54 protein-coding genes and 1 other annotated feature (1 of these 55 cut by a window edge) are annotated in these 57,671 nt (G+C 51.2%); of the genes, 52 read left to right on the top strand and 2 right to left on the bottom strand.

Going from position 1 to position 57,671, the window contains the following annotated elements; translation table 11 throughout:
* The first annotated feature begins 282 nt into the window (after nucleotides 1-282).
* From ACEPSU_RS07615 to ACEPSU_RS07520, 20 genes are all read left to right on the top strand, one after another.
* Nucleotides 283-1,161 (top strand): exonuclease SbcC, encoded by an 879-nt coding sequence (locus ACEPSU_RS07615; RefSeq protein WP_395361498.1) that lies wholly within the window; start codon nucleotides 283-285, stop codon nucleotides 1,159-1,161.
* Complete coding sequence (locus ACEPSU_RS07610) at nucleotides 1,154-2,095, top strand: hypothetical protein (RefSeq protein ID WP_020089027.1); 942 nt, start codon at nucleotides 1,154-1,156, stop codon at nucleotides 2,093-2,095. The genes ACEPSU_RS07615 and ACEPSU_RS07610 overlap by 8 nt, the downstream gene beginning before the upstream one ends.
* A 12-nt stretch (nucleotides 2,096-2,107) precedes the next feature.
* Nucleotides 2,108-2,650, top strand: coding sequence for a dUTPase (locus tag ACEPSU_RS07605; protein ID WP_020089026.1), 543 nt, complete (start codon nucleotides 2,108-2,110; stop codon nucleotides 2,648-2,650).
* 457 nt (nucleotides 2,651-3,107) lie between these two features.
* Nucleotides 3,108-3,641, top strand: a complete 534-nt coding sequence (locus ACEPSU_RS07600; RefSeq protein WP_395320947.1) for a TetR-like C-terminal domain-containing protein — start codon at nucleotides 3,108-3,110, stop codon at nucleotides 3,639-3,641.
* 132 nt (nucleotides 3,642-3,773) lie between these two features.
* Nucleotides 3,774-3,853, top strand: a sequence feature (ribosomal protein L21 leader region).
* A gap of 20 nt (nucleotides 3,854-3,873) precedes the next feature.
* Complete coding sequence (rplU, locus tag ACEPSU_RS07595; RefSeq protein ID WP_020089024.1) at nucleotides 3,874-4,182, top strand: 50S ribosomal protein L21; 309 nt, start codon at nucleotides 3,874-3,876, stop codon at nucleotides 4,180-4,182.
* A gap of 28 nt (nucleotides 4,183-4,210) precedes the next feature.
* Complete coding sequence (locus tag ACEPSU_RS07590) at nucleotides 4,211-4,549, top strand: ribosomal-processing cysteine protease Prp (protein WP_020089023.1); 339 nt, start codon at nucleotides 4,211-4,213, stop codon at nucleotides 4,547-4,549.
* Between the two features lie 24 nt (nucleotides 4,550-4,573).
* Entirely contained in the window at nucleotides 4,574-4,867 is a 294-nt protein-coding gene (gene rpmA / locus ACEPSU_RS07585) for a 50S ribosomal protein L27 (RefSeq protein WP_027825933.1), read from the top strand.
* Nucleotides 4,868-5,131: 264 nt separating this feature from the next.
* Nucleotides 5,132-5,266 carry a hypothetical protein gene (locus ACEPSU_RS07580; RefSeq protein WP_395361496.1) on the top strand — a complete coding sequence of 45 codons (135 nt, stop codon included), beginning with the start codon at nucleotides 5,132-5,134 and terminating at the stop codon, nucleotides 5,264-5,266.
* Nucleotides 5,267-5,282: 16 nt separating this feature from the next.
* Complete coding sequence (locus ACEPSU_RS07575) at nucleotides 5,283-6,347, top strand: M24 family metallopeptidase (RefSeq protein ID WP_395320945.1); 1,065 nt, start codon at nucleotides 5,283-5,285, stop codon at nucleotides 6,345-6,347.
* 77 nt (nucleotides 6,348-6,424) lie between these two features.
* Nucleotides 6,425-6,985, top strand: a complete 561-nt coding sequence (gene efp / locus ACEPSU_RS07570) for an elongation factor P (protein ID WP_125701674.1) — start codon at nucleotides 6,425-6,427, stop codon at nucleotides 6,983-6,985.
* Between the two features lie 37 nt (nucleotides 6,986-7,022).
* Complete coding sequence (locus tag ACEPSU_RS07565; RefSeq protein ID WP_020089019.1) at nucleotides 7,023-7,463, top strand: Asp23/Gls24 family envelope stress response protein; 441 nt, start codon at nucleotides 7,023-7,025, stop codon at nucleotides 7,461-7,463.
* Nucleotides 7,463-7,894 (top strand): transcription antitermination factor NusB, encoded by a 432-nt coding sequence (gene nusB / locus ACEPSU_RS07560; protein ID WP_395320942.1) that lies wholly within the window; start codon nucleotides 7,463-7,465, stop codon nucleotides 7,892-7,894. The genes ACEPSU_RS07565 and nusB overlap by 1 nt, the downstream gene beginning before the upstream one ends.
* A gap of 685 nt (nucleotides 7,895-8,579) precedes the next feature.
* Nucleotides 8,580-9,446, top strand: a complete 867-nt coding sequence (gene folD / locus ACEPSU_RS07555) for a bifunctional methylenetetrahydrofolate dehydrogenase/methenyltetrahydrofolate cyclohydrolase FolD (RefSeq protein WP_395320940.1) — start codon at nucleotides 8,580-8,582, stop codon at nucleotides 9,444-9,446.
* Nucleotides 9,433-10,776: an exodeoxyribonuclease VII large subunit gene (gene xseA, locus ACEPSU_RS07550; protein WP_395320938.1), complete on the top strand. Its 1,344-nt coding sequence runs from the start codon at nucleotides 9,433-9,435 to the stop codon at nucleotides 10,774-10,776. Before folD ends, xseA begins: the two co-directional genes overlap by 14 nt.
* Nucleotide 10,777: 1 nt before the next feature.
* Nucleotides 10,778-11,026, top strand: a complete 249-nt coding sequence (locus ACEPSU_RS07545; RefSeq protein WP_020089015.1) for an exodeoxyribonuclease VII small subunit — start codon at nucleotides 10,778-10,780, stop codon at nucleotides 11,024-11,026.
* Nucleotides 11,016-11,921 carry a polyprenyl synthetase family protein gene (locus tag ACEPSU_RS07540; protein ID WP_395320936.1) on the top strand — a complete coding sequence of 302 codons (906 nt, stop codon included), beginning with the start codon at nucleotides 11,016-11,018 and terminating at the stop codon, nucleotides 11,919-11,921. Before ACEPSU_RS07545 ends, ACEPSU_RS07540 begins: the two co-directional genes overlap by 11 nt.
* Nucleotides 11,918-12,733: a TlyA family RNA methyltransferase gene (locus ACEPSU_RS07535; protein WP_395320934.1), complete on the top strand. Its 816-nt coding sequence runs from the start codon at nucleotides 11,918-11,920 to the stop codon at nucleotides 12,731-12,733. Before ACEPSU_RS07540 ends, ACEPSU_RS07535 begins: the two co-directional genes overlap by 4 nt.
* Before the next feature lie 96 nt (nucleotides 12,734-12,829).
* Nucleotides 12,830-13,285 (top strand): arginine repressor, encoded by a 456-nt coding sequence (locus ACEPSU_RS07530; protein ID WP_020089012.1) that lies wholly within the window; start codon nucleotides 12,830-12,832, stop codon nucleotides 13,283-13,285.
* Nucleotides 13,286-13,519: 234 nt separating this feature from the next.
* A complete protein-coding gene (gene recN, locus ACEPSU_RS07525; protein WP_395320932.1) occupies nucleotides 13,520-15,235 on the top strand; it encodes a DNA repair protein RecN in 1,716 nt (571 codons plus the stop codon).
* A gap of 155 nt (nucleotides 15,236-15,390) precedes the next feature.
* Complete coding sequence (locus tag ACEPSU_RS07520) at nucleotides 15,391-17,646, top strand: collagen binding domain-containing protein (protein ID WP_395323326.1); 2,256 nt, start codon at nucleotides 15,391-15,393, stop codon at nucleotides 17,644-17,646.
* Between the two features lie 153 nt (nucleotides 17,647-17,799).
* Here the strand turns inward: ACEPSU_RS07520 and ACEPSU_RS07515 are convergent, their stop codons facing one another.
* The gene (locus ACEPSU_RS07515) at nucleotides 17,800-18,129 is read right to left on the bottom strand and encodes a hypothetical protein (RefSeq protein WP_395320930.1); all 330 of its coding nucleotides are present in this window, start codon (nucleotides 18,127-18,129) and stop codon (nucleotides 17,800-17,802) included.
* Between the two features lie 415 nt (nucleotides 18,130-18,544).
* Here ACEPSU_RS07515 and gmk point away from each other — a divergent pair, with 415 nt between their 5' ends.
* The 11 genes from gmk to ACEPSU_RS07460 all read left to right on the top strand — a co-directional run bounded on the left by gmk (nucleotide 18,545) and on the right by ACEPSU_RS07460 (nucleotide 31,522).
* On the top strand, nucleotides 18,545-19,159 hold the full coding sequence (gmk, locus tag ACEPSU_RS07510; RefSeq protein ID WP_020089008.1) for a guanylate kinase: 615 nt from the start codon (nucleotides 18,545-18,547) through the stop codon (nucleotides 19,157-19,159).
* A gap of 3 nt (nucleotides 19,160-19,162) precedes the next feature.
* Nucleotides 19,163-19,378 carry a DNA-directed RNA polymerase subunit omega gene (gene rpoZ / locus ACEPSU_RS07505; RefSeq protein WP_020089007.1) on the top strand — a complete coding sequence of 72 codons (216 nt, stop codon included), beginning with the start codon at nucleotides 19,163-19,165 and terminating at the stop codon, nucleotides 19,376-19,378.
* An 85-nt stretch (nucleotides 19,379-19,463) separates the two neighbouring features.
* Entirely contained in the window at nucleotides 19,464-20,675 is a 1,212-nt protein-coding gene (gene coaBC, locus ACEPSU_RS07500; RefSeq protein WP_395320925.1) for a bifunctional phosphopantothenoylcysteine decarboxylase/phosphopantothenate--cysteine ligase CoaBC, read from the top strand.
* A 10-nt stretch (nucleotides 20,676-20,685) separates the two neighbouring features.
* Nucleotides 20,686-23,103 (top strand): primosomal protein N', encoded by a 2,418-nt coding sequence (priA, locus tag ACEPSU_RS07495; RefSeq protein ID WP_395320924.1) that lies wholly within the window; start codon nucleotides 20,686-20,688, stop codon nucleotides 23,101-23,103.
* A 604-nt stretch (nucleotides 23,104-23,707) separates the two neighbouring features.
* Nucleotides 23,708-24,652, top strand: coding sequence for a methionyl-tRNA formyltransferase (fmt, locus tag ACEPSU_RS07490; RefSeq protein ID WP_395320923.1), 945 nt, complete (start codon nucleotides 23,708-23,710; stop codon nucleotides 24,650-24,652).
* Nucleotides 24,652-25,995, top strand: a complete 1,344-nt coding sequence (gene rsmB, locus ACEPSU_RS07485; protein ID WP_395320921.1) for a 16S rRNA (cytosine(967)-C(5))-methyltransferase RsmB — start codon at nucleotides 24,652-24,654, stop codon at nucleotides 25,993-25,995. The genes fmt and rsmB overlap by 1 nt, the downstream gene beginning before the upstream one ends.
* Nucleotides 25,996-26,007: 12 nt before the next feature.
* On the top strand, nucleotides 26,008-26,751 hold the full coding sequence (locus ACEPSU_RS07480; protein WP_020089002.1) for a Stp1/IreP family PP2C-type Ser/Thr phosphatase: 744 nt from the start codon (nucleotides 26,008-26,010) through the stop codon (nucleotides 26,749-26,751).
* On the top strand, nucleotides 26,751-28,793 hold the full coding sequence (gene pknB / locus ACEPSU_RS07475; RefSeq protein ID WP_395320920.1) for a Stk1 family PASTA domain-containing Ser/Thr kinase: 2,043 nt from the start codon (nucleotides 26,751-26,753) through the stop codon (nucleotides 28,791-28,793). The genes ACEPSU_RS07480 and pknB overlap by 1 nt, the downstream gene beginning before the upstream one ends.
* A gap of 489 nt (nucleotides 28,794-29,282) precedes the next feature.
* Entirely contained in the window at nucleotides 29,283-30,179 is an 897-nt protein-coding gene (gene rsgA, locus ACEPSU_RS07470) for a ribosome small subunit-dependent GTPase A (RefSeq protein ID WP_020089000.1), read from the top strand.
* Nucleotides 30,180-30,191: 12 nt separating this feature from the next.
* The gene (gene rpe / locus ACEPSU_RS07465) at nucleotides 30,192-30,845 is read left to right on the top strand and encodes a ribulose-phosphate 3-epimerase (RefSeq protein ID WP_020088999.1); all 654 of its coding nucleotides are present in this window, start codon (nucleotides 30,192-30,194) and stop codon (nucleotides 30,843-30,845) included.
* Nucleotides 30,845-31,522, top strand: coding sequence for a thiamine diphosphokinase (locus ACEPSU_RS07460; RefSeq protein ID WP_020088998.1), 678 nt, complete (start codon nucleotides 30,845-30,847; stop codon nucleotides 31,520-31,522). Before rpe ends, ACEPSU_RS07460 begins: the two co-directional genes overlap by 1 nt.
* Nucleotides 31,523-32,244: 722 nt before the next feature.
* Here the strand turns inward: ACEPSU_RS07460 and rpmB are convergent.
* On the bottom strand, nucleotides 32,245-32,430 hold the full coding sequence (rpmB, locus tag ACEPSU_RS07455) for a 50S ribosomal protein L28 (RefSeq protein ID WP_020088997.1): 186 nt from the start codon (nucleotides 32,428-32,430) through the stop codon (nucleotides 32,245-32,247).
* Nucleotides 32,431-32,669: 239 nt separating this feature from the next.
* Between rpmB and ACEPSU_RS07450 the strand changes: the two genes are divergently transcribed.
* The 21 genes from ACEPSU_RS07450 to ACEPSU_RS07350 all read left to right on the top strand — a co-directional run.
* Nucleotides 32,670-33,032, top strand: a complete 363-nt coding sequence (locus ACEPSU_RS07450) for an Asp23/Gls24 family envelope stress response protein (protein ID WP_395320919.1) — start codon at nucleotides 32,670-32,672, stop codon at nucleotides 33,030-33,032.
* A gap of 32 nt (nucleotides 33,033-33,064) precedes the next feature.
* A complete protein-coding gene (locus tag ACEPSU_RS07445) occupies nucleotides 33,065-34,756 on the top strand; it encodes a DAK2 domain-containing protein (RefSeq protein ID WP_020088995.1) in 1,692 nt (563 codons plus the stop codon).
* An 879-nt stretch (nucleotides 34,757-35,635) separates the two neighbouring features.
* Nucleotides 35,636-37,762 (top strand): ATP-dependent DNA helicase RecG, encoded by a 2,127-nt coding sequence (gene recG, locus ACEPSU_RS07440; protein WP_395323159.1) that lies wholly within the window; start codon nucleotides 35,636-35,638, stop codon nucleotides 37,760-37,762.
* 13 nt (nucleotides 37,763-37,775) lie between these two features.
* Entirely contained in the window at nucleotides 37,776-38,810 is a 1,035-nt protein-coding gene (plsX, locus tag ACEPSU_RS07435) for a phosphate acyltransferase PlsX (RefSeq protein WP_395320918.1), read from the top strand.
* Nucleotides 38,811-38,937: 127 nt separating this feature from the next.
* On the top strand, nucleotides 38,938-39,189 hold the full coding sequence (acpP, locus tag ACEPSU_RS07430; protein ID WP_020088992.1) for an acyl carrier protein: 252 nt from the start codon (nucleotides 38,938-38,940) through the stop codon (nucleotides 39,187-39,189).
* 360 nt (nucleotides 39,190-39,549) lie between these two features.
* Nucleotides 39,550-40,245 carry a ribonuclease III gene (gene rnc / locus ACEPSU_RS07425; RefSeq protein ID WP_020088991.1) on the top strand — a complete coding sequence of 232 codons (696 nt, stop codon included), beginning with the start codon at nucleotides 39,550-39,552 and terminating at the stop codon, nucleotides 40,243-40,245.
* A gap of 12 nt (nucleotides 40,246-40,257) precedes the next feature.
* On the top strand, nucleotides 40,258-43,812 hold the full coding sequence (smc, locus tag ACEPSU_RS07420) for a chromosome segregation protein SMC (RefSeq protein WP_395323322.1): 3,555 nt from the start codon (nucleotides 40,258-40,260) through the stop codon (nucleotides 43,810-43,812).
* The gene (ftsY, locus tag ACEPSU_RS07415; protein WP_395320915.1) at nucleotides 43,812-45,326 is read left to right on the top strand and encodes a signal recognition particle-docking protein FtsY; all 1,515 of its coding nucleotides are present in this window, start codon (nucleotides 43,812-43,814) and stop codon (nucleotides 45,324-45,326) included. The genes smc and ftsY overlap by 1 nt, the downstream gene beginning before the upstream one ends.
* A gap of 315 nt (nucleotides 45,327-45,641) precedes the next feature.
* Nucleotides 45,642-45,983: a putative DNA-binding protein gene (locus ACEPSU_RS07410; RefSeq protein WP_020088988.1), complete on the top strand. Its 342-nt coding sequence runs from the start codon at nucleotides 45,642-45,644 to the stop codon at nucleotides 45,981-45,983.
* 19 nt (nucleotides 45,984-46,002) lie between these two features.
* Complete coding sequence (gene ffh / locus ACEPSU_RS07405) at nucleotides 46,003-47,466, top strand: signal recognition particle protein (protein WP_020088987.1); 1,464 nt, start codon at nucleotides 46,003-46,005, stop codon at nucleotides 47,464-47,466.
* A gap of 86 nt (nucleotides 47,467-47,552) precedes the next feature.
* Nucleotides 47,553-48,074: a hypothetical protein gene (locus tag ACEPSU_RS07400; RefSeq protein ID WP_395320911.1), complete on the top strand. Its 522-nt coding sequence runs from the start codon at nucleotides 47,553-47,555 to the stop codon at nucleotides 48,072-48,074.
* Nucleotides 48,075-48,349: 275 nt separating this feature from the next.
* Nucleotides 48,350-50,998: a cation-translocating P-type ATPase gene (locus ACEPSU_RS07395; RefSeq protein WP_395345622.1), complete on the top strand. Its 2,649-nt coding sequence runs from the start codon at nucleotides 48,350-48,352 to the stop codon at nucleotides 50,996-50,998.
* Nucleotides 50,999-51,045: 47 nt separating this feature from the next.
* Entirely contained in the window at nucleotides 51,046-52,230 is a 1,185-nt protein-coding gene (locus tag ACEPSU_RS07390) for an ATP-binding protein (protein ID WP_395320909.1), read from the top strand.
* Nucleotides 52,231-52,233: 3 nt separating this feature from the next.
* Nucleotides 52,234-53,586: a DUF2201 family putative metallopeptidase gene (locus tag ACEPSU_RS07385; RefSeq protein WP_395320908.1), complete on the top strand. Its 1,353-nt coding sequence runs from the start codon at nucleotides 52,234-52,236 to the stop codon at nucleotides 53,584-53,586.
* Nucleotides 53,583-53,879 carry a hypothetical protein gene (locus ACEPSU_RS07380; RefSeq protein WP_395320907.1) on the top strand — a complete coding sequence of 99 codons (297 nt, stop codon included), beginning with the start codon at nucleotides 53,583-53,585 and terminating at the stop codon, nucleotides 53,877-53,879. Before ACEPSU_RS07385 ends, ACEPSU_RS07380 begins: the two co-directional genes overlap by 4 nt.
* A gap of 87 nt (nucleotides 53,880-53,966) precedes the next feature.
* Nucleotides 53,967-54,242 (top strand): 30S ribosomal protein S16, encoded by a 276-nt coding sequence (gene rpsP, locus ACEPSU_RS07375; protein ID WP_020088982.1) that lies wholly within the window; start codon nucleotides 53,967-53,969, stop codon nucleotides 54,240-54,242.
* A gap of 9 nt (nucleotides 54,243-54,251) precedes the next feature.
* Nucleotides 54,252-54,512, top strand: coding sequence for a KH domain-containing protein (locus ACEPSU_RS07370; RefSeq protein ID WP_020088981.1), 261 nt, complete (start codon nucleotides 54,252-54,254; stop codon nucleotides 54,510-54,512).
* A gap of 671 nt (nucleotides 54,513-55,183) precedes the next feature.
* On the top strand, nucleotides 55,184-55,702 hold the full coding sequence (rimM, locus tag ACEPSU_RS07365; protein WP_020088980.1) for a ribosome maturation factor RimM: 519 nt from the start codon (nucleotides 55,184-55,186) through the stop codon (nucleotides 55,700-55,702).
* Entirely contained in the window at nucleotides 55,702-56,481 is a 780-nt protein-coding gene (gene trmD / locus ACEPSU_RS07360) for a tRNA (guanosine(37)-N1)-methyltransferase TrmD (protein WP_020088979.1), read from the top strand. Before rimM ends, trmD begins: the two co-directional genes overlap by 1 nt.
* Nucleotides 56,482-56,592: 111 nt before the next feature.
* Complete coding sequence (rplS, locus tag ACEPSU_RS07355) at nucleotides 56,593-56,949, top strand: 50S ribosomal protein L19 (protein ID WP_020088978.1); 357 nt, start codon at nucleotides 56,593-56,595, stop codon at nucleotides 56,947-56,949.
* Nucleotides 56,950-57,333: 384 nt separating this feature from the next.
* Nucleotides 57,334-57,671: the 5' portion of an ATP-binding cassette domain-containing protein gene (locus ACEPSU_RS07350; RefSeq protein ID WP_395320905.1), read on the top strand. The gene runs 523 nt beyond the window's last position; the window shows 338 of its 861 coding nt (coding positions 1-338); its start codon is at nucleotides 57,334-57,336; its stop codon lies beyond the right edge, outside the window.

Genomic DNA, 57,671 nt, shown 5'->3' with positions numbered 1-57,671 from the left:
TGGAAACTCGCCTGGACTTGGCGAGGTTTCAATCCGAGCCGGAAGTCAGTACTTTGGCTGCAGGCGGTCCCCACAGCAGGCAGAACCCCTGACAGCCGCAGGCGACCAGTCTCGACAATCCCATCAGCAATGTGGCAAACAAGCTCAAAAATTTTAAAAATTTCATTGTTTTCCGGCGAAATTGGGCGAAACTGCTTTATTCTGCGGCGTTTTTTGGTAACATGAACGTATAACCAAATGTTTTCAGCACAGGCTGGGGAACATGAGAATGAGGGATAATCCATGGAAAATCAAGAACAGCAAGCCAATGCAGCCGATGCCCTGACGCAGGTAATCGCAGGTAAACTCGATTACTTAAGTACGATGCAGGCAGCGGTTCAGCATGGCGATGACCGAAAAATCTACGAACTTCTTGATCAAGTTCGCTACTACCAAGAAGTAAAGAAGACCCGTGCTAACCGGTCCGTGAACCATTTAGCCGAATTGGTCGACAACATTCATCCCCAAATTAGCCATTATTTGAGTGACAATTTAATCGATTATTTAGGCCACATTTACCCGTTCTTCTACTACGAGGAATTTACGACGGGGATGTTCCACATTTACTTTGGTAACTGGTGGGACCGGCGATTATTTGGTGACCTAGACGTCATCAATGTTCGTTTTGAGTTTGACAAGACCGAATACCAAAAGCTCCGCGATTCCTTCGGGCTGGAGGGCCAAGGCCAACGTTTGAACACGTCAAAGATTGAAGCCGTTTCCGCTGAAAGCGAAAATCTACAGGAATTAGTCGATGCTCAGACAACGCGGGACAACGAGAAGACTAAGCTCCGTGACCAGTTGAAGGAAAACAGTGGCAAGAGCAGCATGCCATGGGAGTCTGGCAAGGTTAAGGGCGAACGCCAAGAAATTATCGATCAATTGACGAAGTTGGCGGACGAGGACGAAAAGGCCCTGAACGCCCACAAGCAGATTAAGGAAAACGATGATAAGATTCTGGTCTTGTCCAAGGAAGATACGATTCTGAATTACGAAAAGCAAAGCATTCGCGATGCCTTCGATGATTTTGAACATTTCGAGGCTCACAATGCCAGCTTGTATGCCGATTACTTGAATAGCCTATTGGGTAAGAGCGAGGGTGAGGTGACAGTCGATGATTAACGAAAACGATCCATCCACGTTAACCACGAGCGGCCGCCTACTGAACTATAACGAAGCCATCAAGGACGGCCTGCAAACCGGGTTGACCTTTACGAAACTCATGGACCAGTTGATTCGGACGACCGATGCTGATGAACTGGTTAGTGCGGCCACGCAACTCGCCGACTTTCAATTGGACTCCGACTATGTTACATTTCCACACCAATATAGTAATGCCGATTACTACCTGCTATTCATGTCACGGATGTTGGAATTGCACGATCAGGGTAGCCAAGTGATCTTGCAGTCACGTGATCACCGTGAAGAGTTGACGCAACAGTTGACGACGTTAGGCGATCGGGGAACCTTTAGTTTCCGCGTAGAATCCTCCGAAAATGGTGGGGTCTTCTACCGTGAACGGGCAACCGGTCAATCCTTGTTCTACCTGAACTTGGAACGCAAGATGTTCCGCTTCAACAGTCATGCGTTGACCCAACTCTTCATCATTGACTTGCACGAGACGGTTCCGGCCGAAACGGTTAAGACCTCCGTTCAGGTATTATTGGACTTTGCGCGTTACTTGAAGGAAGACTACGGTTATTCCGTGGACTTTAACATCTTGGACGCTGCTAACCGCCAGAACTATTCAGTTCGGGCCGCAGATTTGCCAGCAGGTATCGTCGACCGCTTGTTTGTGACGGCCGCTAAGAACGACTACATGCTGACGAACGGTGTGAATGGTAACGGGGCCGAAATCGCGTTGGATAACAACGTGGTCGTGGATATCTTCAATAATCAATTGGAAGGTCAGCCTGAATGGGTCTTGACCGTCCATGATGATGATCAGAAGATTTCCTGGTTCGATGTTCTACTGAAATACCCGTTCATGCGGGATTGGTACTTAGAAAATCTGACGGATCTGGAAATTAAGTCAGACCCACTCGTCTTTGAATAGGGGGTTCACGCGGTGTTAGAACTAGCAAAACTGGTACAGCAGTCCATCTCCTTAGATGAACAGATTACCCGGGATAGAGACATTGAACTTCCCCGGAAGGTTCAAATCGAGAACGCCTACGTCGCACTGGATGTCGAATTGGCTGAAACGGCCAACACGTCCGAGTGGTTCAAAGTGTGGAAGACGCACCGTGGTAAGGCTGACGAAGGCCAAACGCCACGCCAGACCTTACTGACGGAGTATACCGATGCCATGGACTTCTTCTTCCTGGTCGCGGCCAAGAAAACCTGGACGCATCTGATTATGATCACCGAAGAGGACCTGAAGGGGCTGGAGAAGAGTCGGCCAGCTAAGGACCTTGATCAACAATACTTAATTCTAAAGCGCATGTTATTTAACAGCCACTTTGACCACCGACAGGAAGATTTCCGCCACGCTTGGCGGCTATTCCTAAAGTGGGGTTTTGTGGATTTCGGATTTAGCCAAGATGAGATTCAAACGGCTTATGAAGAAAAACGCAAAGTTAACCTGGATCGTCAGGCAAATGATTATTAAAATAGCAACAGTTCAAAAGGATCGCCCAATCGCCGGTCCTTTTTGCGTCTTCAGGAGAAGTTAAGCTTTTCACAGACTGGTTGATAGTATACGAGGGTGCCCTCGGTAGGGATGTGGACTGTTATGGGCACCGTGTGTCAAATATAGTAACAGTCGCGATAATTAGGAGAAGACTGCTGGCATTTTTGAGTGGGGACTGTTAAAATGCAAGAGCTATGTGTTAAGAACTATTGATTAACATCACTATTACCTAATAGTTCTATATGTAATCGTAACTGTCCTAAAACTTTTAAATTATTGAAGACTGACAGTTACGGCTGAATATTTATAAATTTCATGAACCAAAAGGGAGGGGACTCTTATCAGTCACGTCGATCCACGGGTCGTTCGGACCAATGAACGGCTACGTCAAGCCCTAAGTGTTTTACTTGAAGATCATCAGTTAAAGGAAGTCTCCGTGCAAACACTGACGAAGACCGCTCAGATTACCCGCGGTACCTTTTATCTCCACTACAAAGACAAGGCCGACTTCCTCCTGCAAACGGAGCGACAGGTCGTGGACGAGTGGTTCTTTCACGCTGAAACGATTACGGCGGTTACTGACACCAATACGGCCGCAGGCGTTTTACAGGTGACCGGATTTGATCTGAACGCTGCACTGGAGTATGCGGACAAGCACCATCAGATTTTGGCCACGTTGTTTGATACCCAATTTCCGCATTTTCGGGAATACTTACTGGCTACGCTGATTCAGAAGCTGTACCAGTTTGGCTTGAATTTTGAGGGGAAACAACAAAACTTTCACATGACGGAAAACGAAATTCCGGCCAGCTATCTGGCGTCTGCTTTCGTGGGGATGATCATGCAGTGGCTGGCCGATGACCGGCGCTTCAGTTATAGCCATCTGGGCCGTAGCTTTGCGGCACTGTTGCCCAGCCCTGAAGCGACGCGACTACGTGAGTGGTTCATCACGTGTAACCTGGAGAAGTAAGCGTCAGGTGTTTCAGGCCTATAGCGATAACGTTCTAATTTAAAACAGGTCGCTGTTTTCACCCGAATTGAAAATAAAGCTTGACGTGAGAAATCCTATCAAGTATAATTTTCATGTTGTATTTGTGGACTTCCACAGCTGCAACCGCTCGGGACAAGTCATTAAGTTTTCCGCTTGCGGAGCACTTGTTTTCGGCGAGTCTAAGTCTAAAACTATAAGGAGGTGCACACACATGTACGCAATTATCGTAACTGGCGGCAAGCAGTACAAGGTCGAAGCAGGCCAAGCTGTTTACGTCGAAAAGTTGAACGTTGAAGCTGGTGAAAAGGTTACTTTTGACCAAGTTGTCTTTGTTGGTGGCGAAACGCCTAAGATTGGGACGCCAACTGTTGCAGGTGCAACTGTTACTGGAACTGTTGAAAAGCAGGGTCTGGAAAAGAAAGTTGTTACTTACAAGTACAAGGCCAAGAAGGGCCAACATACGAAGAAGGGTCACCGTCAACCATATACCAAGGTTGTCGTTGATGCTATCAACGCTTAAGCCTAAAGATTAAAGAGAGGCGATCTCGATGATTCACGCGACGTTCCATCACGGAGCTAACCGAATCGATTCATTCCAAATCACTGGCCATGCTGACTCAGGTGAGTATGGTCAAGACATTGTTTGTGCCGCAGTATCGGTGCTTGCGATCACGACCGTCAACAGCTTGCAACGAATCGCTAAGATTCCGGTGCAAGTCGACAACCGCGATCAGGAAGGTGGCTTTCTGGAAGTCCACCTCCCACCAAAGCTGGAAGCAACGGCTGAACTTAAGGGACAAACGCTCCTCCAGAGTTTTGCGGATGGGTTAAGAGATGTCGCCACAAATTACGCGGATTTTGTTAAATTCGCAGAAACCAAAGATTAATTTGCGGAGGTGAAACTTATGCTGATGAACATGAACTTACAATTCTTCTCTCACCATAAAGGTGGTGGGTCTACTGCTAACGGTCGTGACTCTGCTGGTCGTCGTCTTGGGACGAAGGCTGCTGATGGCTCAACTGTTACCGGTGGTTCTATCCTCTACCGTCAACGTGGTACGCACATCTACCCTGGTGTGAACGTAGGCCGCGGTGGGGATGATACTTTGTTTGCTAAGGTTGCTGGCGTTGTTAAATTCGAACGTCTTGGCCGTGACAAGCGTCAAGTATCCGTATACCCAGTTACTGAAGAAGTAGCTAAATAACACGAGGTTTTCCTCGTACGACTGAAGAGCTTGAGGCGAGACCAATTCGCTTTAAGCTCTTCTTTCTCTCTCTAAAATGAAAGGCGTTCCGTCAGGCTCGTGTGAGCTGGTGGTGATGAACGTTTCTCGAACTGGCTGTCAGTGGCCGCTCATCGCAACTGAAGAAACTGGTCGACTTTGGGCCAGCTACATATCTTTTTTGGTTACGATGGGCGGCGCACGGGCCGGTGATTTCTCTAGCAGGGGTTGCCGTTTTCCTATAAAATGGTACGCTTACCAGGGAAGTCGTCAGGCAAGACGACGGCTTTTATCGCTGATAGTTGGGACAATGGGGTCTTGTGGGCGTTGCCCAGCTACACGGTGAAAGTCTTACCAGAATCAAATTCATCTCTAAAATAGCAAAGGGGTTGAGTTGATGTCGACTAGAATCGAACGGTTACAAGCACAGTTTGACCGGCTCAGTATCGATAGTTTCTTGGTGTCCAGTGCAAGCAACCAGCAGTATCTAGCTGGTGCGAGCGTTGAGGGTGGCGATGGCTATCTTTTGGTAACGGCTAAGGATGCCGTATTCATTACCGATGCTCGGTATCTGACGGAATTGAAGGCAACCATTCCAGACATGCCACTAGCAATCACGCGGGACTATCTGCAGGCCGCTAACGACCATTTACAGGCCGTAGGGGCCACCGTACTCGGAATTGAGGATAGTTTATCCTTGAACGAGTATCAGTGGTTAGACGAGCATTTGTGGACGGACATCGTGCCGTTGGCTGGCGTCGTGGACAATTTACGGCAGATCAAGGAACCGGCTGAGATTGCGGCGATTCGCAAGGCCACTGCCTTGACCAGTCAAGGGGTGACTGCGTTGTTTGATCAGCTCCACGTGGGTATGAGCGAACGACAAGCCGCGCAATGGCTGGAACGGTGGATGGGTGACCACGGATCGACCGGTACGAGCTTCGATACCATCGTGGCGAGTGGCAAACGGGCGGCCTGGCCGCACGGGTCTGCCAGCGACAAACTGTTGGCGGATCATGACATGGTCACTATCGACTGTGGCTTCTACGTGGACGGGTATACGTCTGATGTCACCCGGACGGTGGCGTTGGGTGACCCCGGTGAGCTGCTCAAGTCAGCTTATCAGGCCGTTCAAACGACCCAGGAGAAGATCATGGCAGCTGTCAAACCCGGCGTGACCGGTGGTGAGCTTGATAAAATCGGGCGCGACTACCTGACCACACAGGGTTACGGCGAGGCCTTCATTCACGGAACCGGCCATGGTATTGGTCTGGATATTCATGAGGGGCCGAACATTGGTCGCGGCTGGCCCGACGTGATGGCGGCTAATGAAGTCATTACGGTCGAACCCGGTGTGTACTTTGCGGATCAGGGTGGTCTACGGATTGAAGACGATTTATTGGTGACGCCAGAGGGTCACGAGACGCTGACGACGGCACCACGGAATTTAATTATTCTGTAAGTCACACGCTCATCTTGCTTTTTATGGGTAAAAATTGATATTATAAAGAGGACATATTTTAGGAGGCTGACAACATTATGGCAATTTCTACTGCTGATTTTAAAAATGGTTTAACTATCGAAGTCGATCACGCAATCTGGCGGATCGTTGAATTCCAACACGTAAAGCCAGGTAAGGGTGGCGCTTTTGTTCGTTCAAAGCTAAAGAACTTACGGACGGGTGCTGTGCAAGAAAAGACTTTCCGTGCCGGTGCTAAGATGGAACGCGCTGACATCCAAACGCGTTCAATGCAATATCTTTACGAAGACGCTGACAACCGGGTCTTCATGGATACGGACAACTTCGAACAAATCGAAGTGCCTGACGACCAAATCAAGGCACAATTGCCTTACTTGCAAGAAAACATGAACGTTGACTTGGTACAATTTGGTAACGAAGTTCTCGGTATCGAAGTACCAAACACCGTTGTTTTGGAAGTTACGGCTACTGAACCTGGTATTAAGGGGAACACCGCTTCTGGTGGTTCCAAGCCTGCTACCATGAACACTGGCTTAGTCGTTCAAGTGCCATTCTTCGTTAACGAAGGCGACAAGCTCTCCATCAACACGACGGATGGTACCTACATTTCTCGTGCCTAAGTTTTCATACGTTTAAACAGTAAGGGAGGGTCAACGAATGGCAGAAGATACTAATATCATTTTAGAATCAAAGGAACCCGCACTGGGTAAGATCGAAGTGGCGCCACAAGTCCTCGAAATCATCGTCGGCATTGCGGCTAGCCAAACTGAAGGCGTTGCGCGGATGCGTGGTTCACTGGCAAACAGCGTCACGGAGCTTTTGGGTCGCAAAGAACAACACGGTAAGGGCGTTAAGCTCGTGTTTGATGGCGACGAACTAGCAGTTGATGTGTACGTTTACTTGAATTACGGGGTAGCGGTTCCCAAGGTTGCCTTGGCCATTCAAGATAGCGTGAAGCAACAATTGTTGTTCATGACGGACCTCGATTTACGTGAAGTAAACGTTCACGTGGAAGGCGTCATTCCCGAAAAGACGGCGCAACAGGTCGATCCAGATAACCTGTTCAACCAGAGCGATGAAGGAGACAGTGACCAATAGTGACACTTACACGACATCAAATTCGGGAACGCGCATTTCAAATGCTCTTTGCATTGAACGCCAATCCCGAAGCTGATCAAGACGCGTTGTACCAACGTGTTCTGACCGATGACCCGAACCAAACCGTTCCCGTGCCCGCCTACCTGACCACTTTGGTACAAGGCGTTTTGGCGAACCAACCCGCGTTGGATGCCCAAATCGACCAGTACTTGAGCACCGGTTGGCAATTAAAGCGGATCGCAAAGACCGACTTGGTCATTATGCGTATCGCTTTCTTTGAAATTGCGCACGTGGAAGAAGTGCCGAACCGAGTTGCCGTTAACGAAGCCTTGGAATTAGCCAAGAACTTCAGTGATGACCGCTCTCGTCGCTTCATCAACGGGGTGCTTGCCCATACTTTGGACGGCGATTCCGCTGATTCACAAGCTTAAACTAAGAGACCGACTGCCCTTTTGGGTGGCCGGCTTTTTGTTTGCAGACTTGCGGGGTATGACTGTAGAGAAAAGTGGAGGTGGCCGCCTGCAGCTGCCAGGGGTTCCGCCTGCTGTGGGGACCGGTGCGAGCCTGTGGAGCGGTCTCGCACCTCGACTTTAAGCCATGCCAGGTTCGGGCATGGCTTAAAGCTCGTCCCGCGCTGTAACCCCGGGAAGAACCGAGCGCCCGGCGTAACACCGCCGTCACGGCCGGCTCCACCCCTGGCCTCCTACGGCTATGATTTGTCGCTGCTGTCAGTGGTGGCGGGTCTGCAAGCCAAAAGCGGCGTTGCCAGTAGGGCAGTCGGTATCTTAGTTATTGCTGTGGTTGTGATATGAATTTTGACGACATGGTTAGTTGATGGCAACGAATATGGCTGATGTCATTGAAAAGAAGGTAGCGAATAGCAAGTGGGTAATCTGGTGGCATGAGTAATAAGAATTATAAAGCTTTAGGAGAAGCACAGCAGCTTTGGACAGTAGCCCTAATTTCCCGATGATTGAGGTTGTTTGGCCGGGTCAAAGTGCCCGTCAAACGTCCCAAATATATAGATTTTTTTGTGGGAACGGATACCACCCCCGTTTTCAGATAAGGTATGCTAAAATGGAAAGTAACTTTGAATTTTAGGGGAGGACAAGTCGCATGGCAATCATTATCGACGGGAAACAGATCGCAAAGGACCTCAATGCGCAGACCCAGCAACGGGTCGCCGCACTGAAAGAACAGGGGGCCGTTCCCGGTCTCGCCGTTATTATCGTGGGCGATGACCCGGCCAGCGCCATTTACGTGCGGAACAAGCATCGTAAGGCCGTCAAACTGGGTATTAAGTCCGTGGTACGGGAACTTCCCGCAACCATCAGTCAGGCCGAACTCCTCGCTATTGTGAACGAATATAACCACGATGACAGTATCCACGGCATCTTGGTCCAGTCGCCACTTCCGGTGGGGTTGGACGAGCAGGCAGTCGTGGCTGCCATCGATCCTAAGAAGGATGTGGATGGCTTTCACCCGTTGAATGTGGGGCGGCTTTTTGCCAACTTGCCGGGGCATTATCCGGTCTCGTGTACGCCGCGCGGCATCATGACGATGTTGGCTAGCCTGAATGAACACCTCCGCGGGAAGCAGGCCGTGGTCGTTGGTCGCAGTATGATCGTGGGGCGACCGATGGCGGCAATGTTACTGAATGCCGACATGACGGTAACCGTGGCGCATGTGCATACAAAACATTTGGAAGAGATTACCCGGACTGCCGACGTTCTAGTCGTGGCGACCGGTGTGACCCACTTGATTAAAGGCAATGATATTAAGCGCGGGGCCATCGTCATTGATGTGGGGATGGACCGCGATGAAAATGGTAAGCTGACCGGCGACGTTGATTTTGATGCCGCCGTAGACCGGGCTGGCGCAATTACGCCGGTTCCGGGTGGCGTGGGCCCGATGACGATTGCCACGTTGATGCAGCAGACGGTAGACTTATGTGAGTGGAGTGAGCAACTTGGCAGCAACTGATTACTTAACAGTTACGGCGCTAACCCAGTATTTAAAACGCAAATTTGAGGTGGACCCCTATCTGGGTAAGGTCTACCTGACGGGGGAAATTTCAAACTTTCGCCTGCGACCACACGCTCATCAGTATTTTAGTTTGAAGGATGACCACGCTAAAATCAGTGCTATCATGTTTCGCTCGGCGTTTGAGAAGCTGAAGTTTACGCCGGAAACCGGGATGAAGGTCCTGGTCACCGGACGGATCTCCCTGTACGAACCCACTGGTCAGTACCAGATCTACGTAGAACGGATGGAGCCCGATGGTATTGGTCAACTCTATCAGGCCTACGAACAATTGAAGAAAAAGTTAGCCGATGAAGGGCTATTCTCAGCACCTAAGCGGCCGTTACCGCGTTTTCCCAAACGGATTGCGGTCATCACGAGTCCTAGTGGGGCAGTCATTCGCGACATCATTACCACCACGCGGCGGCGTTATCCGATTGCGCAGATTGTGCTGTACCCCGCAGTGGTTCAGGGGGATGGTGCGGCACCAGATTTGGTGCGACAGCTCGAACGCGTTAATGCGGCTGGGACTTACGACACCCTGATCGTTGGACGTGGTGGTGGGTCCATCGAAGATCTGTGGCCATTCAACGAGGAAACGGTAGCGCGGGCCATTGCGGCAAGTCAGATTCCGGTGATCTCATCTGTCGGTCACGAAACGGATACGACAATTGCCGACCTGGTTGCTGACGTGCGTGCGGCAACGCCAACCGCAGCGGCCGAGTTGGCCGTTCCCGTACTGACCGATGAAGTGGTTAAGTTACAGCAACAGCGAACGCGTCTGTATAATGCCATGACCAATCGGATCAATTTTCAGCAGGAACGGCTCAATAAACTGATGGCGGCCTACGTTTTCCGGCAACCGCAGCGTTTGTATGAGACCTACGTTCAACGGCTGGACCATGCGCAGCAGGGATTGACGCGCAATATGCGGACACAATTGCAACAGACGCAGCAACGCTACCAATTGGCCCAGCAGAGTTTGCAAAGCCACAATCCGTTAGCCCGGGTTCAGCGTGACCAGACGACGGTGACGCAGCTGGCCGACCGGCTCAACACTGAAGCCAAGCGTTATCTGGCCGATCGTCAAGAACGTGTGGGTAAGCTGATCAACGGGCTGGACTACTTGAGTCCACTGAAGATCATGGGTCGGGGCTATAGTTACGTGACGCAAGATGATCACGTGGTGCGGCAGACGGCTGATTTGAAGACCGGACCCGCTACGATTCACTTGAGCGATGGCACCGCAACTGCGGATATTACTGACATTCAACCAACATCGGAGGATTAACATGAGTGAAGAACAAAAACCAACCTTTGAAGAAAATTTAACGACTTTAGAAAATATCGTTGCTCAGCTGGAACAGGGAGACATTCCCTTGGAACAGGCACTCTCGCAATTTCAGAAGGGTGTAGCGTTAAGTAAGGACCTGCAGAGTACCCTGCAAGGGGCCGAGAAGACCTTAGCTACGATGATGGATGATAACGATCAAGAACAAGCTTTCGAGACGCCACAAGGGGGCACAGGTGATGCCGATTGATACGCGGCTAAAACAATTTGAAACGACTTGGGTGCCACGGCTAAATGCACCGTTACAAGCGGCCATCGATCAGGATAGTGGTGACCCGCGGTTGGCCGAAGCTATGGCTTATTCCGTCATGGCTGGTGGCAAACGATTGCGGCCATTGTTGACGGTCGCTACATTACAAGCTCTGAATGTTCCGTTTGATGAGGAGCGTGATTGGCGGCCAGTCATGGCGCTGGAGCTGTTGCACACCTACTCTCTGATTCACGATGACTTGCCTGCAATGGATAATGATGATCTCCGTCGCGGGAAACCCACCAATCACGTCAAATTTGGCGCGGGGATGGCGACGTTAGCTGGGGATGGTCTCTTGACGCTCGCCTTTCAATGGCTGACGGCAACGGATCTTCCGGCGATGACGCAGGCCCAGTTGGTGCAAACTCTGGCCGTTGCAGCTGGGCCTGGTGGCATGGTTGCGGGTCAGGCCAAAGATGTGCAGTCCGAACACGTAGATTTGCCGCTGGCTAAGTTGCGTGTGCTCCATCGTGAGAAGACCGGGGCCTTACTCCACTATGCGGTGCAGGCTGGATTGATTATTGGTCAAGCGCCACAAGCGCAGTGGACACCGTACCTGCAATTTGCCGATGCCTTTGGGCTGGCTTTTCAGATCTACGATGACATTCTCGACGTGGTTGGTACGGCTGCCGAGCTGGGCAAGGCCACACAAAAGGACGCTGGTGAAGCCAAGAATACCTATCCGGGTAAGCTGGGCTTAGCAGGAGCCAACCAGGCGTTGATCGACACAATTCAGACCGGTCGGCAGGCGTTAGCCGCCTTGCCCGCCGGTGAGGGGCGTGACCTCTTGGCGTCATTTTTCAGTTACTTTGATACGAAACGGGTGAAGGCATGAAGAAGAAACGCGTTGCGGATTTATTAGTTGAACAGGGCTTGTTTACGTCGTTAGACGAGGCGAAGCGTGCCGTTATGGCGGGTGAAATCCTGGGAACCAATGAGGAACGACTGGACAAGCCGGGCTCGATGATTCCGGCGGATACGGAGCTTCATTTGAAGGGCCATCCGTTACCCTACGTCTCACGGGGCGGTTTTAAGCTTGCCAAGGCACTCGATGTCTTCAAGATCGATGTGACTGACCGGGTCGTCTTAGATATTGGGTCATCAACCGGGGGCTTTACTGATGTGATGCTGCAGAACGGTGCCAAGCTCAGCTATGCTTTGGATGTCGGCAGTAACCAGCTCGTTTGGAAGTTGCGTCAGGACCCCCGGGTCATCGTCATGGAGCATACCAACTTCCGCTACAGTAAGTTAGCCGACTTTACCAGCGGCCAGCCCACGTTCAGCTCAATCGACGTGTCCTTTATCTCGTTAAAGATGATTTTGCCACCGTTGAAAAGCATTATTGCCGTTGGTGGCGATGTGGTTGCGCTGATCAAGCCACAATTCGAGGCGGACAGAGCGGATGTCGGCAGTCACGGCATTGTCCGCGACCGCGCCGTTCATACTGCCGTGGTGCAACGAATTATTGACTTTGCGGTAGCGACTGGCTACAGCGTCCTGGGGTTGGATTTCTCTCCAATCAAGGGTGGCGAAGGCAACATTGAATTTCTGGTGCATTTACGCTCGGTTGATAAAAATGCAGTCTGTGCAAGTGCGGTTTCCGTTGAACGGACGATTGATGCTGCCTATGAGGGCCTGAATCACTAGTTTATGAGAAAATTATGAGAATTTGCTTTCCAAATACTTAGGTCTGGTATATGATAAGATTATGCATTTTTTATCAGAGAAAAAGGGGGGCCAGGTATGAAGAAGCAAGAACGCCAGCAATTACTCAAACGCTTATTAACCTCACGAGAAATCGAACGGCAGGAGGATTTCGTCCATCTCCTGGAAGCCGATGGCATTCATGTCACGCAAGCGACGATTTCACGGGATATTAAGGAGATGCAGCTGGTTAAGCTGCCTGCCGAATCGGGTGGGTATCGTTACAGCCTTCCGGTCCAAAAGAAAATTGATACGCAGAAGAAGTTGCAACGGACTTTGCAAAACGCCTACGTCTCCTTCGCCGTGCAGGGTGAGTTTACCATCCTGAAGGTGTTGCCAGGTAACGGTCCGGTGATTGCTTCACTGCTGGATCAGATGCGCTATGAGTTCGTGTTTGGCACGGTCGGTGACGATAGTTCCGTGCTGACCGTTTGTGTTTCCCATAAGGGCGCACTACAATTAGAAGAGACGATTGACCGCATGATTGCGGACTAAGAAACCGACCACGACTGACCGACCAGCACAGTGCTGACGAAGCAGCTGTGGTCGTTTTAGTCTAGGTGAGTAGTTGACTGATTCCTGAACTTTTGCTGGCTGGGTCGTGTTCTGGCTGAGAAAGTTATAAAATAGAGTCTGTAGACTGAAAATATACAGTCATTTAATATTCAAAAATCACGTATAAAATTAACGAGAACGAATATATTTGCTTTAAATTTGGGAGGCCAGAACGTGTTACAGGAGCTGTCGATTAAAAATTTTGCCATTATTGATCAACTGGATGTGGCCTTTAAAAATGGCATGACGGTCTTGACCGGGGAAACAGGTGCCGGGAAGTCGATTATTATTGATGCCGTAGGTTTACTGGCTGGCGGTCGAGGCTCGGCCAATTTTGTGCGGACGGGTACCGATAAGGCCATTATTCAGGGGAGCTTTGTTTTTCCAACCGGCGGGACGACCTACCGGGTGTTGGATGAACTGGGTATCGATCATGATGACGGTAGCGTCATTCTCCAACGGGAGATTCACGCCAATGGGCGCAACACCTGTCGCGTAAATGGTATGTTAGTTAATACCAATACTCTGAAGAGAATTGGTGAAACGGCGGTCGATATCCACGGTCAGAATGAGCACCAGGAGTTAATGCAGCCGGACAAACACTTGGGGATGCTCGATGAGTTCGCTGGAAACAAGGTAGCCAAGTTACGTGAGGATTACACGCAGAAGTACGCAGCGTACACGCAACTCAAGGCGACATTGGAGAGTCGGCGGGCCAACGAGAAAGAATGGGCCCAACACCTCGACATGTTAAAATTTCAGGTCAACGAGATTGAAACGGCTCAGTTGCAGGCTGGCGAAGAAAATGAGCTGGTGGCAGAACGTGATCGGTTAGATAATTTCCAAAAAATCAATGACGCTCTTCAACAGACACAGGTTATTTTAACCGGTGAGGAGACCAGTGCCGGCGCGAATGACCAGATTGGGAGCGCCATGCAGTCGATGCAGGCCATTGCTGACTTTGATCCGGCATTTAAGCAGATTGCATCGAGTCTGGAGACGGCCTACTACGCGTTGAGCGATGCCGTGGGGGATGTTTCCTCGCAGCTGGACTTGTTGGAATGGGACGAGGGTCGTTTGGATGAAATCGAACGGCGTCTGGACGTCATCAATCAGTTGAAGCGCAAGTACGGCGACTCCGAAGAACAAGTACTCAGCTACTACGACAAGATTGCTGCCGAGCTCAAGCAGATGCAGTCAACCGATGAGACGGCGGATGACCTGGAAGACCGGGTTGCTAGTCAAGAGTCTGTGCTGTTGAAGTTGGCGGAGAAGCTGAGCAAGGCTCGGCAGGAGGCAGCTAAGCGCTTAGAAAAAGCCATTCACGGTGAATTGGCCGATTTGTATATGGATAAGACCGTCTTTGCCGTGCATTTCACCCGTTCTAAGACGCAGTCACTGATGAGTACGGGGTTAGATCACGTGGAATTCTACCTGCGGACCAACCCGGGTGAAGCCATGCGACCATTAGCCAAGATTGCGTCCGGTGGGGAACTGTCCCGGATCATGCTGGCATTGAAGACCATCTTCTCTGAGTCGCAGGGCATTACGTCAATTATTTTTGATGAAGTCGATACCGGTGTCAGTGGTCGGGTGGCTCAGGCCATCGCTGAAAAAATCAGTGGGATTGCTCAGGCGTCGCAAGTGCTCTGCATCACGCACTTACCACAAGTTGCCGCGATGGCGGATCACCACTACTTCATTGCCAAGCAGGTCGTCGCAGACCGCACCGAAACTTCCCTAACACGTTTAGACGAATCTAGCCGAGTGGATGAATTGGCTCGGATGTCGGCAGGAACTCAAGTCACGAAGCTTGCGTTGGAACACGCACATGAATTGTTGAAACTAGCCGATGAGGTCAAGGATTCTCATCACAAAACTAAAAACTAGTAAGTGTATAATAAAGGCCGTTATCAGGTGATTGATAACGGCTTTTATTATTGTGTGCAACTTAGTTTAATGCTATTACAAATTACCCCTTAAATTAGATTGAAGATTGATATATAATTGATTTACTAAACGAAAACGGTGTAGAGGTGCGGTTCATGTGGAAAAGGATTGGAATTTTAGGATTTAGTTTGTTAGTTGGGCTACTATTTTTAGTGGGTGGTGGCCAATTAAGAGCAAACGCTGCCGATTTGACTGAAGACGTGAGTGGAAGTGTCTCGGCACCGGCCAAAATTATGGAAAGTGGTGTGACTAATCCAGTCTTGCCTGACACGGATTTACTCAGTAGTCAAGACTATATGTTGACTTATAACTGGGGAATCAAGGATGGAATAGTTATTCACAGCGGAGACTATGTTAAGGTTCAATTACCCAAAACTGCAGTTTATGATAATTTTATGACCAAGCCCATTGACGTCAAGCTTTCTGGAAGTAGTGACGCCGTGGGTACGATGGCACTTGATCCAACGAATAAACAACAGATGATTATTACTTTTAACAATGTTCTAGAAAACACTAATACAGGACGAAAAGGGACAATTAACATTCATGTTCATGGGACTGAAGCTGGTGGTTCAGGAACTGGTGGTACGAGTGCCTCATTGATAAGAAAAAATGGATGGCCGATAGATACTTACGCGTTGGATAAAAATGAAAATCCGCAATATATTGTGTGGCAAATCGTTGTCAATCCGGATAGCAAGAATTTAGGTGATGTGACGCTAACGGACCAAATTGGTCCTCACATGACTTTTTATCAGAATGCTGACGATGCGGATGATCGCTTTAATTTGACAGCAAAAGTTGATGATGTTGAACTTCCATCAGATGATGTTGAAACGACTGCTTCTGGTTCAACTGTCGTCATAAAATTAAAAAATGTAACGCATAAAGTGGATATTCTTTACTATGCAAAAATCGATGCTCAGTACTTTGACAATTACAAGTGGGGTAACTTCAGTAATTCAGTTGGGTTGAGCAGTACATCTGGAGGTGGAGATACCGCAACAGATCCTGGAGCGGCAGATGGCGTTCCAGCTAACGAAAGTGTCATGAAGAATTATAGCTGGGGTGCGGCGGCCGATATTGATGGCTGGTATACAGGCTCGTTTGAATTAACGAAGACGGCCTTTGGCGATCCTACAAAAGGGTTGGCAGGTGCAACGTATGACCTACAAAAGTTGTCCGATACTGGGGACTGGGAGAACTACCAGACAGGATTAGTGACCGGTGCTGATGGTAATTTGAAGGATACAACCCTTGAAACTGGTACGTATCGGTTGATTGAAACGGCTGCGCCAGATGGCTACCTCTTGAACAAAACTGATAGTCCGGCAAGTACGGCAGTTACGCCTCAGCAGTTTACCGTTTCTGCTACCGATGGGGATAAGGTCAATATGTTAACACAGAGTGATAGTCCAAACGCGGTTACATTAATTAAGAGAGATCCCTCCGGTAATCTTCTCAAGGGGGCCACGTATCGATTAGTCAAGGGAACGGCTACCGGTCCTGATGAAAGTTCAGTTGTAAAAGATAATTTAGTTACAGATGCCAATGGTCAGGTTACGGTCAGTCAGCTAGCGCCTGGGACTTATTACTTTGAAGAAACGGTTCCTCCTGATGGATACGATATAAATAAGGACCCTGCTAAGGTGACCATCACAAATACGGACACGACTGTGCAAACAGTGAAACAAACGGATACACCTAAAACAAATAGCTCAAGCAGTTCAAGTAGCTCAGACAATTCGAGTGACTCAAGCAGTTCAAGTGGCTCAGACAGTTCGAGCAACTCAAGTAGTTCAAGTAGCTCAGATAGTTCGAGTGACTCAAGTAGTTCAAATAGCTCAGATAGTTCGAGCAACTCAAGTAATTCAAGTAGCTCAGATAGTTCAAGCAACTCAAGCAATTCAAGTAGCTCAGATAGTTCAAGCAACTCAAGCAGTTCAAGCAACTCAGACAGTTCAAGCGATTCGAGCAGTTTAAGTAGTTCAGACAGTTCCAATGACTCAAACAGCACCAGCGATTCCGATTCTTCCGATAGTTCTGATAGTACCAGTGATTCCAGCAGCTCCAACACCGGTTCCACGAGTACGTCGTCCACTAAAGCCAAGCGCACGACAGTAGCTAACGTGGTGTCCAGCAACTCTAGTTCTACCACGCCACGTAACGGTGGAACCGCAGCCGGCACAACGGCTAACACGGTTTCTAAGACCTCTAAGCATCACACCAATGGCAACAGCTATCTGCCACGGACTAACGGGCAACGTAGCTTGTTAGCCATGTTGGTTGGCTTCTTAATCCTGGGATTGAGTCTCGCTGCTTCACAGTGGCGGAGAACTCACGCCAAGTAATAAGTAATTGTACAAAACTGACCTCATTCAGGTAATCTGGGTGAGGTCAGTTCTTCTATACTAGAGCGATTCATTTCGGAGTAGAAAAAAGTCCCAGTGGAGAGCTTATCGTAAACCTGAGCTGTTCCAGAGGGACTTTGTGATTTTAAATTTTTACTGGGCACGTTGAACCGAACGCAAGAGACCGGGGGTAACGATGGTTGTTAAGGCCCGACTTTGCTTGAGGATGAGGTGACCAGCGGCGTCTTCTTTCAGATGGCCGATGACCGTGGCAGGGGCCACATCCGTAGCGGCTTTAAATTGGAGTCGGACTAAGTAGTGTCGGTCGAGTGCTTGCTGAATAAAGTAGTTTAATTGGAAGGCGGGCATCTGCGGATAAACGACTTGGCCATTAATCACTGGCAAGTCACTGAAGAGTTCTTTGTACGCGGTTGCTACCCGATCAGACAGGGCAGTCGTGCCATTAGTAATTAAGTTTTGCATGCTGATCACCTCGAACGTTTGTTTGTATTTTCATTATACGAACGCGTGTTTGATATTGCAAGCCTTTTTTCTCGCAATTTGCGATTATCTTAATCTTTCAGGTGGTTAACGAGTCGCTAAACCAGTGATATCAGTGGCTTGTGATCCTGACATGACTTTTTCTGTTCTGAATATTAGTGATAACGGGTTAGACTTTAGTGTGGAAATGGTTGATGACACCCCGAACAGCTGTTTTAAGCGCTGAACCGGAACTTTTTCAACGTTTTCGGTGCTAAGGGGAGTATTTCTTCCTAAATAGTGGTAATATAGTAACCTATAGATTATAGCTGAAGTCAAAGATGATTGACTTTAAACGACACGGTGGCCAGTGGTGACGGTGTCATAATTAAATTTTTATTGAAGGGATTTTTAAACGATGGCTAAACGTGGAATGCTCATTGTGCTTTCAGGTCCATCCGGTGTTGGTAAGGGAACGGTGCGTAAGGCATTGTTTGAGACCGGCGCGACCGACTTTTCTTACTCCATTTCGATGACAACGCGGAAACCGCGTGAGGGTGAAGTCAACGGTGTCGACTATTACTTCGTCTCCAAAGAGGAGTTTGAGGAGAATATTCGGACCGGACAGATGCTGGAATACGCCAAGTATGTTGACAACTACTATGGCACCCCGTTAAAATATGTTAATGAGACCTTGGATCAAGGCAAGGATGTTTTCTTGGAGATCGAAGTCAACGGTGCCATGCAGGTTCGGGCAAATTGTCCCGATGCCGTCTTTGTTTTCTTGACGCCGCCTGACTTGATGGAATTGAAGCACCGGTTGATTGGTCGGGGAACTGACGCCATGGACGTCATTAACAAACGAATCAAGAAGGCCGTTGGTGAAATTCAAATGATGCGCAACTACGACTACGCCGTGGTAAACGACGAAGTCAACAAGGCAGTTGATCGGATTCAAATGATTATTCGCAGTGAACGGTTACGGGTAACCCGGGTCATGCCGGATTACGAACAAATGATTGGAGACGAATAAATAATGCTACTTTATCCCTCAGTTGATGATTTATTGGCACAAGTGGATTCACGGTATTCTTTGATTATGTTGGCTAGCAAGCGGGCACACGAACTCGATGCCGGCGCTAAGCCACTGTTGACCGACTACAAGTCGCCTAAGACGATTGGCCGGGCCCTCGAAGAAATTGCGGCCGGTGCTTTAATGATCGATCCGGACGAAAAGGATTTGAACGCCTAACACGGGCATTTCAGAAAAGACCAGGTTGCCGTTGGGTAATCTGGCTTTTTTTAAACCATTGGTAAAATGCGAACGGAGGGAAAGTATGTTTGAAGGGAAACATGTGACGTTAACCATCAGTGGGAGTGTCGCAGCTTATAAGGCCGCGACACTTGCCCGCGCGCTTCAACGTGCCGGGGCAACCGTACGAATCGTTTTGACCCAGGCCGCCGCAAAGTTTGTGACGCCTGCGACCTTTGCAGCCCTGACCAAGCAACCAGTGCTGACCGATGCCACCTGGTGGCGCGACGACGGTCAAATTGCGCACGTCGAGTTGGCCGATTGGACCGACCTCGCCATTGCAGCGCCGGCATCCGCGAACCTAATGGCCCAGTTTGCTAACGGCCTAGCCGATGACGTAGCAAGTGCGACCTGGCTTGCGACCAGTGCACCCAAGATTGTGGTGCCAGCCATGAATAACCACATGTGGCAGGCCGCCGCGACCCAACGCAACCGGCAACAACTCATTGCTGATGGCGTGATCGTGTTAAAGCCGGCCACCGGCGCCTTGGCCGAAGGGTATTCTGGAACGGGACGCTTCCCGGAGCCCGCCGAAATTGTCCGTCAGATCAGTCAGTTGGCCCTCTTCACACCGCAAACGTTGCAGGGAAAGTCGGTCATCGTCACGGCCGGAGGGACGCGTGAACGTCTCGACCCCGTGCGTTTCTTAACCAACGACTCGTCCGGTAAGATGGGGTACGCCGTAGCGGCGGCCGCCCAACAAGCGGGAGCCAACGTCACGCTGATTACTGCCCCAACGCGGCTGACACCACCCGCTGACGTGACTGTCGTGCCCATCCAAAGTACGACGGACTTGGCGAACGCTGTCTTAACACGTTTTCCTAAGGTGGATGCGCTCGTGATGGCCGCAGCCGTGGCGGATTTCCAGCCACTGACGACTGCCGATCAGAAGATCAAGAAAACCAAAGATAACGATGAATTAATTTTAAAATTGAAAAAAACGCCGGACATTCTGGCTGAAGTCGCGAAAATTAAGCGTGCGGATCAGGTGACGGTGGGCTTTGCTGCGGAAACACAGAATTTACTTGCTAACGCCCAGCACAAGCTCGAAAGTAAGTCGTTAGATCTCCTAGCTGCCAACGACGTTTCTCGGGCGGACATCGGCTTTAACAGCGACGATAACCAGGTCACGTTCATTCAAGCAGACGGGGTCAGTGATCAGACGCCCAAGACCAGTAAAACCCGGATTGCGGCGGCACTGGTCGCCAAACTCGCAACAATTTTAGCAACGAAATGAGGTGACAACCATGGCCCAGATTGGCCAAATTTTAGTGGATGTTCCAACCATGCAGACGAACGACCCGTATTCCTACGCGATTCCGACCGAGCTGGAACATCAGGTACAGGTGGGGATGCGTGTGATCGTGCCGTTTGGCCGTGGTCACCGCCTAGTCTCCGGCGTAGTCGTTGGGTTGAGCGATGTCACCAGCTTTGATGGCAAGCTAAAGCCGATTGAAACGGTCCTCGACCTTGCTCCCGTTTTAAACACGGAGTTACGTCAGCTGGCCGATTGGTTGGCAACCGAGACTTATGCCTTTCGGATTACCTGTATTCAAACGATGCTGCCTAATCTATTGAAGACCCAGCCTAAACGGCAGGTGCAACCAACGACCACGCTGACTCCGGGTGAGATGGCTACGTATTTCCCAGAAGGCGCCCCGCGCGACTTCGATGCCACGAAGCTCGATGATGCTACGGTTGCTGGTCTGCTGAAGCTGCAACGGGCGGGTAAAGTCGAGGTCGTCTACGAGGTCAAGGATAAAGCAGCTGCCAAGACGACCACTGGGATCACGCCAGCGCTGACGTCGGCTAAACTCCAAGAAATTGCCGGTGAGGTGGCTAAACGGGCACCCAAGCAAGCTGAACTATTAGCCTATTTGGCACAGATGTCAGCGGATAAGGTCGTTGCGCAAGCTACCGTCGCGAAACAAGCCGGGGTCACCCCCGCTGTCATCGCCACGGCCGCGGATAAGGGGTGGTTGACTAAGAGCACGCTCGAAGTCTATCGCGATCCCTTTCATCAGCCAGTCACACCGACCCAGCCTTTAAAATTGAATTCGGAACAACAGGTGGCGGTGGACCGTATCACGCAAGCCATCGATGGTCAAAAGTCCGAGAACTTTCTAGTCGAAGGCGTCACTGGGAGTGGGAAGACGGAGGTCTACCTGCAAAGCATCGCGCAAGCCCTGCAACAGGGACGCACGGCGCTAATGCTGGTGCCCGAAATCGCCCTTACCCCGCAGATGGTCAACCGAGTCAAGGCCCGGTTCGGCCAGCGAGTGGCGGTCCTACACAGTGGTTTGTCTAAGGGTGAACAGTATGACGAATGGCGGCGCATCGACCGTGGCGAGGCCACAGTAGTCGTTGGTGCCCGTTCCGCCGTCTTTGCCCCGGTTGAGAATCTGGGCATCATCATCATGGATGAGGAACATGAAAGTAGTTATAAACAGGATGAAAATCCGCGGTATCACGCCAGAGACGTGGCGCTTTGGCGCGGTCAGTATCACCATTGCCCAGTCGTTTTAGGCAGTGCGACACCGTCGCTAGAGACGCGGGCCCGGGCGGCTAAGGGACTGTATACCCGATTGGTCCTTTCAAAGCGGGCCAAGGCGCAACCAATGCCCACCGTTCACATTGTCGATATGCGTGAGCAGTTGAAACAGCAGGGCGATAGCGACTTTTCCGAACCCCTGATGACGGCTATTCAGGAACGACTCGACCGTCACGAGCAGATTGTTTTGATGCTCAACCGGCGGGGGTACTCGTCGTTTGTGATGTGTCGGGACTGTGGCTTTGTCTTGAAGTGTCCGAACTGTGACATTTCGCTGACGCTCCACATGGATACCCACAGCATGAAATGTCACTATTGCGGGCATGAAGAGGCCATTCCACGCGTGTGTCCCAACTGCCATAGTAAGAAGATTCGCTACTATGGGACGGGAACACAAAAGGTACAGCAGGCGTTGGAAAAGTTACTGCCTACTGCGAAAATTTTGCGGATGGACGTGGATTCCACACGGCGTAAGGGTGCGCATGAACGGATTCTTCGGCAATTCGGCGAGCACAAGGCTGATATTTTACTGGGGACGCAGATGATTGCCAAGGGACTGGATTTTCCTAACGTCACGCTGGTCGGGGTGTTGAACGCCGATACTGCGCTGGGGTTACCGGATTTTCGGGCCAGTGAGCGTACGTTCCAGCTGTTGACGCAGGTCAGTGGCCGGGCCGGTCGGGCAACCAAACCTGGCGAGGTCTACATTCAGACGTTTAACCCGGACCACTACGCGATTCAGTTGGCGCAGAGCCAGGACTACGAACGCTTTTTCGTGACGGAAATGCACATGCGTCATCAGGGGAGTTACCCGCCGTATTACTTTGCGGTGCAGCTGACGGCCAGTCACGAAGAGGAAGCGGTGGCGGCAAAAGCCATGTATCAGATTGTGGATGCGCTGAAGCAGGGTCTCAGTAAGAATGCCATTATTCTCGGCCCCACACCCAAGGCGATTGCGCGGGTCAAGCGGAAGTATTATTATCAAGTTGTGATTAAATACAAGCAGGAACCACAGCTGCGGCCGGTGCTGGAGCAGATCCGACAGGCGGCACAGGTGCCGGCGCGTCACGGTCTCTCCGTCACCATCGATTCCGAACCCATGAATTTCATGTAGTTGGTTGCCGGCTTTCTGGTAGACGATGACCGACGCCTTACCGGTGGGCTCGTAGATACTGGAACGTGGTGGGCACAACTTTAAGCCCCACAGAAAGCGTGGGTCTTAAAGCTTGGCCTTTGTCTAAGTGGCAAGAACCGTGCCACTAAGGCAAACGACACCACTGAGCATCTACGAGCCCACCTCACGGCTTAGGTAGGTCGTTGTCGATCACAAAGCGGACTGGCAACAGTTACATGAAATAGGTGCTCGGTCGCTTCTCCCGTTTAATAATAATCACTTTATGGTAGAAACTATTCTGGGATTTGTTGGAAATCTCTCCAGAGAACCCTTACACAATAAGTTTTCTATCTAATTTGCCAAAGGTGATAGGGAATGGGCGCCCAATCTGATATGATTGAGGTGGACTGACAAGTGGGGATGCTCTGGTTGTGTTTGATGGCAAAGAAATGAGACGATCGGCTAATCGTATTGCTAATAATCTTGTGCGAGTAGTTTCAGCCTATGTTCATTGCCTGATAAGACGTGATCGATAGCCATGTGACTTGTCGAAAGCAGTTTAAAATAATTCAAAAGAAATAAAACCAAGAAAGTATGGTGTACGATGACTTCAGTAATTTTTATGGGAACGCCAAAATTTTCGGCGCCCATTCTGAGCAGTTTAATTGAAAAGGGCTACGATGTCTTAGCCGTAGTGACCCAACCGGACCGGCGTGTGGGCCGGAAGCACGTGCTGACTGCTTCTCCCGTGAAGCAGGTTGCCGTGGCACACGATATCGAAGTGCTCCAACCCCAAAAGATCTCCGGTAGTGACGAAATGGCACGGGCCATTGAATTATCCCCCGACCTGATCGTGACGGCGGCTTTTGGACAATTCTTGCCAACGAAGCTGCTTAAGGCGGCGAAAGTGGCAGCCGTGAACGTTCACGCTTCCCTTTTACCGAAGTATCGTGGCGGCGCTCCGGTTCATTACGCCATCATGAATGGCGACAAGGAGACCGGGGTGTCCATCATGTTTATGGAAAAGAAGATGGATGCCGGTGCTGTCTTGGCACAGCGGGCAATTCCGATTACCGACCAGGACGACGTGGGCTCCATGTTCGATAAATTAAGTGACCTGGGTCGCGACCTCCTATTGGAGACGTTACCGAAGTTGCTGGCCGGTGAGATCACGCCGGTTCCTCAGGACGAGGACAAAGTCAGCTTTTCACCGACTATCAAGTCCGATGAAGAACGGATCGACTTGAATTTGAGCGCCCACATGATCGACTGCAAGGTTCGTGCTTTGCGGCCAGCGCCAATCGCTCATATTTTCTTGAACGGCGTGCGGACGAAGCTATGGGACGTCACTGTTTTGGACGAGACGACCGAGATGGCACCCGGTTCACTGGTTAGCCACGACAAGCACCACTTGGCGATTGCAACCGGGGACCATGGCGTTTTAGCGTTAAATGAGATTCAACCCGCCGGTAAGCCGAAGTTAAGTATCACCGACTTTCTGAACGGAACTAGCGATGCACTGACAATTGGCGAACAGGTGGCTGAATAATGACGAAAAATACAACTCCCCGCGCTCTGGCTGTAGAAGCACTGACACGTGTGGCCAACGGGGCTTACTCAAACTTACAATTGGAAACAACTTTAGAGAGTCACAACTTGAGCGACGTTGACCGTCGTTTCGTGACCAACTTGGTCTATGGGACTATCCAACATCAATTAACGTTGGAATACTATTTGGCAGGCTTTGTGAAGCCTAACCAAAAGGTCTTGCCATGGGTCAAGATGACGTTATTGGTCGCCTTATATCAAGGGCTTTACTTGGATCGGGTGCCGAAGCGGGCCATCTTTAACGAAGCCATTCAATTGGCCAAGGACCGGGGCCACGAAGGAATCCGGCGTTTTGTGACCGGCGTCTTGCACGCTATGGATCGTCAGGGCCTACCTGACGTCAGCGAGATCAAGGATCCCGTGAAGCGGTTAAGCCTGACATACTCCGTGCCAGAATGGCTAGTCACGGCGATTCAAAAGCAGGTCGGTGATGAGAAGGCCGTCAGCATTTTAGAGACCATCAATCAACCAGCCGCACAATCCGTTCGGGTTAACACGGCAGTGGCTACGGTTGAAGAGGTCGAACAGTCCTTAAAGGATCAAGGCTACACGGTAACGCCTAGTGTTGTTGCTGGCAACGCCTTTCGTTTGACCGATAAGGCAGCAAACCAAAGCAATGTATTTGAAACGGGTGAGTTGACGATTCAAGATGAGAGTGCGATGTTACCCGTTGAAGCGTTACAAGTCCGTCCTGGCGATCAAGTGCTGGACGCCTGTGCCGCTCCTGGTGGGAAGACCACCCAAATCGCTGCTTTACTCGATGCCCATTCCGGTGGGAAGGTTACGGCGCTGGATCTGCACCCTAAGAAGGTCACGTTGATCGAAAAGAATGCGGACCGGATGCACGTGAGCGACCGGGTTGATGCCGTGGCGCTCGACGCCCGGAACATCAACGACCGGTTCCCTAAGAAAGAATTCGACCGGATCTTGGTCGATGCCCCTTGTTCCGGACTGGGTCTGATTCGTCGGAAACCAGAAATTCGTTACGAGAAGACACCACAAGACATTCAACAACTGCAAAAGGTGCAATTGGGTATTCTGGATGCCGTTAGTGAAAAACTCAAGCCTAACGGGATTCTGGTCTACAGTACCTGCACGATTTTGGATACGGAAAATGCGGACGTCGCAGCCAAGTTCTTGGAAGCTCATCCCGACTTCGAATCCGTTCGTGTAGAGACACAATTAAAGGTCAAAGATGACCGGAGCACGGACACGTTAGCCATCTACCCGGATGATTTTGATTCGGATGGTTTCTTCGTGAGTGCATTTCGTAAGAAAAAGTAGGGGTGACGGGCAATGAAAGTGGCATACCGAACGTCAATCGGCAAGCAACGCAATGATAATGAAGATTACGTGGATGTTTACACGAACCTGGCGGGGCAACATCTCGCCATTATCGCTGATGGCATTGGTGGTCATCAGGGAGGCGACGTGGCGAGTGCCATGGCCGTTTCCCACCTGGGTCACGAGTTCGAACAGACTGACCTGACCACGCCGGCTGCGGCGCGTACCTGGATCACTGGGGAAATCACCGCGGAAAATCAGTCGATCATTGACAAATCTAATCAGTTTGCCGACCTGAACGGCATGGGCACGACCCTCGTTGCCGCGCTCTACTTTACGGAAGAAGTCGTCATTGCCAGTATCGGCGACTCGCGAGCTTACCTGCTTCGTGACCGCCAATTTCGCCAGCTGACCGAGGACCATTCCTTGGTCAACGAGCTGGTCAAACGGGGCGAGATCACCAAGCAAGCCGCTCAGCATCATCCCCAAAAGAACGTCATCATTCGTTCACTGGGAATTTCGACCGACGCACGCTTTGACCTCAAGACGTACCCGCTCGTCACCGGCGATCAATTGTTGCTGTGTACGGACGGTCTGACCAATATGGTCTCTGATAAGGAGATTCAGGAGGTCCTGCTGAGCAAACGGACCACTGCGGAGAAGTGTGACCGCTTGATTGAGATGGCCAACGCTGCCGGTGGTTTGGACAACATCACTGTTCTGATTATCGCGAACCTCGACAGGGAGGTGAGCTGATGCGCACGGGTTACACGTTAAACGGCCGTTACCGCATCATTCGCTCCCTGGGCGAAGGTGGAATGGCCAACGTTTACTTGGCACATGACTTGATTTTGGACCGTGACGTCTCCGTAAAACTATTACGGCTGGACTTGCGCGATGACCCCGGTACCGTTCGGCGGTTCCAGCGTGAAGCCCTCGCCGCCACGGAGTTAGTCAATGATAATATTGTTCAGGTTTACGATGTCGGGGAAGAAAACGGCATGCAGTACCTGGTTATGGAGTACGTGGAAGGGACCGACCTTAAGGCCTACATCAAGAAGCACTTCCCGATTGCCTATCAGGAAGTCATTCAGATCATGGAACAGATTCTCAATGCCGTGAAAACGGCGCATGAGCACAACATCATTCACCGGGACCTCAAGCCGCAAAACATTCTGATCGATGAGAATCGGGTCGCTAAGATTACCGACTTCGGGATCGCCGTGGCTCTGTCCGAACACAGCCTCACGCAGACGAATACGGTTCTGGGCTCGGTCCACTACCTGTCGCCTGAACAGGCGCGTGGGGGGATGGCAACCAAGCAATCCGATATCTATTCGTTAGGGATCATTCTCTACGAATTACTGACGGGAACGGTGCCCTTCGAGGGTGAAACCGCCGTATCGATTGCACTGAAGCACTTCCAATCGGAGATTCCATCGGTCAGAGACATTGACCCACGGATTCCGCAAGCGTTGGAAAATGTGGTCTTGAAGGCAACGTCGAAACGGCCGGCCGACCGTTACACTGATGTGGCGAGTATGGCGGATGATCTGGCGACGTCGTTGTCACCTAAACGAGCCGGCGAGTTACGGTTCACACCGGCGGAAAATGACGACGGCGAGACGAAGGTGTTGCCAGCCAGTGCGCTGAGTGCTGCGGCAGTGCCTCACGCCATCGCCAAACCAGTGGGTGAAGAATCAGCTGAAGCGGCCACCAAGGATGCGACGGCGGCCGATGATCAGTCGACGGGGAAGAAAAAACGCAAGAAGTATCGGCATCCTCGGCGACGTAAATTTTTGATTGCGGGCGGCATTGTCTTCCTGGTCATTCTGGGAATCTTCATTGGGGTAGCGTTGTTCCGGCCACAGATGACCAACGTGCCTAACGTGATTGGTGACCAGGAGACGGCTGCGCGTAGTGCGTTAGTTTCCGCTAAGCTCAAGGTGGGGACCGTGCACAAGACGTCGAGTGATAAGGTGAAGATTCACCGGGTTGCTCGGACGGAACCACGCTCGGGAACCCAATTGAAACAAAATACGGTGGTTGACCTGTGGATCAGTACTGGTCCGAAGCGTTATAAGCTAGATGATTATCAGGGGGACTCGTACGCTAGCACGGCTGCTAAGTTGGAGGCGTTGGGTTTCACGGTGCACCGAGAATCGGTCCACTCGACCAGCGTTCCTGCCGGTAAGATCATGCAGCAGAGTGTCTTAGCCGGTAAGAGCGTAGTGCCAAGCAAGACCGACATCACCTTCACGGTCTCCACGGGATCGGAAACGGTCACGTTGGCCGATCTGACTAATAAGACTAAGCGACAAGCTCAGAGCTACGCCACGAATCATAACCTGAACCTTGCCTTCCAGTATGCTTACTCGAGCGACGTGGCTAAGGGCCGGGTCATTCGGCAATCGCCGGGTGAGGGGGCCGTTGTCCAAGAAGGTGACGAAATCACCCTGACTGTGTCGCGTGGTACGCAGAGTGAGAGCAGTTCTAGTGTCGATGAGTTCAGCGTGAACGTTAAGATTCCATTTGACAGTGGTTCAACCGATGACGAGAGCGAAGGCGACGATGAGTCCTCAAGTAGCACGTCATCCAGCAGCAGTGACAGCAACTTGGTTCAGATTTACTTGAAGGATCAGGACCATTCACTAAGCTCGATTTACAAACAAATGACGATCACGGCGGATACAACCGTCACGTTGCCATTTGCGGTAGCATCGGGCAAATCTGGGGCCTACAAGGTCGTCAGAGATGGTCACGTGGTCGCTTCAGATAATCACGTCACGAAAAATTAAGGAAAAAACCTGCATTTATAGCTCAGTTCTTTTATAATAATAAAGGACTGAGTTTTTTGTTACCAAATTTTCAAAGAAAGCGGGCAAAGGAAACCTTGCAACCAGTTGCCTGCTGGATGTGTATTTGTTTAAGTGGTTTCGCAGGTTTAAAACGACTGGCCGGTTTACCTGGCATTTTTGCACGTTAAATCAGTGTCAGCCGTGAGGGCGGTGAGCAAGTGTAACCGCAGGAGGTCAGGGATGTAGCCGGCCGTGACAGCGGTGTTGTCTGGCGTTCTTTGCCAGACTACAGCGCGGGACGAGCTTTAAGACGGGTGAACTTCGCGGCTTAAAGTCGAGGCAAAAGACCGTTCTTAGGCTTTTGCCGGTCCCCACAGCAGGCGGAATTCCTGACAGCCGAAGGTGACTACTTTCACCGCCCGGTAAGGCGAACTGTTTGAAAGCGCCAAATGCAAGGAAACATTGGAAAAAAGAATAAGGAGGTGCTGCATGTCAGAGGGACAAATTCGTCAATCACTGAGCGGCTTTTACGACGTCTTCAGTGATGGCGAGCTGTACCGGACCCGTGCACGCGGGAATTTCCGGAAACGGCGAATTACGCCGCTTGTTGGGGATCGCGTACAGTTTGAAAGCTCATCACCCAAGGAAGGGTATATTTTAGAGATTCTTCCCCGGGATAACGCGTTGACTCGGCCACCAGTGGCTAACATCGATCAGGGTGTCGTCGTGACGGCGGTAGCGTCGCCCGAATTTTCCACGAACCTACTGGACCGGCAGTTGATTGCCCTGGAGATCAGCAACATCACGCCAGTCATCTACTTCACCAAGACCGACTTGATTCCTGACGAACGTTATCAGGAATTCGAGACGTTGGCGGCGGGGTACCGGCAGATCGGTTACGATGTTTGCCTGACCCGCGAACCCTTTGCGGAGAGCGGTTTGGATGAGTTGCGGGGCTTGTTGGCCGATAAAGTCACGGTCATTATGGGCCAGACCGGTGCCGGTAAGTCAACGTTACTGAACCATATTTCACCGGACCTGACGTTAGCGACCGGTGAGATCTCAACGGCCTTGAATCGGGGGAAACATACGACCCGGAAGGTCAGTTTGATGCCCGTTGCGGGTGGCCTAGTGGCGGATACGCCAGGATTTTCATCGTACGACACGTTGACCATTGGTTACCGCGAGTTGGGGCAATACTTCCCCGAGTTCGCGTTGGCTTCACGCGAGTGCCGGTTCCGCGGGTGTGTTCATCTGAACGAGCCCGGTTGTGCGGTCAAAGACGGCGTTGAAGCCGGTCAATTCATGCAGAGTCGTTATGACACATATCTGCAATTACTCACGTTGTTAAAGAATCAAAAACCTGTTTACAATAAAAAGAAATGAGGAAGAGAATTTATGATTAAAGTAGCGCCATCAATTTTAAGTGCAGATTACGTCAATTTACAACCAGATATCGAAATGGTTGACAAGGCCGGTGCCGAGGTCTTACACATCGACATCATGGACGGTAACTTTGTCCCAGCATTGTCATACGGTCCCGGTTGGGTCAAGGCTATTCGTCCAATCACGAAGATGGTCTTAGACGTGCACATGATGGTTCAAAACCCAGAACGTTACGTTGACGACTTTGCCAAGGCCGGTGCCGATATCATCGGGGTTCACGTCGAAGCAACGCCACACATTCACCGGGCCTTACAAATGATTCAAAACGCCGGTGTGACCCCAGAAGTTGTTATCAACCCTGGGACGCCCGTTTCCGCTATCGAACCCGTCTTAGACATGGTCGGCCAAGTCCTCGTGATGACGGTTAACCCTGGCTTCGGTGGTCAGAAGTTCTTACACAGTACGGTTGAAAAGATTGCGCAACTCGATGCCATCAAGAAGGCTAAAGGTTACGACTTTGATATCGAAGTTGACGGTGGGGTCAATGACAAGACGGTCGTTGACTGTGCCAATGCTGGGGCAACGGTTGCCGTAGCTGGGTCTTATGTTTTCAACGCCGATGACCCGGTTGCGCGTATCAATGCCTTGAAAGCAGCGACGAAATAGTGCCACGGGGCGGAACGTTCAATCTCCTCGTGGGTGGGCCCAAGGCTGAATGGCCGGACGACCTGCGTGCACGGAAAATTGACGGCTCCTGGATTGGCGTTGATCGGGGGACGTTACGGTTAATCGATCAGAATATTCAGCCAGTGGCAGCGATTGGCGACTTTGACTCCTTACAAGCACCAGAACTCCAACGGGTTCGGCGCAACGTGAAGGATATTCGCCAGTCACAGCCGGAAAAGGACTACACGGACACCCAGCTCGCTGTTTCGGTCGCGTTAAACGACTACGGTGCCGATAAAATCGACATCTACGGTGCGACGGGTGGCCGGCTAGACCATTTCTTGGCAAACCTCTTTATCGTGCTCCAGCCGGAGTATAAGCGGTATGCCGGTCGAATTCGGTTGATTGACAAGCAGAATACGATTTCGTTTTATTTGCCGGGGCATTACACGGTGGAGAAGGAAGCCGATAAGAACTATTTGGCCTTCATTCCACTGACGCCCATTGACCATTTGAGTCTGACTAATGAAAAATACCAACTCCACAACGAGCCAATTCCGTACCCAATTTCTTTCGCCAGTAACGAGTTCGTGGGCGGATCGGGCGAGTTCCAATTCGACACGGGCCTATTATGTGTCATCCAAAGCTGCGATACTTATGAGGCGCGGCACGAATAACTTGGTTTAAGGCAGACTGGTTTTGCCGCCTGCGGCTACCAGGACTGCGCCTGCTGTGGGGACCGGGAAGAACCAAGCGCCCGGCCTAACACCATCGACACAGCTGGCGCCATCCTGGCCTCCTCCGGCTCACCATTACTAGAGCTGTGTAGTTATTCGCCGGATTTCATGGGCTGTCGCTAAGTGTGGTAGATTTCGTGCCATGCTGATGCTTGTGGTGACTAAACTTTGTAATTTATGATAATCGTCGCCTTACTAGAAAATTTCTAGTGGGTGACGATTTTTTGTTTTGACCCGTTAAACATCTTCCTACACTTACTACTAATGCAAAAATCGTAGAATCTGTCTCATTTTTTTAATTGAATTGATTAAATTTTTTTGCGTTTAGGACTGATTTTTGCGTGGTAGTAGGGGATAAGGGACAAAAAAATCGCCTCAAATTTCGAAGCGAATCATCAGTTTTAGTGATTGCCGGAAACTTGACGCGATTTGACGTGTTAATAAAAATTTGGAAGAGACTATTTGAAAAAGGCTAAGCGTAGAGCACACTGATGAAATCTGATCCCATAACTTTCACATTTTTGAAATGAGAACGAGCCGTCGCGTGACGGTTTTCACAACAAATGGGCTCTTGAAAGAGGTGGCATCGAATGTACGAAAAAAGCGAGGGGCACAGGTGAAACCTGCACTCCTCGCTATTTCGTTTAACCGTGTCCGTTTAACTAGACGCGGGTTACCTTACCTGATTTCAAGGTCCGAGCAGAAATCCAGACCTTCTTTGGCTTACCGTCCACTAAGATGCGAACCTTTTGTAAGTTCGGCTTCCAAGCGCGACGACTTGAATTCAAAGCGTGAGAACGCTTGTTACCGAAGCGCGTCCGCTTGCCGTTGATAAAATCCTTTGCCATGGCGTAAACCCTCCTTTGTTAATTCATTCATTACTTTTATAAAAAAGCAGTGCTTTTTACTCACCTGACTAATTTACCATACTCTTTTGCGGAACGCAATGTTTTCTTTCAAGGAAATCTACTTGACACCTATTTCCCCTCACAACGTGCTTTTCAGTCATCCTATTTCTATTTTGGGCGCGGTTGTGGTAAGATTAATTTCTGTTAAGATTGTATATCCAGATAAGGAGGCTATTTCCATGGCCGTAAAGATTAAGACTCAATACGGAACAATTGATATTACCAATGAAGTGATTGCGACCGTTGTTGGGGGTGCCGCGACTGATAATTATGGTGTCGTGGGCATGGCAAGCAAAAATCAGATTCGAGACAATGTAAATGATATCTTACGGCGGGAGAACTACGCCCGCGGTGTGGTCGTTCGCCAAGAAGAAAATGGCGTGGCCATTGATGTTTACGTGATCGTTAGCTACGGAACTAAGATTTCCGAAGTTTCACGTAACATCCAATCTAAAGTCAAATATAACCTGGAAACGATGCTGGGGGTTACTGCAAACTCAGTAAACGTCATTGTTCAAGGGGTGCGGGTGTTGGCTGATTAGCCAGACGTACTGAAATCAAGGAGGATACTTAGTTGAAAGTAACAGAAATTACTAATCTTGAGTTTGGTAAGATGGTCCAAGCCGCATCGCAAAAGCTAAACCAGAATGCCGATTTTATTAATTCATTGAATGTTTTCCCCGTTCCTGATGGGGATACTGGAACCAACATGAGTCTGTCACTGCAGAGTGGGGCCAAGTACGAACGCGAAGCCGATACCGATGCTGTGGGGGCTTTATCAACGGCTCTAGCCAAGGGTTTACTGATGGGTGCGCGGGGAAACTCCGGCGTTATCCTATCCCAGATCTTCCGGGGCTTTTCTCGGAAATTGGCGGATAAGCAAACCCTGACGGCCCAAGACTTAGCTGATGGGTTCGCAGCTGGCGCAGAAACGGCGTACAAGGCCGTTATGAAGCCAACTGAAGGAACTATCCTGACGGTTGTCCGTGAAGGTGCTCAGGCCGGCCTAAACACCGCTAAGAAGTCCGATGACATTTTAGCAGTGATGGATGCCGTCTACGAAGCTGCTAAGGCAGCCTTGGCAACGACGCCAGACTTACTGCCTGTTTTGAAGCAGGTCGGCGTGGTTGATTCCGGTGGTCAAGGGTTGACGTTTGTGCTCGAAGCTTTTAACGACTCATTAAATGGTCGTGTGGCTGAAGAGGGCGACTACAAGCCTGACGATGCTGAAATGGACGAAATGATCGATGCTGCCCACCATCAAAGTGTGCAGGGTAAGCTCGATCCCGAAAGCATCAAGTACGGTTACTGTACTGAAATCATGGTCCGAATCGGCCGTGGGAAGCAAATCGAACACGACTTTGATTACGATACCTTCTACAAGTACCTCGCTGATTTAGGGGATTCTTTGCTGGTTGTGAACGATGACGAAATCGTCAAGGTCCACGTCCACACGGAGCATCCTGGCAAGGTCATTGCTTGGGGCCAAGAATTTGGTGACCTCGCAAAGGTTAAGGTTGACAATATGCGGATGCAACAGGAAACCATCATGGAACATGATGAAGAATCTGCTGGAGCAGCTGCACCAGTGGCCGAAGCCGAAGCACCTGCTGATACTGCCATTATTGCCATCGCTGCCGGTGACGGTCTCGCTACGCTCTTCAAGAGTCTGGGTGTGACTCACGTGGTTAACGGTGGTCAGACCATGAATCCAAGTACGCAGGATATCGTTGACGCCATCAACAACAGTAAGGCCAAACGGGCCATTGTGTTGCCAAACAACAAGAACATCTTCCTGGCTGCTGAACAAGCCGCTCAGGTTGCCGATGTTCCAACGGTTATCGTCCACTCAAAGACGGTTTCTCAAGGGATGACGGCTATGTTGGGGTATAACCCAGATGCCGAGTTGGATGACAACCAAGCTGCGATGGAAGAAAACTTAGCCGCCGTTAAGAGTGGTCAAGTGACCCACGCCATTCGGGATACCGAGTTGGATGGGTTTGACATCAAAGAAGGTAACTTCATGGGAATCGTCGATGGCACCATCAAGGTGACCGATGCCGACTTGCTAAAGACGGCGGTCGCTACGGTGAAGGCCATGCTCGACGATGACAGTGAAATTGTCACGATTATTTACGGGACTGACACGACCGAAGACGTTGCAAACCAATTGCAAGCGGCCGTTGAAGACTTAGATGATGAATTAGAAACGGAAGTTCATGATGGGGGCCAACCGGTCTATCCATTCTTGATTTCTGTCGAATAGCATTACCACCAAAGGGGTCCAGGACGATTGTCCCGGTCCTCTTTCGCGTTACGGGTCTACAACGCTTAGATGCGTGATCCGTTGTCACCTGCGGCTGCCAAGGGTTCCGCCTGCTGTGGGGACCGGGAAAAGCCTGAAAACCGGTCTTTTCCCTCGACTTTAAGTCACGAAGAACACGTGTCTTAAAGCTCGTCCCATGGTGTAAAGGCCGGGGAAATCACCCAGCCTAACACCATCGGCACGGCTGGCTACCCCCTTGGCCTCCTCCGGCTCAGACGGATCGTTCACGTCCAAGCATTGTTGATCCAACTGAACTGTTCAGTAGAGTCATCTGGATATGGTTGAAAGTATTCAGGGCCTTGAAGCCTCGAAAACCACGAGTCTTCAAGCGCGTCCATGGTGTAAATTGGCCCAAATCGCCAGTTAACACCATCGTCACAGCTGGCTACATGTCTAGCCTCCTCCGGCTTAAACTGTTTTTTCACGACACTAAGTCGCGTTGCGTGGAAGACGGAGGGCAATCATGTTGGACCATTCAGTAATCAGTCGGAAGTGTTTGGTAGTATTCAGCTAATCTAACTGTTTTCAGCCTTTGACGTCTGACAAGTAAGGCGTAAAATTAAAGTATTGAATAGCGTGTTGTCAATGCGGGATGCGTTTCATGGGAGCAATATACCCAGTGATATTGATAAATCGAATGTCATGGTTAACGATTACGTTAGCCGGAGGAGGTCAGGGATGAAACCAGCCGTGACGATGACCTTAGCTGGCGCTTCTTGTCAGGTTAGGTCATGGGACGAGCTTGGAGACGTCTGAATTTTGACGGCTTCAAGTCGAGGGCCAAGACCGTTCTTTGGCTTGGCCCGGTCCCCACAGCAGGTGGAATCCCTGACAGCCGCAGGTGAAGTAGAACGCCAGTTAACCACGAGATTAAATCAAAACAATAAAGATGGGAGGGGTGTCACGATGGTGAGTTTGAATGATTCGGTCAGTGAATTGGCCGGTGTTGGGCCAAAACGGGCGCAAGCGCTGAAGTCCTTGGACATTGAGAACGTTAACGACTTGTTGACCTACTTCCCGTTTCGTTACGAGGACTTGCAGGCCAAAGATCCTACTGAATTGACTGACCAAGCCAAAGTAACCTTAAAGGGTACCGTGGCCGCCGCTCCCGTGATTTCACGGTTCGGTCGGCGGAAGACACGACTGAACTTTCGGCTACTTCTCGACGAACACACGATTATTCCGGTCACGTTCTTTAATCAACCGTGGCTCAAGGATAAGTTGGAGGTCGGTAACGAGCTGGCCGTATATGGTCGTTTCGATGCCAAGCGGCAGAGCCTATCTGGTATGAAAATTATTGCCAGTACCGATGACGGAGGCGGCATGGGGTCGATTTACCCCGCCAATAAGGAAGTGCGTCAGGCCACCATTCAAAAGTTGGTTGAAAGTGCCTATGCCGCTTACGAGCCGGTTATTGTGGACCTGATCCCGGAGCCGCTGCGCGAGCAATATCGCTTGTTGCATCGTCGACAAATGATTCATGACATGCACTTTCCGGCGGGGGATGCCGCAGCTCAAGCGGCTCGGCGAACGGCCAAGTTTGAGGAGTTTTATCTCTTTGAAACACGCCTGCAAATTGTGAAGCAACAGGATCACACGCTTCACGGTCAGGCGCTGACCTATGACTTGCCCAAACTCAAAGACTTCATCGCCTCGCTACCGTATGAACTGACGGACGCTCAGAAACGAGTGGTCAATGAGATCTGCTACGACCTGAAGCGACCGGTCCACATGAACCGGCTCCTGCAAGGGGATGTGGGGAGTGGTAAGACCGTGGTGGCCGCCGTTGCCATGTACGCGGCCATCACCGCGGGGACGCAAGCCGCCCTCATGGCGCCAACGGAAATCTTGGCTGAACAACACGCGAATAATTTAGCGAAATTGTTCGCCGATTTTCCGGTCAATGTAGCCTTACTGACGGGAGCCACCAAGCCCGCCGCCCGCAAGACTTTGTTGCCGCAGATTGCCAACGGCGCCGTTAACCTGATTGTGGGGACGCACGCGCTGATTCAACCGGAAGTGGCCTACCACGACCTCGGCCTCGCCGTGGTCGATGAGCAACACCGCTTCGGGGTCAATCAACGGCAAGCATTACGTGAGAAGGGGCAACAACCCGACGTTCTGGCCATGACGGCGACCCCGATTCCCCGGACACTGGCGATTACCGCCTATGGGGAAATGGATGTCTCGGTCATCAACGAGTTGCCGGCTGGACGCCAACCCATCAAGACCTCGTGGATTCGCAGCAATCAGGTCGACAGCACACTCCGGCAGGTTAAGGCCGAGCTGAGTAGTGGCTCACAGGCCTACGTGGTAACACCGTTGATTGAAGAGTCGGAGGCCGTCGACATGAAGAATGCCGAGGCCATTTATGAACGTTTCAAGGAACAGTTCGAACCGACTTATAAGGTGGGATTGCTTCACGGTCGGATGAAAAATGATGAAAAGAATGCCGTGATGGATGCCTTCAAGGCCAACGAGTTCCAGGTCCTGGTCGCCACGACCGTGATCGAAGTTGGGGTTGATGTGCCTAACGCCACGGTGATGCTGATCTACGACGCCGATCACTTTGGCTTGGCGCAACTTCATCAGTTGCGTGGTCGTGTCGGTCGGGGGAAGAAGGCTTCCGCTTGTATCCTGATTGCGGACCCGAAGAATGAGCTGGCCGTCGAGCGGATGACGACCATGACCAGCACCAACGATGGCTTTGTTTTATCGCAAAAGGATTTGGAATTACGGGGTCCAGGTGATATTCTGGGTAAAAAGCAGTCTGGGGTGCCCGACTTCAAGGTTGGTGATCCTGTAGCCGACTTGAACATTTTGAGTGCGGCGCAACAGGCGGCTAAGGAAACGGTGGCTTCCCCCGATTGGGCGGATAAAGACGCCAACTTGGCGCTTGCCGCGTTCCTGAGCACGACAGCTCACCAGAACACCACCATGGATTAAAAGGAGACGAATTATGAAAATTGCCGTTGACGCAATGGGTGGCGATTACGCCCCCGCTGAAATTATCAAAGGTGTCGAATTAGCACGAGACGCTTACAGTGACGTTGAATTTTTAGTATACGGACAAGAAGAACAAGTGAAGCCGTTGATTCAAGACGATAGCCGCGTCACGCTGATGCCGGCCGCTGAGGTCATCACCATGGAGGACGAACCAGTCCGGGCCATTCGTCGGAAGAAGCAGTCGAGTATCGTCCTGGCAGCGAACGCCGTCAAGGATGGCGAGGCGGATGCCTTTTTCTCCGCTGGTAATTCCGGGGCTGTGTTGGCTGCTGGCTTGCTGATTGTTGGCCGAATCAAGGGCATCGATCGGCCAGGGCTGACCACAACGTTACCCGTCCTACGCAAGCCGGATCAGTCCAGCTTTGTGATGCTGGATGTGGGCGCCAATGCTGATACCAAGCCATTTAACGTCGTGCAATACGCTGTAATGGGCCAGTACTACGCACAATCGATCATGCACGTGAAGCAACCCCGCATTGGCCTGTTGAACAACGGGACCGAAGCCGACAAGGGTGACATGGCTCACCAGGCCATCTACCAAGCTCTGGCCAGCATCGACAGCATTAACTTTATTGGAAACGTTGAATCACGGGAACTCTTAAACGGGGCCGCTGATGTGGTTGTGACTGATGGGTTTACGGGAAATGCCACGTTGAAAGCCATTGAAGGGACGGCACTCTCCATGCTGAAGCTCATCAAGGGTGAAATCATGAGTGGTGGCCTGGGTGGTAAGATTGGGGCCAGCATGCTGAAGCCAGTCTTCAAGAATGTCCAGAGTGCTATGGATTACTCTCAATATGGTGGGGCCGTTCTGTTGGGCCTGAAGGCGCCAGTTGTGAAGACCCACGGCTCCAGCAAGGCACCGACCGTCAAGAACACGATCGGTCAAATTCGCGAATTGATCGAAACCAAGAGTGCTGATCAGTTGGTCAGCTACTTTGCCGATCACACCGACGAGATGGCGGCTTTGAAGGAATCCTTGAAGTAAGCGTCAAAGTCGTGGTGCCACGGGTCATTTCATACTAAAAATGGATTCGTGACCGATATTAATTTGCTAGACAAGGTCAGCCAAAACGGTTAGACTACTTATTGAATACTGTGAGCGAGGGATAGATATGACGAGAGCAGAAATTTTTGACAAGATTGCCGATATTATTGCCGATCGGTTCGAAACCGACCGGGACCAAATCAACGAACAGTTGAATTTTAAGAAGGACCTAGACGCCGACTCCATTGATTTCGTGGAATTCGTCTTGGAACTGGAAGATACGTTTAACGCGGAAATTTCCGACGAAGACGCCGAGAAATTGATGACCGTTGGCGAAGTGGTCGACTACATCGTGGCCCACCAAACCGAAGATAAATAACGATTGAGCGAGTCCGGGCCGCATTTCTTTGTCCCGGGCTTTTTCAATCAATTTAGAGAGTGCAGAACAAGGCGCTTAGGTCCCGAGCATTAACGTCATTAGGCACAAAATCCCGGGCCTGGGTTTTTGTCTAATGGGGTTAAGCGCAGGGACCTGCCTTGTGGCGCACGTGTCGGCAATATGAAATTAGGAAGGCTCCGAACCAGTCTCGTCAGTCAGAGAGCACAAATTGCTTGAGGTAGACGAAGGGCGATGGGGTGCCCTATATTATGTAGGGCCAATACAGTACCAGACCCAAACACAGACCCAAACACAGGCCCCAAGTACTTAACAGAACAACAGAAATGAGGGAATTAGCGCGTGATTGCTGGATTAAATCAAGAACTAAAAGATAACTTCGATATCCATTTTAAAGATCAATCCTTGCTAGATGAGGCGTTTACGCAGGCTTCTTACGTCAACGAACACCCCAATCAGGGACTCAAGTTTTATGAACGCATTGAATTTTTAGGGGATGCGGTCATGCAGTTGGTTGTATCCAACTACATCTTCCGACGGTACCCCAACATGCCGCAGGGACGGTTGACCCGGTTACGGGCAGCCATGGTGAATGAACAAAGCTTTGCTAGTTTTGCGCGTGAGTGTCACTTCGACCAGTACATTCGGTTGGGTCGGGGTGAAGAGAAGGCGCAAGCCCGGCAACGTGACTCCCTGTTATGTGATATTTTCGAATCGTTTATCGGGGCGTTGTACATGGATCAAGGCCTGGACAAGGTCGTGGGTTTCGTCACGACGGTCGTTTTCCCTAAGTTGGATGAGGGGCGTTTCGACGAGTTCTTTGATCACAAGACGGAATTACAGGAACTGGTTCAGAAGAACGGCTCCGTAACCATTGATTACCGCTTGCTAGACGAAGAGGGCCCCGACAACGATCGGGCCTTTGAAGTCGCCGTTTACGTGGACGATAAAAAATTGGGTGAGGGCCACGGCCACTCGAAGAAGCACGCCGAACAAAATGCGGCGCGCCACGCCCTGGAGAATTTGAAAACAGAGTAAGGATGACTAACGATGCGGCTAAAGACATTAGAAATTAGCGGGTTCAAGTCCTTCGCGGACAAGACCCGAATTGACTTTTTGCCGGGGATGACCGGCATCGTCGGCCCTAACGGTAGTGGGAAGAGTAATATTTCTGAAGCCGTGCGATGGGTTTTGGGGGAGCAATCAGCGAAGAGTTTACGGGGGAGTAAGATGCCTGACGTGATCTTTGCTGGGTCCGCCGACCGGCACCCACTGAATCGTGCGGCGGTGGCAATCACATTGGATAACAGTGACCACTACTTGAAGAGCGACTACACGGAACTAACAATCAGCCGCATCCTGTACCGGTCCGGCGAGAGTGACTATCAGATCAACGGGCAGAACTGTCGGTTGCGTGATATTACGGAGCTATTGATGGATTCGGGAATGGGACAAGACTCGTTTTCAATCATTTCACAGGGACGGGTCGAGGCAATTTTCAACAGTAAACCTGAGGATCGACGGAACATCGTCGAGGAAGTTGCCGGTGTTTACAAGTATCGTAAGGATAAGGAAAAGGCCCAACGTGAGCTGGAAGAGACCATGGCGTATCTGCATCGGGTTGAGGATATCGTGGCCGAGCTTGAGGGTCGCTTGGAACCTTTGGAAGAACAGAGTAGCTTGGCTGAGGACTATCTGGACCAGCAGAAGAAGTATGCGCTGTTGGAAAAGACGCAACTGGTTCGGCAGCTTCATGCGGAATTAGACCAAAAGGGTTCTGCGGACGCGGCAGTCAAGGAAAAGCAGCAATTAGTTGCCGACCATCAGACCGCCGAACGCGACCAGACGGCGACGGTTCAGACGCTCAAACAACGTCAAACGGCGTTGCTAGCCAAGAAAGATGACCTGCAGGCGAAGCTGGTTGCGGCCACCCAGAAGGTTGAACAATGTCAGGGACAGGTGAATCTGTCCGGCGAACAACAACGCCACCAAGACGAGCAACGTCAGGCAACCACGGATCAACGCCAACAGTTGCGGCGTGAAATAGCGTCGAACCAGGAACAGTTGGCAACGACCGAACGGACCTTAAAGGATTTAACGGCAGCCATGACGACGGCCGAGGCAGAGATTCGTGAGCTGACCAAAGCCACGGCCCCCAAGACGTTGCGTGACCTGCGCGCTAAGTTGGAACAACTGCGAACAACCTATTTCGATCAGAAACAGAGCGTTGCCAACTGGCGGAATCAGCGGCAATATATTCAGCAGAATCAGGAACGGTTACTCCAGCAAGGCGAACGAGTCGCCCGTCAATTAGTCGATTTACAGGCAACGGAAAAGGCGGCTCAGGCCAAGGTTGATGCGGCCACCGAAGCGGCGACAACGCACAAGTCCGAGCTAAATGCGGCGGAGCAGGCGCTCGACACCGAGGCTGGTCAGTATCAGCAACAACAACAGACTTATCAGCAGTTGCAACACAATTGGCAGGCCGCGTTGGAAGTCTATCAACGGGCGCAGACCAAGGCGGCGAGCCAACAGGCGGCTTCAGCTGAGTACGGCGGCTTCTACCAAGGTGTGCGGGCTATTCTCAAGAAACGCCAACGGTTCACCGGCCTCTTAGGGGCGGTCTCGGAGTTGTTGGATGTCCCAGAACGCTATACGGCAGCCGTTGAATATGCACTGGGCGGTCAGCTCCAGCAGGTGGTCGTGGATAACGAGACGACGGCAAAGACCGCAGTCGGTTATCTGCGTCAGCAACGTGCTGGCCGGGCGACCTTCCTACCATTGACGGCCATTCATGGGCGTCAGGTTGACCGGACGACGCGGCAGAATTTGCAGTCGCTGACCGGTTTTCTAGGGATTGGGAGCGAACTGGTCAAGATTGACGACCGGGCCACCAATATTTTAGAGTACCTGTTGGGGACCACGATCTTTGCGGCCGACCTCGACACGGCGGTGGCGATTAGTCAGCAGATTCATCACCGTTATCGGGTGGTCAGTCTGGCCGGTGACGTGGTCAGTGCCAGCGGGGCCATTACCGGGGGACAAGCGCGGCAGACTCACAGCAGCGTGCTCCGGCAACAACAGGATCTCCAGCAGTTACAGGATTCAATTGCTAAGATGAAACCACAGTTACAAGAACAAGAAGCCAAGATTAAGGCGACCAGAGCCACCATGCTGGCGAGTGAACAGCGGAGTCAGACACTGCAGGCGACCATTAATCGGCTACAACCGCAGTGTCGGCAACTGGACGATGACTTGGCCAGTGCCCAAACCGCGCTGTCCCAAGCCAGTCGGCAGGTCAAAGCGGCCCAGTTGGATATCGACCAGGCGAAGAATGCTGGGGATGACCAACAGGATGCTCACTTGGCGGAGCAGATTTTGACCGGTGAGAAGCAGATTACAGCGACCGAGGCGCAGGTCCAGACCGTCCAGAAACAGATTGAGACGGTGACGGCCGAACAGACGACTAAGCAAGCGCAACTCTCTGAGAAGCAGGCTTGGCAGGCTGGGGCTAAGGAACGCCAGCAACAGCAACGGACGACCTGCGCGGATCTGAAACACCACATTGAGGCGGCTGAGCAACAAGTCAAAACGCTGACCACTGATTTGAAACAGTTGGATCAACAGGAGGCGTTGACGCCGGCCGAAGCTGAGACGCAGTTGAAACAGGCACAGGCCGATCGGGAAACTATCGACCACGAGCTGGCTGCCAGCAACGAAACATTGACCACGGTCAACGATCAATTGGCAGCGGCTGAGGACGCAAATCAGCGGACTAGTGGGCTGCTGCAACTGGCCAACGACGACCTGCAACAGGCGCAGGTCAAGCAGACCCGGTTAGCCGCGTTGATCGACCAGCAACAGAACCAACTTTCTGAGAAGTACCAGCTGAGTCTAGCCGGGGCTGAGAAGGAAGTTAGCGACCTGCCCGATACCGAGTTGGCCGTGCAGTTGAAGCTCTTGAAGCGGGGGCTGGATGAGATTGGAACGGTCAACGTGAACGCCATCGCCGAGTACAAAGAGGTTCGTGAGCGTTACGACTTTTTGACCCAGCAACGCGATGACTTACTCACGGCCCGTGATCAGTTGACCACGAGCATGGATGAGCTTGATGGCCAGGTCAAACGGCGATTCAAACAGAGCTTTGATCAGATTGCTGAGAAATTTGCGGCGACGTTCAAACAGATGTTTGGTGGTGGCAAGGCCGAACTAGTCTTGACGGACCCACACGATCTGTTGACCACGGGAATTGATATCATGGCCCAGCCACCGGGCAAGAAGTTCCAGAACATGGGCCTCCTTTCCGGGGGTGAACGCGCCCTGACGGCAATTACGCTATTATTTGCGATTTTACAGGTACAACCCGTACCATTCTGTATTTTGGATGAAGTGGAAGCGGCGCTGGATCCGGCCAACGTGACCCGGTTCGCTCGCTACATTCATCAGTTCCAGGATCAGACTCAGTTCATCGTGATCACCCACCGGCAAGAGACGATGGTTCAAGCCGATATCTTATACGGGGTGACGATGCAGGAGTCCGGCGTTTCCAAGATGGTCGCCGTAGATCTGGATAAACAAACCACGACGGAAGGGAAGCAATCCTAATGGGATTATTTGATATTTTTCGGCGCCGGGCCAAAAAGGAACCGGAAAGCCAAGCGCCAGAATCAACGGCACCAACCAGCAGTGCTGAAACACCAGTAAGCGCTGTGGCCGCACCAACCAGTGAGGCAGTAACTGCCGAATCGAGCAGCGCTGTCGACGGTAGTGCCGCTAGTTCAGCAAGTGCTGAAGCGAAAACACCAGCGTCATCAACGGCAACGTCAGATGAGGCGCCCGTTACTAGTAGTGCAGCTTCAGAGCCAGAATCAGCCGCTGAGAAAGCTACGACTACTGAGACTGAAAGCACCAGCGAAGCAACACCGACCCCTGACAGTGCGGCTAGTGAAACTGCGGTAACGCCAGCCGAAGCAACACCGGAGTCAGCAGTAGCATCCGTTTCCGAAGCGACACCAGCAGAAGAGACGGCCGAACCGGATTCCGTAGCGAGTGCTACCACGGAACCAGCAGCCACTGAGGCGACAACGTCTGAAGCCCCAGCAACGGCTGAACCGGCCACGACTGAGAACCCAGTACCCGCTGAATCCGCCGACCAACCAGTTAGCGACGAACAGCTCTACGACAAGGGGTTAGAGAAGACCCGGCACACGTTTGGTGAACGGCTGAACGCTTTGCTGGCGAACTTCCGCCACGTCGATGAGAGCTTCTTCGATGACTTGGAAGAGACACTGATTGGTGCCGATGTTGGGTTTGACATGGCCGTGAAGCTCAGCGATGAGTTGCGCGACGAGGTTAAGCTCCAGAACGCCAAGAAGTCTGCCGATGTGCAGAATGTGGTGGTCGAGAAGCTGGTCGAGATTTACGATGCGGCCGGTAACGATGAAAGCACCGCGCTGAACATGGCCAAGGAAGGCCCAACCGTGATCCTCTTTGTCGGGGTCAACGGGGTTGGGAAGACCACGACCATTGGGAAGATGGCCAACCGCTATCACCAGGCCGGCAAGAAAGTGCTACTGGCTGCGGCCGATACCTTTAGAGCCGGGGCCACGGAGCAACTCGATGTCTGGGCCAAACGGGCGGATGTTGATATCGTGACGGGGAAGCCACAATCTGACCCGGCCGCTGTCGTTTTCGATGCCGTACGTAAGGCTAAGGAAGAGGATTACGATATTCTCTTCGTGGATACGGCTGGGCGTTTGCAGAACAAGGTCAACTTGATGAATGAGTTGGCCAAGATGAAGCGGATCATCACCCGTGAAATTCCAACGGCTCCTCACGAAGTTTTACTGGTGCTGGATGCAACGACTGGGCAGAACGCGTTGACGCAGGCCAAGTTGTTCAAGGAATCCACCGACGTGACGGGAATCGTTCTGACCAAGTTGGATGGGACCGCCCGTGGGGGAATCGTGTTGGCCATTCGCAACGAGCTCCACGTACCTGTGAAGTTTATTGGACTGGGCGAACAGATCTCAGACTTGCGGCCATTTGACCCGAATGAGTTCGTTTACGGCCTGTTCAAGGGCCTGATCGATGTGAAGGCTTTGGAAAAATCGCGTTAAATTTAAATTTTAAACGAAAGCTGGGTGACCTTGACCGTTGTAACGGCTGGGGTTGGCTAGCTTTTTACGTTAGGATTCTTTTTACGGGAGATATCAAACGCCAAAGAACTTGAAAATTTTTATTTTCAGCACGTAAAGAACGCGAAAAAAATTGACGAAACCGCTAAAAATCGGTACTCTAGTAGAGTGTGTAAGTGCGTGGATGGGTCCCGTCATATTTTCCAAATGTGTGAAGCGTTCCCGGTAGACCGGCAACGGCAGTCGGGGATGGTGATGATCCAGTAAGCGCGGTGTAACTATCTGGGAGGACCAATCATGGAAATTGAAAAAAATTATCGAATTAATTCCTTATTTGCGTTCTACCAGCCGTTGTTGACCGCAAAGCAGAATAATTATATGCAGCTGTACTACGGCGATGACTACTCCCTGGGTGAAATTGCCGAGGAATTCAACGTGAGCCGGCAGGCGGTCTATGACAACCTACGGCGGACGGAAAAGATCCTCGAAGATTACGAGGGCAAGCTTCATCTTTATCAAGAATTTACGGCTCGTAACCAACAGGCCGATGAGATTCAGGCATACGTGGCGGATAATTACCCCAAGGACGCCAAGCTCAACCGGTTAGTTGCGGGACTTGAAAATCTAGAAGAACAATGAAAGTTAGGTGGCAATACGAATGGCGTTTGAAGGATTAACTGAACGACTGCAAAACGCAATGCGCAAACTTCGCGGGAAGGGGAAAGTCTCCGAAAGTGATCTGCGCGAAACCATGCGTGAAATTCGGCTAGCATTACTGGAAGCCGACGTTAACTTTACCGTAGTCAAGGACTTCGTGAAGCAGGTCCGTGACCGGGCAATGGGTGCCGATGTGCTGGAAGGGTTGAACCCCGCCCAACAGATCGTCAAAATCGTTGATGAAGAATTAACGAAGACCATGGGGGAAGAAGCCGTTCCCCTGAACAAGTCCGACAAGATTCCAACGATCATCATGATGGTTGGGCTTCAAGGGGCCGGGAAAACGACGACTGCCGGGAAATTAGCCCGGAAGTTGAAGGAAGAAGAAAATGCCCGTCCTTTGATGATTGCCGGGGATATTTACCGGCCAGCTGCCATTGAGCAGTTGGTTCAGGTCGCCCAAGGCATCGACGTTCCCGTCTTCCAACTGGGGACTGACGTGGACCCCGTGGAAATCGTGCGGCAAGGGTTAGCCCAAGCTGAAGCGGACCACAACGACTACATCATTATCGATACCGCCGGTCGTTTACAGATCGACGAACAGTTGATGGACGAATTGGCCAAGATCAAAGCTTTAGCCCATCCTGATGAAATCTTACTGACGGTTGATGCCATGACTGGGCAAAATGCCGTGGCCACCGCCGAAGGGTTCAACGACAAGCTGGACGTCACCGGGGTTGTACTGACTAAGTTAGATGGCGATACCCGTGGTGGGGCCGCACTGTCCATTCGGGCCGTGACTGGTAAGCCAATCAAGTTCATTGGTCAAGGTGAAAAGATGTCTGATCTGGACGTCTTCCATCCCGACCGAATGGCGTCACGTATCCTGGGTATGGGGGACATGCTTTCCCTGATTGAAAAGACCCAGAAGGAATACGATGAAAAGCAAGCCCAAGAACTGACCGAAAAGATTCAGGAAAATTCGTTTGATTTCAACGACTTCCTGGACCAAATCGCGCAGATTCAAAAGATGGGACCCATGGATGAAATCATGAAGATGATTCCAGGGATGGCCAACAATCCCGCACTGAAGAATGCTCAGATGGACCCTAAGGATATGGAACACTTGAAGGCCGTCGTGTATTCCATGACGCCACAAGAACGGACCAATCCTGACCTCTTGAATCCTTCCCGTCGCCGGCGGATTGCCGCTGGTTCCGGTCGTCCCATCCATGAAGTGAACCGGATGATCAAGCAGTTCAACCAGATGAAGAAAATGATGAACCAGGTTTCCAAGGGGAACATGTCTGGGATGGAACAAATGATGGGCGGCTCTGGTATGGGTGGCATGGGCGGTGGCGCCGGTATGGGCCGCATGCAGAAGATGGCCATGAACCGGATGTCCCGTCAGATGAAGAAGAACAAGAAGAAGCGTCTCAAGAGTAAGAAGAAGCGCCGGAAATAGTGGTAATTGAATCGAAAATATTTTAAAATTTGAGCAGAAATTTATTGTGTTCTTAAGTGAATTGCTGAAAGTATAAGGGAAAATTTTTGGAAGTAACGAAACAAGTTGCTTTTAGAAATTTTCCTTTTTTTCAAAAGGTATTGAAAAAAACAGAGAACTATATCATAATGAAGATGTTGAGTAGTCAAAGCTTAACGAGAGAAGGAAGGAAGGGAATTTATTTGCGGATACAAATGCGTTTATCTCAAGAGGCACGAGTTATTATTAGCGAACAAAAATTAAAAAGTTTGCGTACAGGAATTAGCAAAACTTCGGGTGAAGTAGTGGATGATATCTTTGCAATGGTTAAAGATAAGAGTAATATCAGCTGGAAATATATTCGTGAGTCTCCAGAATATAAGGAAGTTTTAGCGAACTACAAGATGGTTAATCCGACAACTCTCAATTTAAGCGATCAGACAATTAACGATATTGAGAATCTTAGGGAGGTTTTTAATAAAGACAAGGATTTGGCTGTCAAGAGGACGGTATATCGATCCTTCATCATTCGAATGGTCTTGAAAGCATACAAAATGAAGACTTTGAAAGCACAGAAAAAGCAGCCATGAAGTGTTACAAGATTTTCAGGTAGACGCCGGGAGATTTATCCGGTATACTGTCCCTAAAGCAATTCATAAGGGAGTAACTAGCAGGAAACTCTGCGGCAATATCGTCAGCAAGAAGCCAATCCGGTATTGTCTTAAATAGTGAGACTTATGTGTGTTCACAAATTTTTGTGTGCATGCGTAGGCCTCATTTTTTTAACCTCATTTAGTGATGATCGTTAATCATTATCGTGGGTTAAGCAAGTGAGGTCGGCGCACACCATAGGAGGAAATGGAAAATGGCAAAAGTCCCAATTTACCAGCAACCCGTGTCCACTATTTACCAGTCACTGCAGACTGATGCGCAGGGTTTAAGCGCAACGACTGCACAGGAGCGGCTGGCGCAGAACGGCAAAAACGCGTTGAATCAACAGAAAACAACGTCACTCTTGCAGAAGTTTATCGCACAATTCAAGGATTTCATGATCATCGTCTTGCTGGTCGCGGCATTGATTGCTGGGCTGACGGGTGAAGTCGTTGATGCCGTAATCATCCTGATTGTGGTCGTGTTAAACGCCATCTTCGGGGTGTTTCAGGAGGCTAAGGCCGAGGAAGCCATCAATGCCTTAAAGGAAATGTCGGCTCCCAACGCCACCGTGCGCCGGGGCAACGTGGTCACAACCGTCAAGAGTGATGAGCTGGTGGTTGGTGACATCGTATTACTAGAAGCCGGCGATATCATCCCCGCGGATCTGCGGTTGGTCGAGGTGGGCTCACTCAAGGTTGAGGAGTCCGCGTTGACCGGGGAATCCGTGCCGGTTGAAAAGCGTGACGGTGTCTTGACGGGCGATGACTTGCCCATTGGAGACCGGGCCAACATGGCGTTCATGAACAGTAACGTCACGTATGGTCGGGCTACCGGGGTCGTCATCGCGACTGGGATGCAAACGGAAGTCGGCCGGATCGCTGGTATGATTGAAGCCGCCGATGAGACGACCACGCCATTGCAGGCCAACCTGACGCAACTCGGAAAGTCCCTGACGATTCTAATTCTAGTGATTGCGGCCATCGTCTTTGCCATGGGAATGTGGCGGCAGGCTGAAACCCTGATCGACATGTTACTGACGGCGATTTCCTTAGCCGTTGCGGCGATTCCAGAGGGGCTACCCGCCATCGTCACGATTACCTTGGCCTTGGGAACCCAGCGAATGGCTAAGCGTCACGCCATTGTGCGGAAATTACCGGCCGTAGAAACGTTGGGAAGTACCGATATCATCGCTTCCGATAAGACGGGGACACTGACGCAAAACAAGATGACCGTTGAAAAGGTTTACCAGGGTCTAAAGCTGGTCGACGCCCACAGCCTGGATTTTGAGCGAGATAACCTGTTGGCCCAGACCATGATTCTCAGTAACGACACTAAGATTACGGCTGAGGGCCTGGCTGGTGACCCCACGGAGACGGCATTGGTTCAATACCAGATGGATCGAAACTATCCGGTTGATCAAGTCTTAACTGACCGGCCGCGAGTGGCAGAAATCCCCTTCGATTCCGAGCGGAAGTTAATGTCGACCGTTCATCCTTTAGCCGATAATCAATTCTTGATTGCCGTCAAAGGTGCGCCGGATGAGCTGCTGAAATGCATCACTCAGATTGCTAAGAACGGCCAGGTGACCACGTTAACGGCCGCCGACCGCGAGACCATTTTATCGGCGAATCACGAGATGGCGACGCAAGCATTGCGGGTCTTGGCGTTTGCCTACCGCATTGTCGATGCTATTCCTAATGATATGACCAGCGCCAACGTGGAAAATGATCTGGTCTTTGCCGGAATGGTGGGGATGATTGACCCTGAGCGACCAGAAGTCGAACAAGCTGTGGCCGATGCTAAGTCGGCCGGGATTCGCCCACTGATGATCACGGGGGACCACCGGGATACGGCGGCCGCCATTGCCACGCGTTTGGGGATTATCGAGGAGGGTGAAACCGCTGCGGTGATTACCGGGGCGGAATTGGACGAAATGGACGACGCAACCTTTGCCAAGAAGGTCAAGGATTACGCCGTTTATGCGCGAGTTGCACCGGAGCATAAGGTGCGTATCGTGAATGCTTGGCAGAAACATGGTAAGGTCGTTGCGATGACCGGTGACGGGGTCAACGATGCTCCAGCATTGAAGGCCGCCGATATTGGGATTGGCATGGGGATCACGGGAACAGAAGTGTCTAAGGGGGCCAGTGATATGGTGCTGGCCGACGATAACTTCTCGACAATCGTGGTTGCCGTTGAGGAAGGACGGAAAGTCTTTGCTAACATTCAAAAGGCCATTCAGTATCTGCTATCCGCCAACCTGGGGGAAGTCCTGACGCTGTTCATGATGACCATGTTGGGTTGGCAAATTCTGGCACCGGTCCACATCCTCTGGATCAACTTGGTGACCGACACCCTGCCAGCGATTGCGCTGGGGGTTGAGCCGATGGAACGTAACATTATGAAGCAACCGCCGCGGGGTCGAAAGTCTAACTTCTTCTCCGGCGGGGTGCTGGGTGGTATTCTCTATCAGGGGCTGTTGGAAGGCACCATCACGCTGTTTGTTTACTGGATGGCAATCACGTATCCCGTTCATGCAGCCGCCAACTTGGCCCATGCCGACGCTTTGACCATGGCATTTGCCACGTTAGGTTTGATTCAACTCTTCCACGCCTTTAACTCCAAGTCGATCCATGGGTCGATCTTCACGGTCGGCTTGTTCCGGAACAAGTTCTTTAACTGGGCGATCGTCATTGCCTTTGCACTGTTAGCCATGACGATTCTGATTCCGGGCTTAAACGGCATGTTCCACGTGGCACACTTGGATCTGTTCCAATGGGCCATCGTCTTGGGTGCTTCATTCATGATGATCGTCATTGTGGAAATCGTTAAATTCTTTCAACGCCGCGTGGTAAAATAATGGTAATCGTTATTTTACAGAATGTGATCTGAAGGGGTGTGAAGGTAGTGGCCTTAACGTATCAAGCGTGTTTGCAAGCAACCAACGTCGTCGTAGCGAGTGGAAGTGTGCCCACCATCGTGGGTGAAGCGGGGATTGGAAAATCCGCGTTAGTCGCGGACCTGGCCCGTCAGCGCCATGCCAAGTTATTTACGACGGTCGTCAGTTTAGTGGAAAAGGGGGATCTGGTGATTCCTGTGCCACCACTGACGAGTGATTCCTTTGTCCAGACCGAAAAGTATGGGTCACTAGCCGATGTGCAATTCGGCTATTCGCACACCCTGGTCGCCATGATTCGTTACGCCGAGGCCCATCCAGATCAGGAGATCATCTGGTTTTTGGATGAATTTAACCGGGGAACGCAGGCGGTTCAGAGTGAGCTGATGAACCTTGTGCTGCAACGGCAAATCAATACGTTGACGCTACCGAAACAGGTCCACCTGATCCTTGCGGAGAATCCTGATGCGACCATGGCCGGTTTCGAGCAGAGTCGCTACGGCGTGACCCCCGGAGATGCAGCGATTGCTGACCGGACGACGCGGCTCGTCTTAACGGCGGATGCCACGACTTGGTTGGCCTGGGCGACGCAGACGAGCGCTGGGCAGCCACGGATTCACCCGCTGGTCACAGCCTATCTAGCGGAAAATCCCGCCGATCTGCACGTGGTCGCGACGACCAATGCTATGGCGGATGATGACCTGCAACCGACACCCCGTGCCTGGGAGCGGGTTTCACAAGCCTTACACGAACTAGAGCAGCAACGACTCCTGAGTCAAACGGCGGTCGTGGCGGCCATCATGCAAGGAAACTTGGGGATGACGGTCGGCACGGCTTTTGCCGGTTACGTGCAGGAACAACGGCCGGGATTGACCGTTGACCAAGCGTATACGACAGCCGATGCGGTGGCCGTCTTCAAGGCGCTAGCACCCGCGCAGCAGCAACAAATTTTGCGACTGTGTTTGGCCGCCAATGCCGCGGAATGGCCCTTGACGACGGGGAGTACGGCCCAACGGTTCAGCGAATTGTTAGCCGCCTGTCCTGCCGATGGTCAGTTTGCGATTGCTCAGCAGCTGGCGGAGGAACCAGATCTGTTGGAACAGTTAGCGGCTGTGACGGCGACAACGCCCGGTGTGGCGCAGTTGTACCAGCAGTTAACGACGATTGGCCAGCGTGGTAGTCAGATCGAGGTGTAGGCGATGACCAGTTTAACGCAGGATTTGAAGCGGTTGGCTACGGTGCCGCTGGCTGATCAGCGGTCGCAGACTCAGAAAGTCTATCGTAATGCGGTCATGGCGTTATTACAAACGGATCCCTTCTACGGCCACGTGCTCAGTCAGCTGACGCTAGAGGTTGGTCAGGGGCGTACGCCGTTAGAGTTACGGCCAACGACCACTGATTGGCGACTACGATTGAATTCTGATGCCATAGCTAAACAGAGTTGGACCGGAGCGCAGTGGGTAACGATGCTCCGACACACGGTACTACACTTGCTGTGGCAACATCCGCAACGGTACGCCGCTGCGCTACAGACACCGGCGCAGGCCGGATTAGTGCGGTGGGCGACGGACGCTGCGGTCAATGACTATCTGACCGATTTACCGGCGCAAGCAATTACCAGTCAAAAGCTCCAGCAGCTGATTGGGCAACCGGTCTTGCGGCAACAGGATTCGGCCGTTTATTTTCAACAATTGCGTCAATGGCGGGCCAAGCAACACGTCTCGACACAGCCTAAACCGGCTGGTGGACCGGCACATCCGGGAACCGAAGTGGCCCACCTGACCGCCACCGAAGGGACTGAGCCGACCGATTTGGACGGCCACACGACCTGGGGCCAGGCAGACGCTACCGCCGCAGCTAATCGCGAACAGTGGCGTCAACAGCTCTTCCAACACACGGCGGACACCTTGACGGCCAAGCAACGAGGAACGCTCCCTGGGGCCGTTCAGGCGGCTCTGACGCCTACGATGGCCGAGCATCCGCTAGATTGGCGAGCTTTGCTCAAACGGGGACTGGGACAGGTGCCAGCGGGGCGCCAGCCGGCATTTGGACGATTCAATCGTCGACAACCGGCGCGAATGGAGCTCCCCGGACAGATTGTGACGACTTGGCAGAAGATTTCGGTCTTTGTTGACGAGTCTGGGTCGATGGGTAACCGCGAGATTAGCTACCTACTGGGGCAGATGGCCGCGTTATTAGCCGTTTATCCTGCCCAGGTGACCGTTTACCCCTTTGACACGGTTGTGGACCCCAGTAAGAGCTTTGACCTACAGCGACGTCCTCAGCGCCTCACACGGACGGGCGGAGGTGGCACGCGGTTCCAAGCGGTCTTCGATGTCTTGCCCCGGCTTCTGCAGGGGGCGAGTGGTCAGCTGGTCATTATTTTGACGGATGGCTATGGTGAACGCCACTTGAAGCCAACGTTACCGGTACCCGTGATCTGGTTGCTGACGAGTCCCGTCGCGGCATTCTCAGTCGAGTCGGCTCCCGGTACCGTGGTCAGTCTAACGGCTGATCCGCAATGGCAAGCGATAAGGAGGGAAAAGTCGTGACCCAACAATTAACGGCGGCCGAGTTACGGTCGTTGATCAAGCAAACGGCCCCGTATCGCAATGCTCACGCCATATTGGCTGACGAGTGGGGTGCACGGGCCCAAGAGAATCCGTTGTTCCAAGCGCCGATTACCGTAGCCGACCTCCAGTTTGCCAAGGATCTGCAGGCAGCAGGGGTGAGTCCGGTAAAATTAGAGTTCGACGATTACGGGGCCGTTCAGCGGTGGATTGCCGCAAATCAACAGTATTTAACCCCGAATGATCGGGCCTGGTTACAGCGTCCTTTCGATTAATTTCGAGGTGTAAAGAAAAAACCCTTTACATCATATCCATAAACTGGTATATTATTACACGTTGAAAGAAATACAGGAGGTGTCTACATGTCAGTTAAGATTCGTTTAAAGCGGATGGGTTCTAAGAAGCGCCCATTCTACCGGATTGTGGTTGCCGACTCACGGAGTCCTCGTGATGGTCGTTTCATCGAACAAGTTGGAACGTACAATCCAGTTACCCAACCTGCTTCAATTACGTTGAAGGAAGAATCTATCATGAACTGGTTGAACAACGGTGCTCAACCTTCAGATACGGTTAAGACTTTACTCTCCAACGCTGGTATCATGAAGCAATACCACGAAGCTAAATACACTAAAAAGTAGTGATTAGCCATGACCGATTTTAAGGCATTAATTCTAGCAATTGTTAGCCCACTTGTGGAACATCCCGAAGCTTTGGTGGTAACACCTCAGGAGACGGACCGGTTCTACGAATATCGGTTAACCGTTCATCCGGACGATATCGGTCGGGTGATCGGTAAACAAGGCCGCGTGGCGCAGGCGATTCGTACGATCGTCTATAGCGTTCGCGTTCAAGGCAATAAACGGGTACGACTCATCATTGATGACCGCCCGGCAAAGACTCTCGAGTGAGGCGGCAACGTTTCCTCGAGTTTTTTTGTACCCCAAACTAAGAGTTACGTTAAACGGCTGACTGTTCGCCTGCGGTTGCCAGAGATTCTGCCTGCTGTGGGACCGCCGAAAGCCATAGAGCGGTCTTTCGGCTCGATTTGAAGCCGTGAAGAGTCACACGTCTCCAAATGCGTCCCGTGGCGCTAGCCGAAAAACATCAGCTAGCACCACTGTCACGGCTGGCGCCATCTCTGGCCTCCTCCGGCTAAGATAGTCGCGTTAATGTGACGACTGGTTTGGACGTAAACTGGTGGGAAACGGTGCTAGTAGTGGTAAAATACCACTGCGGTAATCCGTAGTTTTGTCGTGATCGGTTATGGGGGTCATTCAATTTAAATGATTTCTGAGTTGAGTAGACAGTTAAATTTGGTTAAAGCAATGTCAGCCGTGAGGGCGGTGAAAATAAACTCAGCCGTGGGAATTCTCTTAGCGACTTGTCGCTTAGAGAATTGGTGACTTTGAAACTCGGTTCTCAGAGGTTCAAAGCAAGTTCCGAGACCGCTCTGTGGCTCGGGACGTCCGCCCACCGCGTTCCGGTTTATTTTCACCGCCCGGTAAGGCGAATTAGTATAACTAGATAACTGAGTTAAAAATATAAAATAATCATTTTAAAAAATAGGGAGGCCAATTAGATGGCATATTACACAGTCGGGACCATCGTGAACACGCATGGTATCAAGGGTGAGGTCCGCGTTATGGCAATCACCGATTTTCCAGAGAGTCGTTTTGCGGTGGGCTCAACGCTTTACGCCTTTCAGAAGGGCCAGTCCAAGCCCGTTAAATTGACGATTGCTTCCGAACGGCCCCACAAGAACTTTTACTTATTAAGCTTTGAGGGTAAACCGTCAATCAATGATGTTGAAATCTATAAGCAAAGCACGTTGAAGGTGACGGATGACCAATTACAACACGATAAGTTACAACCTGGCGAGTACTACTACCACCAAATCGTGGGCTTAGATGTTGTGACGGTCGATGGCGAAGAGTTGGGGACCATCAAGGAAATTCTGTCGCCCGGCGCCAATGACGTTTGGGTCGTTGACCGTCCTGGCAAGGACGATCTGTTACTGCCGAAGATTGACCAGGTGGTTAAAAATGTTGACTTGGATCAACACCAAGTCACGGTTGAATTAATGGAGGGACTCGAGTAATGCGAATCGATGTGTTAAGTCTATTTCCGGATATGTTTTCCGGGCCAATGCACGACTCCATCGTGGGGAAGGCGATTGAAAATGGCCATCTAACCATGCCAGTCACCAATTTCCGAGATTACTCGACTAACAAGCACGGCAATGTCGATGACTACCCCTTTGGTGGGGGTGCTGGGATGCTGCTCCAACCGCAACCGATCTTTGATGCCGTTAAGGCTACGGAAGAACAGGCGGCGGCTGAAGGCTTGCCTAAGGGCCGGGTAATTTTGATGGACCCAGCTGGCGTCACGTTCAATCAACACGTCGCCGAAGAATTTGCCCATGAGGAACACTTAACCTTCCTGTGTGGCCATTACGAGGGCTATGACGAGCGTATTCGCTCGCTCGTGACGGATGAGGTCTCCCTGGGGGACTTTGTGCTGACAGGGGGAGAATTGGCCTCTATGGTGATGATCGATGCCACGGTGCGGCTATTACCCGGTGTACTTGGCAATGAAGAGTCTGCGCCCGGTGATTCCTTTTCTTCAGGATTGCTGGAATATCCGCAATACACGCGGCCAGCTGATTTTCGCGGCATGAAGGTGCCCGACGTTTTGATCAGTGGAAATCACGGTAAGATTGACGAATGGCGGCAAAAAGAGGCGTTACGACGGACTTACACGCGGCGCCCCGACCTCATTGATCACAGCAAGTTGACCAAGGAACAGAAGCATCTGCTGGCCGATGTGCGGATTGAAGAGGAAGAACGGCAGGCTGCTGAGCAGGAGTCAAGAAAATAACCTTTACAGGTATTTCGAGATATGATACACTTACTTTTGGCTGTTTAGCCACAGAAACAACATTCCGCTGTCGAAACTGAGAATGAATGTTGGCGAAAGGATAGAATTGATATGCGCCAAAACAATTTAATTGCAAAGATCAACCAAGAACAATTACGGGACGATGTTCCAGACTTCCGTGCCGGAGATACTGTGCGTATTCACGCCCGTATCGTTGAAGGTACCCGCGAACGTATCCAATTGTTCGAAGGTGTCGTAATCAAGCGTAAGGGTGCTGGCATCCAAGCAACTTACACTGTACGTAAGATCAGTAACGGTGTCGGTGTGGAACGGATCTTCCCATTACACTCCCCACGTGTTGCTAAGATTGACGTTATTCGTCAAGGTCGTGTACGTCGTGCTAAGCTGTACTACCTCCGTGAACTTAACGGTAAGGCAGCGCGGATTCCAGAACGCCGTCGCAACTAGTAACAACTCAAAATACCAATCACTTCGGTGGTTGGTATTTTTTTGTGCTGAAAAAGGAGCAAACGTGTTTGGTGTTGCTCAACCAGGTTTTGTGGTATATTAAGGCTATAGCAAAAGCCGATGCTTGCACACCGGCCTTGCAAGCCGCTTTAAGAGCGGAGACAGTAACGACGACGGGTCGCCCTTAACTGGTCAAAGTTGAAGGGGCGGCTTTTTTACCGAGATAATCCTCATCCGGCAGCGTACACGTTAGATCTAGTCTAGCGAGTACGCTTTTTAACTGCCATTTTTGACCACTCATCGGGCTGCAGTAGCCACTTATCCGAAAGTCGCGGACAACTTAGCCAATCGGGTCTATTCTTAGCGGCATAGGAGATGAGACAGATGTTATTAGAAGCGAAGCACTTAACAAAAACCTTTGGTAGTCACGTTGCAGTCAATGATTTGAACTTGCAGATTGTGCGGGGGAGTTTCACGGCGCTACTGGGGCCCAACGGTGCGGGCAAATCTACGACGATGAACCTCCTGATTGGTCTGACGACGCCGAGCCTGGGCCGGGTGAATTATGCAAAACAGATCAAGCGGGGCGTTGTTTTTCAGAATAGCGTGTTGGACGACCAGTTAACGGTGACGGAGAATTTACAGATTCGGGCTAAGCAGTACCGCCACGTTGACAAGACGAAAGTGGCGGCGGTCAGCACGGAGCTGGGATTGACAGCTTT

Source organism: Levilactobacillus parabrevis, assembly GCF_044051715.1.
Classification (GTDB): Bacteria; Bacillota; Bacilli; order Lactobacillales; family Lactobacillaceae; genus Levilactobacillus; species Levilactobacillus parabrevis.
Note: the sequence above shows the minus strand (reverse complement) of the source record. Positions and strands in the feature narration are given on the sequence as shown.

Excerpts from the sequence above, each read along its gene's own strand:
- rpmA (WP_027825933.1), top strand. The coding sequence starts at position 4,574 with ATGAACATGAACTTACAATTCTTCTCTCACCATAAAGGTGGTGGGTCT.
- ACEPSU_RS07540 (WP_395320936.1), top strand. The coding sequence starts at position 11,016 with ATGCCGATTGATACGCGGCTAAAACAATTTGAAACGACTTGGGTGCCA.
- fmt (WP_395320923.1), top strand. The coding sequence starts at position 23,708 with ATGACTTCAGTAATTTTTATGGGAACGCCAAAATTTTCGGCGCCCATT.
- ACEPSU_RS07545 (WP_020089015.1), top strand. The coding sequence starts at position 10,778 with ATGAGTGAAGAACAAAAACCAACCTTTGAAGAAAATTTAACGACTTTA.
- priA (WP_395320924.1), top strand. The coding sequence starts at position 20,686 with ATGGCCCAGATTGGCCAAATTTTAGTGGATGTTCCAACCATGCAGACG.
- coaBC (WP_395320925.1), top strand. The coding sequence starts at position 19,464 with ATGTTTGAAGGGAAACATGTGACGTTAACCATCAGTGGGAGTGTCGCA.
- plsX (WP_395320918.1), top strand. The coding sequence starts at position 37,776 with ATGAAAATTGCCGTTGACGCAATGGGTGGCGATTACGCCCCCGCTGAA.
- ftsY (WP_395320915.1), top strand. The coding sequence starts at position 43,812 with ATGGGATTATTTGATATTTTTCGGCGCCGGGCCAAAAAGGAACCGGAA.
- smc (WP_395323322.1), top strand. The coding sequence starts at position 40,258 with ATGCGGCTAAAGACATTAGAAATTAGCGGGTTCAAGTCCTTCGCGGAC.
- ACEPSU_RS07450 (WP_395320919.1), top strand. The coding sequence starts at position 32,670 with ATGGCCGTAAAGATTAAGACTCAATACGGAACAATTGATATTACCAAT.
- rpmB (WP_020088997.1), bottom strand. The coding sequence starts at position 32,430 with ATGGCAAAGGATTTTATCAACGGCAAGCGGACGCGCTTCGGTAACAAG.
- ACEPSU_RS07590 (WP_020089023.1), top strand. The coding sequence starts at position 4,211 with ATGATTCACGCGACGTTCCATCACGGAGCTAACCGAATCGATTCATTC.
- gmk (WP_020089008.1), top strand. The coding sequence starts at position 18,545 with ATGGCTAAACGTGGAATGCTCATTGTGCTTTCAGGTCCATCCGGTGTT.
- ACEPSU_RS07410 (WP_020088988.1), top strand. The coding sequence starts at position 45,642 with ATGGAAATTGAAAAAAATTATCGAATTAATTCCTTATTTGCGTTCTAC.
- ACEPSU_RS07575 (WP_395320945.1), top strand. The coding sequence starts at position 5,283 with ATGTCGACTAGAATCGAACGGTTACAAGCACAGTTTGACCGGCTCAGT.
- rpe (WP_020088999.1), top strand. The coding sequence starts at position 30,192 with ATGATTAAAGTAGCGCCATCAATTTTAAGTGCAGATTACGTCAATTTA.
- rpsP (WP_020088982.1), top strand. The coding sequence starts at position 53,967 with ATGTCAGTTAAGATTCGTTTAAAGCGGATGGGTTCTAAGAAGCGCCCA.
- ACEPSU_RS07615 (WP_395361498.1), top strand. The coding sequence starts at position 283 with ATGGAAAATCAAGAACAGCAAGCCAATGCAGCCGATGCCCTGACGCAG.
- ACEPSU_RS07370 (WP_020088981.1), top strand. The coding sequence starts at position 54,252 with ATGACCGATTTTAAGGCATTAATTCTAGCAATTGTTAGCCCACTTGTG.
- rpoZ (WP_020089007.1), top strand. The coding sequence starts at position 19,163 with ATGCTACTTTATCCCTCAGTTGATGATTTATTGGCACAAGTGGATTCA.
- rsgA (WP_020089000.1), top strand. The coding sequence starts at position 29,283 with ATGTCAGAGGGACAAATTCGTCAATCACTGAGCGGCTTTTACGACGTC.
- pknB (WP_395320920.1), top strand. The coding sequence starts at position 26,751 with ATGCGCACGGGTTACACGTTAAACGGCCGTTACCGCATCATTCGCTCC.
- ACEPSU_RS07610 (WP_020089027.1), top strand. The coding sequence starts at position 1,154 with ATGATTAACGAAAACGATCCATCCACGTTAACCACGAGCGGCCGCCTA.
- trmD (WP_020088979.1), top strand. The coding sequence starts at position 55,702 with ATGCGAATCGATGTGTTAAGTCTATTTCCGGATATGTTTTCCGGGCCA.
- rplS (WP_020088978.1), top strand. The coding sequence starts at position 56,593 with ATGCGCCAAAACAATTTAATTGCAAAGATCAACCAAGAACAATTACGG.
- ACEPSU_RS07565 (WP_020089019.1), top strand. The coding sequence starts at position 7,023 with ATGGCAGAAGATACTAATATCATTTTAGAATCAAAGGAACCCGCACTG.
- ACEPSU_RS07395 (WP_395345622.1), top strand. The coding sequence starts at position 48,350 with ATGGCAAAAGTCCCAATTTACCAGCAACCCGTGTCCACTATTTACCAG.
- ACEPSU_RS07580 (WP_395361496.1), top strand. The coding sequence starts at position 5,132 with ATGGTACGCTTACCAGGGAAGTCGTCAGGCAAGACGACGGCTTTTATC.
- ACEPSU_RS07530 (WP_020089012.1), top strand. The coding sequence starts at position 12,830 with ATGAAGAAGCAAGAACGCCAGCAATTACTCAAACGCTTATTAACCTCA.
- efp (WP_125701674.1), top strand. The coding sequence starts at position 6,425 with ATGGCAATTTCTACTGCTGATTTTAAAAATGGTTTAACTATCGAAGTC.
- rplU (WP_020089024.1), top strand. The coding sequence starts at position 3,874 with ATGTACGCAATTATCGTAACTGGCGGCAAGCAGTACAAGGTCGAAGCA.
- rimM (WP_020088980.1), top strand. The coding sequence starts at position 55,184 with ATGGCATATTACACAGTCGGGACCATCGTGAACACGCATGGTATCAAG.
- acpP (WP_020088992.1), top strand. The coding sequence starts at position 38,938 with ATGACGAGAGCAGAAATTTTTGACAAGATTGCCGATATTATTGCCGAT.
- ACEPSU_RS07480 (WP_020089002.1), top strand. The coding sequence starts at position 26,008 with ATGAAAGTGGCATACCGAACGTCAATCGGCAAGCAACGCAATGATAAT.
- folD (WP_395320940.1), top strand. The coding sequence starts at position 8,580 with ATGGCAATCATTATCGACGGGAAACAGATCGCAAAGGACCTCAATGCG.
- ACEPSU_RS07515 (WP_395320930.1), bottom strand. The coding sequence starts at position 18,129 with ATGCAAAACTTAATTACTAATGGCACGACTGCCCTGTCTGATCGGGTA.
- ffh (WP_020088987.1), top strand. The coding sequence starts at position 46,003 with ATGGCGTTTGAAGGATTAACTGAACGACTGCAAAACGCAATGCGCAAA.
- ACEPSU_RS07385 (WP_395320908.1), top strand. The coding sequence starts at position 52,234 with ATGACCAGTTTAACGCAGGATTTGAAGCGGTTGGCTACGGTGCCGCTG.
- ACEPSU_RS07535 (WP_395320934.1), top strand. The coding sequence starts at position 11,918 with ATGAAGAAGAAACGCGTTGCGGATTTATTAGTTGAACAGGGCTTGTTT.
- rsmB (WP_395320921.1), top strand. The coding sequence starts at position 24,652 with ATGACGAAAAATACAACTCCCCGCGCTCTGGCTGTAGAAGCACTGACA.
- ACEPSU_RS07520 (WP_395323326.1), top strand. The coding sequence starts at position 15,391 with ATGTGGAAAAGGATTGGAATTTTAGGATTTAGTTTGTTAGTTGGGCTA.